The organism is Myxococcus sp. AB056 (assembly GCF_006547365.1).
GTDB lineage: Bacteria > Myxococcota > Myxococcia > Myxococcales > Myxococcaceae > Myxococcus > Myxococcus virescens.
This window is the reverse complement of sequence record NZ_VHLB01000069.1, coordinates 1-46,123: the sequence shown is the minus strand read 5'-3', so window position 1 is coordinate 46,123 and position 46,123 is coordinate 1. Positions and strand designations below refer to the sequence as shown.

The window sequence follows — 46,123 nt, the reverse complement described above, 5'->3', positions numbered from 1 at the left end:
GGCGGGCGCACGGGTGGCCATGGCGGGCGCGCGTGTGCAGCTTGCTGACTTGAACGTGCCCGACGTGAATCCCATACAGGCCCTGTCCCACCTCCTCCAGGAGGAGCGCGAGCGCCTGGCGCGCCTGTGGGCCAAGCGCCTGCGAGCGGAGACATATGACGTGGAGGTCCCCGGCAGGGACCTGCGCGCCCCGCTGCGCCGGTTGCTGGACGAGCTGGCCCGCCTGCTCAGGGACCGGCCCGACGACGTCGTCCGGCTCTGGCCGGAGGTGGTCCGCCCGCACGGCGCCTTCCGCTACACCCAGAACTTCGACCCCGAGGACCTGACGCGTGAGTTCAAGTCCCTGGAAGAGGTGATGCTCCACGTCTACGCGCGCCGCAACGGTGGCTTCATCGAGCCCCAGGTGGCGGAGCTCGTGGCGGAGCTGGTGTGGGAGGCGGACGCCGCGGCCCAGGCGTCCTATGCGCGCATCCTGAAGACGGAGGAGGTGCGCTTTCGTGAAGCGGCGGTGATGGAGTCGGTGCTCAACCAGGTGGACGTGGGCATCATGCTGGCGGAGGTGGACGGTACCGTCTCCTTCGCCACGCCGCCGGTGAGCCGCCTCATGGGGGTGCCCATGCGCGCGGTGGTGGGGGGGCGGGCGGCGAACACCATCAATCCCGTGCTGACGCAGGTGAACGCGCGCCACCTCACGGGTGAACCCTTCAAGCTGGCCGACATGCCCTTCCTGCGGGCACTCAAGGAGAAGGGGCCCGTGCGTGGGGTGATGATGGTGGTGGAGCGCCCCGGCGGCGACACCGCGGCGCTGGAGCTGAGCGCCACGCCCGTCTGGGAAGAGGAGGGCGAGCTGGCTGGCGCCATCCAGACCTTCACCGACCGCACGGAAGCGGTGAACAAGACGAAGGCACTCCAGAGCGCGCACGGGGAACTGCGCAGGCTTCAAGGCCGCCTGCTCCAGCGCACCCGCCAGCAGGCGCTGGGACAGCTCGCCAGCGGCGCGGCGCATGCGCTCAACAACTTCCTCAACGTGCTGCGGCTGCGAATCACCCTGCTGCAACGCGAGTTCAAGCCCGAGCACCTGGAGGCGCTCGACAAGACGGTGCAGCAGATTGGCGAGCTGGTAGCCCGGCTCCAGGAGTTCAACATCCAGCGCACCCAGGAGCAGCCCACCGACGTCCCGGTGGACCAGACGGTGCGCGAGGCGCTGGAGCTGGCGCGCGGCGAGCTGGAGCAGCGCGAGCACCCGGTGTACGTCGACCTGGACCTGGGCGACCCCGGCAACGTGCGCGCGGATACGGGCTTCTTCCGCGAGCTGGTGGTGAACCTCTTGCTCGTCTCGCGGGACCGGATGGAGGCCGGAGGCCGGCTGCACGTCTCCACTCGCACGGATGGCGCCTCGTGGCTGACGCTGCGCATCGAGGACGAGGGCACGCCCTACGCGCCCGATGAGCTGGCGCGGCTGTTCGACCCGCTGCGCCGGGACGCGAGCGCGCCGCAGTTGTCCCTGTTCCTGGCGGTGGCGCGGGCACAGGTGGAGCGCTGGGGCGGCGAGCTGACAGCGGAGGTTCCGGCCTCGGGTACGGGCACGGCCTTCGTGGTGCGCCTGCCCCGCGTGCATGAAGGCGCCGTGTCCACCGCGCCACGTCCGGAGCCGTCGCGCGCGGAGCTGATGCGGCCGACGGGGCCCCGGCGCTTCCAGCAGACGCGCAGCGTGCTGGTGGTGGATGACGACCTCGACAACGCGCGGATGATGGCGGAGGTGCTGGGCGAGGAAGGCTATGAGGTCCAGGTGGCCCACAGCCCCGCGGTGGCGCTGGGGATGTGGGACCGGCGCCGTTACGACGCCGCGCTGCTGGACGCGGTGATGCCGGAGATGAGCGGCTGGGAGCTGGCGCGCGAGCTGCGCAAGAAGACCCCTCAGGCGCTGCTGGCCATCGTCACCGGCATGGACGTGCGTGGACAGAACCGCTCCAACCTCGCGCTGGTGGACGCCGTGTTCCGCAAGCCCATCGACGTGGGCGCGCTGGATGACTTCCTGGGGCAGTCCGACACCGTCGCTTCCGAGAACGGTTCGTCGACTGGTTTCGCGCCACCCGCCTGAGCGCAGCGGACAGGACGACGGGGTGCCTCAGGCGGGCCGGTAGCCCGCGGCGTTACACTTTCACTCAAAGTGTTGCGGTGCGGGTCACATCGCGAAGCCCGTTCCGCCGGGATGGGCCCGTGTCCGAGGGGAGCGGGTGCTTCCCCATCGCAATCTCCTTGTGTGGATAGAACCACGAGTGTGGCTCGCCGCTTGCTCCAGGACCGCGGGCCCGCCGGTGCCCGCGGTCCTGATTCGGGCGTCCACCCCCGGTGGTTGCCACCCCCCACGAGGTGCTGCGTGAGATTCAATCTGAGAGGCCTGTTGCTGGCCGGAATGATGCTGGCCGGCGGCGGTGCCATGGCGGACGAGAGCGCGGTCTGCGAGGGCCGCACGTCACAACCTCCCTTGCAGCGGGATGCCCAGGGGCGCGTGAAGGTGGGCGAGGACGTCGTCGCCACCTTCAAGTCACGTCAGCCCAAGGCGCGGCCGGAGGGCGTTCGCGCCAAGGCCGAGCTGGCCTGGACGGACCGCGTCAGCAGCCCGGGTGCCACGTACATCGCGCCGCACTTCAGCCAGTTCGCGCTCGCGTCGGGGGACTACGTCATCGTCCGCGCGCCAGACGGCTCGCGTGAGTACCGCTACGAGGGCTTCGGCAAGGGCGAGGGCAACGCGCCGGTGAGGGGCGGCTTCTGGAGTGGTCACATCTCCGGTGACGTCGCCATCGTCGAGCTGTGGAGCACGGGCGGCCACGCGAAGTCCGGCTACACCATCGACCGGTTCGCTCGCGGCTTCGCCAACCTGGCGGCGCTGGGCGAGGACCTGGACAACAAGGCCCTCTGCGGTCCGGACGACTCGCGCAACGCGCGCTGCTACCAGACATCGGACCCGCGTCAGTACAAGCACTCGCGCGCGGTGGCCCGTCTGCTCATCAACGGCAGCGGGGCCTGCACGGGCTGGCTCGTGGGCAACCAGGGCCACGTGATGACCAACGAGCACTGCATCGCCAACACCTCGGACGCGCTCAACACCGACTTCGAGTTCATGGCCGAGGGCGGCGCCTGTACCTCCGCTTGCAACAGCTGGTTCGGCTGTCCGGGCACGGTGGTGGCCACGAGCTCCACGCTCATCGCCGTGGACGCGCCCCGGGACTACGCCCTGGTGCGGCTGCCCACCAACCCCACGGCCACCTACGGCTACCTCCAGCTGCGCAACACCACCGCGTTCGTGGATGAGCGCATCTACATTCCCCAGCACCCCGCCGCCTGGGGCAAGCACATCGCCCGCAACTCCACGCACGCGTCGGACGCCTCGGGCTTCGCGGAAATCTTCGCCCTCAACCGGCCCGCGTGCTCGCCGGGTGGCCCGCTGGACATCGGCTACTACGCGGACACCCAGGGTGGCTCGTCCGGCTCTCCCGTCATCGCCAACTCCGACCACCGCGTCGTCGCGCTGCACCACTGCGCCAACTGCCCCAACCGTGGCGTGCCCATCACCTCCATCATCTCCCACCTGGGCTCGCTGTTGCCTCAGTGCGCGCTGCGCAGCGCCACCTGCCCGGACCCGTATGACGTCTGGATGCGCGACACCTGGTCCGACACCGGCCTGGAGCCGGACCCCGCCACCGCGGGCCAGGACATGTGGGCCAGCCCGTACATCTGGATTCGCCGCAACCCGGACGGCGTCGCCAACCCGCACGTCCACCAGAACCCCGAGCTGGGCGCGACGAACTACGCCTACGTGAAGCTGCACGGCGGGCCCCGTCCGGGCGCCTCGGGGCGCCTCAAGCTGTACTACGCCAACGCCTCCACCGGTCTGGCCTGGCCCACGGACTGGACGCAGTTCGGTGACGTCGCCGTCAACGGCTTCACGCCCGACACGCACATCGTCCAGGCGCCGTGGAGCAGCCTGCCCGGCGAGGGCCACTACTGCCTGGTGGCGCGCTGGGAGTCCGCATCCGACCCCATGTCGTTCACCGAGACGACGAACGTCGACGCCAACGTCCGTCAGAACAACAACATCATCTGGCGCAACGTGAACATCGTGGACCTGGAGTCCGGCAGCGAGGAGGTCCACTTCATCGTGCGCAACGTGCACGAGGGAATCCGGGCGCTGCGGCTGGCGGTGCGGGTGCCGGAAACGGACCGGCAGCGGCCCTTCCCGGGGAATGGCGGCCGTGTCGTCGTGCGTCTGCCGGACGAGCTGTTCAAGCGCTGGGTGGAGGCGGGCGGCAAGGCCGAGGGCATGAAGATGCTGCGCGAGGGCGAGTTCGAGGTCGTGTCTCCGGAAGGGGGCGTGTTCCACGAGCTGCCGCTGGGCTTCCGCGAGGAGCACCAGCTGCGGATGTTCTTCGAGCGCTCGGCGGACGCCACGCCGGAGCCCTACCACCTGGAGGTCGTGCAGTTCGACCAGGACACGCCTGAGCGTGAGAGCCTGGGCGGCATCGGCTACGACATCTACACCCACGGCGAGCCGAAGCCGAAGCAGTAGCCGTCGCTTCGCCTGACGCGGCTTCGCTCGCGTGCCGTCCTGGCGCGGGCGGAGCCGTGACGTGTTTGCATCCGTCCGTCGCCGTGCTTTGTCTGGTCTCCGGCGCGGCGCTTCCCGCCGCGTCCTTTCCCGGAGGCAGTGCGTGCGGGTGGATGACCTTTGCCTGGTGCTGGTGTCCTCGCTGTTGCGGGAGGACCGTGCTCGGTGGCCTCAGCGGCTCGAGGCGCTGGAAGAGGAGCTGGGCGAGTCCTGGGCGCTGCGGCGGCTCGAGGTGCCGAGAGCGTACTCCCTGGGGGTGCGGCTCCTGGATGGGCGTGAGCTCCCGCTCGCCGCGTGGCTCGACTCGTTCAAGGAAGGTGGGGGGCGCTCCGTTCGCGTGGTGGACCTCGGCGCGTCCTCGTCCGAGGCGCTTCCCGCGCACATCGCCGCCGCGTTCGCCAACTCGGGAGGCGTGGTGCTGGAGGTGACCTCGGATGGGGCGTCCTCGCTCTTCCTCCTGCGAATGCACTCCAGCCGCCCGCACCTGCTCACCGCGCGGCAGCTCGTGGACTTCGCCCGTGCACAGTCGCACGCGGACCGCGTCTTCGAGGCCTGGGCGGAGTCCATCTCCGAGAACAACCAGCTCAACGACCGGCCCGCGGTGCCGGCCTCGGAGGTGCCGGACTACCTGGCCTCGCCGGACGGGTTCGTGCACTACGACTTGCGCGGCGGGGACCTGGTGGAGGAACTCCAGGCCACCCTTCGCCGTCACGGCGCGGACGTGACGATTCCAGACGCGCTCCGGGCCTGCTTCTACACCAGCGACCCGGACGCACTGTTTCGCGAGATGCTGTCTCCCGAGCAGCAGGCGGAGTTCGTCCCGTCGGAGGAGCAGCTCCTCCTCACCGACACCACCACGCCCCAGCAGTTCGCTGACCTGGTGGCCGCGCAGTCCTTCGCCGCGGATGCCTGGACGCGCATCGCCCGGGACCAGAACGCGTTCCTGGCGGAGGGGGAGCCTCCCGTGACGGCGGAGGGGTTCGAGGCCCGGCTCCGGACGATGGCGCCAGATGGGCTCCAGTCGATGCTGACCGGCAACCTGATGCTGGCGTTGCAGCAGGCGGCCCGGGCCCATGGCGCGGAGTTGGTCATCCCCGAGTCCTTGCGCGGATGCGTCCGGCCTGCGTTCTCTCGGGAAGAGGACCCGGGGCGGATTCCGGGCAAGGAGTTGCTGCGCCTGCAGCCCAATCCCGACGTGTACCAGATGTACCTGTTTCACGAACTGGCGGCCGGGCCCGCGCCCGTGTCCGAGGGGCCTTCCTGGGACGAGGCGCGGCGTGGCTTCACGAAGGCACTGCAGGAGGCAGTTGCCTTCTCGGCCGCGCAGGGCTCGAACTTCGCGGATGCGTTCAAGCTGGCGCTCTTCGCGCTCGAAGGGCAGGCGCCGCGCTACGACGAGCTGTCACCGGAGCGGGTGCCGGATTACCTGGAGGCGGTGAAGGCCGCGGGCTTCGACGGGCGGCCGGTGCAGGTCTTCGAGGACAGGCTGGGCTCGTTGGGACTGCTCCAGTCGCTGGGGATGTCCGAGGAGAAGCTGCGTGGACTGCTCGCCTATCTGCTGTCCGATGTGTTTGGCGGCATGGGCTCGTGGAACGACCAGTACTTCGAGACGCCCGAGGCGCAGCAGCAATTCGATGCGGTGTCAGCGCGGCTGTTCGGCGAGCGGAGTGCGTTCTTCGTGGCCACGCTCAACGCGCGCTGAGGTGGAAGGTGTGATGGTGGGCACGGCAGCCGGGCCCTGGCTGCCTGTCCCTCCCTTGTGGCGCTGGATGGCGGTGTCCACCTCTGAGAGAGGAGGAGACACCACCATGTCACGCAAGACGATGGACTGCCGGAAGGCGCCCAGTGACACCCACTGCACGCTGACGATTTCGGGCGAGGAGGACGAGGTATTCCAGGCGGCCATCTCGCACGCCGTCTCCGCGCACGGCCACGAGGACTCCGGTGAGCTGCGCGAGATGATTCGTGGGATGCTCGAGGACGAGGCGCCCGAGGCCAGCATGGGCCGGCCCATGTCGATGCAGGAGCCGCAGCAGCCGAGCAGGCACTGAAGGACGCGCCTGTCAGCGCGTGGGCAGCTCGCGGAACGAGACTCCGTCCAGTTCCAGGCGGCGCACCGTTTCCATGAATCGCTCGGTGCCGACAATCATCGTGGCGAAGTTGCCCACCCGGAACAGGTCCACGTCCGCTGGGAGCGAGGCCGCGTCGAGGATGGGCTCGTCGGGTCGACGGAACCCGAGGCGTCCGCAGGTGGCGCACCGGGGGGGTAGGTCGGGAGGCATGCAGTCCGCGTGCAGTTGGCCACGCGGGTCGAGCTGAAGCTCCAGGAGTTCGGGGGCGTCCTTCTGCCGGAACCGCAGCGCTGTTCGCGCGCCGAGCAGCCCGCGGATGCCTTCCTCCCGAAGTCGCTCCAGTTCTTCGTGGCGAATCAGCAGCAGACTGTTGCCCAGCCAGGCGAAGGAACCGAACCGCCCGGAGGCGGTTCCCACCAACGGGCCGAACGTCGTCCCCGGGGGAAGCAGGGCACCTGGCGGTGCCAGGGGCCGTACCAGCTCCCGGAGCCGTGAGAACTCGGTGAATGGCTCAGGCCTGGCTTTCAAGAAGGCGCTCTGCTCGGGCAGGACGGACAAATCAACGGCGGGATACTGGTGTCCTGAACTGGCCCAGGTTTCACCGCAGCCCGGGCATCCCGCGAGGCCCGGCAGCCCCCACTTGTGCGCGGCGTTGAGGCTGCCGTTGGTGTGGGCTTGCACCGTCGAGTCTTCGCGCAGCCAGAAGAAACGCGTCATTCGTCCTCATGCTCCAGGGCGAGAATAGTAGGGCTGGATGGGACCGCCCATGAGCTCAAAGCGGTGAATCAGCTCCCCTGCGTGTCTGAAAATCTCGGTTGGGGTCGCACCCTCGTTCGCGTCTTTGAACTCACGCCAGGCCCTGTTCCACTCGCCGCCGCGTTCGCCGCCCCGGTGAATTCGCTGATGGACGTGGCGTGGAATGGGCATCGTGTAGTCGTGGATTTTCACTCCCTGCCGTTCGAACCAGCGGGCGAGGTCCTCTGCCTGCGGGAAGATGTGGTGTTTCTCCCAGCGCCCAGGCGTGAGTCGAGGTGGCGCTGAGAAGAAGCGCTCAGGGGCGCCATTCCAGTTGGGGAACACCATGACGGCGCCCCGAGGCAGGTGCTGTCCTCCGCCCCAGTGCCTCCGGGGGCCTCTGCCGGGAGCCGCGACCGCCGCGGGCGGGCGAGCCGGTGGGAAGCGCGCGAGCTCCACCGCGCCGTCCAGGTCCTGACACCGGTAGAAGCCACAGGCGTCTCCCATGCACAAGAGCGAGACGCACTGGTCCTCATCTGGCGTGGCGCACGCCTCCTCGGCGCCGTTCCATGCCGGCTGGGTGGACGCCTGTGGAGCCGACGCGCAGCCTGCCCACGGTGCCGTGAGCAGCAGTAGCCAGAGTGACAGGAGTGTTCGCATGGTTTGGGGAACCTATCGTCCAGCGCCGAGATGGTCGTTAGAGTCCCACCAGTGAGTGCCCCCCTGGACCTGGAGCGCGTCCGCCGCAAGGTGGAGGCGGGTGAGATTCTGAGCGACGCGGAGCTGGCCCTGCTCCGTGCCGAGGCGCAGCGTGGCACCGGCTCCGCCTTGCGCCTGGCCCTGGCGCACGCCCTCATCAACGCGGGCGCTGAGCGTGAGGCGTTGCCCTTGCTGGAGAGCCTGCGGCGGGACTTCCCACGCGACCTGCCTGTGCGGCTGGGACTGGCGCGGGCCCTGCTCGGACTGGAGCGCCATGGCGACGCGGAGCGGCTGCTGACCGAGGTCCTGGCCCAATCGCCAGGAGACCCGGAGGTGCTCAAGGTGCTCGCGGTGCTGGGCCTGCGGCGCGGTGAAGCGGACAAGGCGCGTGCCTATGTCGCGGATGCGCTGGCTCGCGACCCCTTCGACGCCGAGGCGCGGCTGCTGAAGGAGGAGCTGGAGTCCGTGGACCTGCCGCCCCCGCCCGTTCCCCAGGAGCAGGTGCTGCGCCCGGAGTTCACCGCCGCGCTCACCGCTGCGCTCGGCCGCGCCCGGGTGGCGTTCCGACGGCAGGGGAAGGACCTGCTCGTGAAGCTCGCCACGGGCGGTGTTGGACGCGTGGACGTGGGCTCGCTGTACGCGGCCTACCAGGAGTCCCCGGGCACGCAGGGGCTCACTGCCTACGCGGATGCGCTGGCGGCGCGGCTCGGCGGGTTGTCCTCGGGCCTGAGCGCGGAGGTCGCGGCGTTGGAAGCGCGGCTGCGTCCGGTGCTGCGCCCAGCGGACTTCGCGGCGCGCGCCGTGGGCGCCTTGCACCGGCCCGGTCCCGCGGGTCTGGAAGTCTTCTACGTGCTGGAGGACGCGGAGTTCGTGCGCTACCTGCCCGAAGCCGCACTGGCCCCCGCGGGACTTACGCCGGAGTCGGCGGACGCGGCGGCATGGAGCAACCTCGCCTCGCGTCTGGCTCCGGTGCGGCCCGTGCTCGTCGACCAGGGGGAAGTCCGGTTGGCGGAGGCCCTCTCCGGACTCTGGGCCGTCGCGGAGGGGGATGGCCACGACGCCGCGCGGTTACTTCTGTCAACGCAGTGCAAGGAACTGGCCCTGCTCGCGGGAGAGGGCCCCCTGCGCGTGGCCCTCGGACGGCGGGAGCTGGTGCTGGTCTGCCGCGAGTCGGATGCCGCCGCGTGCGAGGCGCTGGCGCGACTCGTGCCCTCGCCGGATGGAATCCCGGGCACCTTCCGTCTGACGGAAGAGGGTCTGTCCGCGGTGTGAGGCGGTTTCAGCCCGCCGTGCCCGCGGGCAGGTGGTCCACGAAGAGCACCTCGCGGTAGCCCAGCGTGAGCAGCAGCGCCCGCAGCGAACGCTCCGCTGACTCCCGCGCCCGCCGCTGGAGTTTCCCGTTCGAGCGGACCTCCTGCTCGAAGGCGAGGCGGGCCTTCTCCAGCAACTGCGCCGTCTGCTCGCTGTCCAGGTTGGAGTCGATGACCTCCGTCTCGCCGGGACGCAGCTCCACCTTCACCTCCATGGGCGGCAGCACCACGTAGACGCGCGTGCCCGTCACCTGGAGATGAGAGCGGTCGAAGCGCTGGAAGTCGAAGCCCAGGTGCGCGTTCGCGAAGACGATGGCGCGGCCATGCGGATTCTGGAGCGCGTAACGCGCCCAGTTCAGCACGTCCTTCCAGAGCGCATCCGTGGCCTGGGGCTCCGGCGTGAAGGTCACCTTCTTGTAGAGCGCGACCTCCAGCGTCTCCAGCCGTGCCACGTCCCGCATCTGCTGCACGACGGACGGCGTGTCCGGCAGCGACGGTGATGCGGGCTTCATCAACACCCAGGCCCCCAGCGCGCCGAGCGCGGCGCCCAGGACGACGGTGAGGACTCGCGAGAGGTGCGCCATGGGCCCCAGTGTACCTCCCCGGGCAGGCGCTTCCGGCGAACTCATATCGAAGGCGCCAGCAGGACGACCGAGTAACCCACGGCCGTTCGTGCTCCAGGATTCTCGTACGAGTGCTTCTGGTCCCCCCGGAAGACAACCACGTCCCCGGGCTGGAGGTGGAAGCGCTCCCCACTGGCGACGAGCACCAGCTCCCCCGACTCACACGCCAGGTACTCCCGAGTGCCGGGGGTGTGCGGAACGCCGGTGATGCGCACCTGCGGCGGCAGCTCCACGCGGTCGAACTCCATGCCCGGCAGCGGGTCCGGCAGCAGCTTGCGCAGAATGCCGCCACCACGCGTCCGGACGGGCAGGGTGGCGCGTGGGTAGTGCCGGGCACTGGCGCGGGGCTTCGCAATCAGCTCCTCCAGCGACACCTGGAGCGCGGCGGCCACGCGGTGCAGCACGGACAGTGTCGGGTTGGCCGCGCCGGACTCCAGATGGGCCCAGGTGGCGCGCGGCACGCCCGCAAGCCGGGACAGTTGCGCCTGTGTGGCGCCTCGCGCCTCGCGCAGGGAACGGATGTTGCGGGCCAGTCTGCCGGGCAGGTCATCGTCGTTCATGGATTGGCAATCTGCCAAGCCCTTGGACCATATGCCAACAGAATGGAGAGCGGCGTGTATCTCCCGTCACAAGGAGAACGCACGAATGATTCGCATCGACAAGAGCATCCTGATTACGGGCGCGAGCCGGGGACTGGGGCTGGCGCTGATGAATGGATTGGCTCGCCGAGGCGCGCGGGTGGTGGGCGTGGCGCGTCATGCCGCGGAGATGGAGGCCGTCGCGGAGGCGCTGCGCTGGGAGGGGCTGGAGGCACACGCGCTGGCCTACGACGTGGGGGACAAGGAGGCCATCTACCCGATGGTGGGCGCGGCCACCGCGCTGGTGGGCCCGCTGGACGTGCTGGTCCACAACGCGAGCACGCTGGGGCCCACACCGCTGCCGCTGCTGCTGGACACTGCCTGCGAGGACCTGCAGCGCGTGCTGGAGGTCAACGTGGTGGGCCCCTTCCGCCTCACCAAGGCGGTGGCGGGGAACATGGCGGTGCGAGGCAAGGGGCTGGTCATGCACATCACCTCGGATGCGGCGGTGTCCGCCTATCCCCGCTGGGGCGCATACGGCGTGTCCAAGGCCGCGCTGGAACACCTGGGGCGCGTCTGGGCCGCGGAGCTGGAGGGCACGGGCGTGCGCTTCGTCTCGGTGGACCCCGGGGAGATGGACACGCGGATGTACCGCGACGCGGTGCCGGATGGGGACTACTCGCAGTTGAGCCGCCCGGAGACGGTGGCGGCCCGGCTCGTGGAGTGGGTGGCGTGGCAGTCGGAGTCGGTGTCCTCGGGCGCCCGCCTGGAGGCGGCGAAGCTGGAGGCCGCATGAAGCCCGCGCGCTGGCCCGCGGACCGCCCCGAGGAGGGCCGCCTGCTGCATGTGGAGCCGCGCGCTCGCCGCTATCGCGACACCCGCGTGGCGGACCTCCCGTCGCTGCTGCGCGCCGGGGACCTGCTGGTGGTGAACGACGCCGCCACGCTGCCCGCGTCCCTGGTGGGGCGAACGGAGTCCGGAGAGCGAATCGAGCTGCGCCTGTTGTCACGCGAGCCGGACGGCACCTGGACAGGGGTGCTCTTCGGCGCGGGGGACTGGCGACGGCGCACGGAGGACCGGCCACCGCCGCCGGTGCTGGCCGTGGGCGCGGGGCTCGTGGTGGGAGGCCTGAAGGCGCGGGTGGTGGCGGTGCTGCCACCGTCTCCCCGGTTGCTGCGCGTGGCCTTCGACGAGACGGGGGCGGCGCTCTGGTCCGGGCTCTACCGGAGCGGGCGTCCGGTGCAGTACGCGTACATGGAGGCGCCGCTGTCGCTGTGGCATGTGCAGACGGCGTATGGCGCGCGGCCCTGGTCCGTGGAGGCGCCCTCCGCGGGGCTGCCCCTCTCCTGGAGCGTGCTGCTGACGCTGCGCAAGCAGGGCGTGCGGCTGGCCTCGCTCACCCACGCGGCGGGGCTGTCCTCCACGGGAGACGCGGTGCTGGATGCGGCGTTGCCTCGGCCCGAGCGTTCCGACATTCCCGCCGCCACGGTGGAGGCCATCCTGCACACGCGCGCTTCCGGGGGGCGGGTGGTGGCGGTGGGCACCACCGTGGTGCGGGCCCTGGAGGGCCGCGCGGCGCGGCACGGCGGCTGGCTGGTGGCGGGGGAAGAGGTGACGGACCTGCTGCTGGGGCCGGGCTTCGTGCCACGGCTGGTGCACGGCCTGCTCACCGGCGTGCACGAGCCGGGGAGCCACCACCATGCGTTGCTCCAGGCCTTCGCGCCGCTGCCGCTGCTCCAGGAGGTGGCCGCGCACGCGGAGGCGCGCGGCTACCTGGGGCACGAGTTCGGAGACTCGTGCCTGCTGCTGGACGCGTGAGCGGTGTGGGCCTCGGGGCCCTACTGGAGCTGCGTGGGCTCCAGCTCCACCTTCACCCAGCCGGGCTTGCGCGCGTCGAAGTTGCGGTACGCGTCAATGGCGCTGCCCATGGGCTCCACATGGGACAGGATGGCCGTGGGGTCCACCACGCCAGTGCGCACCAGCTCCAGCAGCTTGGGGATGTACTTGCGGTGGTTGCAGTTGCCCATCTTCATCGTGAGGTTCTTGTTCATCGCCATGCCGATGGGGAACGTGCGCACCTGCGCCGGATAGACGCCGATGATGGACAGGGTGCCGGCTTTGGCCAGTCCCTCCACGGCCCACATCAGGGCTTGTGCGGGCGCGTCACCGGGCACCCAGTTGTCACCCTTGGGATTCGTTTTCGGGGCGGCTTCCTTCACCTCGCGCTTGAACTCGGCCTTCTCCTGGTGGGCCTTCTTCGCCGCGGGGCCGTGGTGCGGATGCATGGCGTCCACGCCCACCGCGTCGATGGCGCGGTCCACGCCAATGCCGTTGGTGAGGCGCTTGAGCGTCTCGAGCGGATCTTCCTCCTCGAAGTTGATGACCTCGGCGCCCTGGGCCCGCGCCAGGTCCAGCCGGTCCTCGTGGCAGTCGATGGCGAAGACGCGGCCGGCGCCCAGCAGCTTCGCGCTGACGATGGCGAAGAGGCCCACGGGCCCGCAGCCGAACACCGCCACGGTGTCCCCGGGTTTGATTTCCGCCAGCTCCGCGCCCATGTAGCCGGTGGGGAAGATGTCGGAGATGAGGATGGCCTGCTCGTCGCTGACGCCCTCGGGAATGCGCACCAGGCCCACGTTCGCGAAGGGCACCCGCACCTTCTCCGCCTGCATGCCGTGGAAGGGCCCCGTCTCCTGGGGACCGCCGAAGAAGGCCGTGCCCGCGCTGGGGCCGTTGGGGTTGGCGTCGTTGCACTGCGCGTGGTACCCGGCGCGGCAGTACGAGCAGTTGCCACAGGCGATGGTGGACGGGATGACCACCCGGTCGCCGATGTTGAGGTTGCGGACGTCATCGCCCAGCGCCTCGATGACGCCCACGCCTTCGTGGCCCAGGATGGTGCCCGGCTTCATGCCCGGCATGGTGCCGCGAATCATGTGGAGGTCCGTGCCGCAGATGGCGCTCGCCGTCAGGCGGACGATGGCATCCGTCGGCTTCTCGATTCGCGGCTCCTCCACGTCGTCGAGCCGGATGTCCCCAATCCCATGGAAAACGACAGCCTTCATTGCGCGCGCTCCTGCCCCCTCGGGGCCCCAAGACGAAAAGGGCCTGCGCGGACGCAGACCCGCGTGACTTGGAGCCTGGGCATCGCCCCGGGTGAGGGCAAAGCGAGCGCCGCCCCCTCTTCTGCCCGACGGCCGGGGGAGCGGGGGCTAGCGGCCGCTGGATGCTTGGTGGACGTGGAAGGTGAGCCGCTTGCCGAAGACGCGGCGGAAGTTCACGACCTCTCGGTCCGCGTTCCACAGCTCCAGGTCCACGGGGTGCCGGGTGTGCAGGTGCAGCGCCACGCCATCGCGGCCGTTGGTGGCCTTGAAGTCCTTGATGGGCTGGTGGTGGCTGACGTCCAGCGAGTTGGCCACGCGCAGCAAGGTGGCCAGCTTGCGCACCGTCCTCGCCTCGGCCGGGTTGAGGCCCGCCATGCCGGCGTGGGTCAGCTCCGGCGGGCTGCGCCGGTGGTAGCGGGCGACGCGGGCCACCAGCTCGCGCTCGCGGTCGGCGAGGCCCGGCAGGTCGGCGTGGCGGATGAGGTAGTACGTGTGCTTGTGGTGCCGCTCGTAGCTGACGGCGTGGCCCACGTCGTGGAGGAGGGCGGCGACCTCCAGGTGGGAGCGCACCGACAGCGGCAACTGGTGCAGGGCGGCCAGGTTGTCGAACAGGGTGAGTGACAGCCGGGCGACCTGGCGGGCGTGCTTCTCGTCGAAGTAGAAGCGCTTGCCCAGGGCGAGGGCGGCGTCCGCGAGGCTGTGGTCCTCGCGGTGCTCATCCTGCCGGTAGAGCAGGTCCACGAGGATGCCGTCGCGCAGGCCGCGGTTGACGACGCTGACGGACTCGACGCCCAGGTGCCTGGCCACGCCCTCCAGGATGACAGCGCCGGAGACGATGATGTCCGCGCGGCGCGGGTCGAAGCGCTTGCGGCGGCGCTCGGGAGGCATCTGCGCCAGGGTGTCCACCGTCTGCGTGAGCTGCCGGACGGTGGCGTTGCCGCTGTTCTCCGCGGCTGCGAAGGACACCACGGCGTTGATGGTGCCGGACGAGCCGAGCGCCACGCGGGGGACGTTGGGCACCGTGGGGGGCAGCGTCTTTTGCAGCACGTCCGAGACGAAGCTGCGCATGAGGCGCAGCTGCCGGGGCGGCACCGTGCGCGAGGCGTCGAAGACCTCGGTGAGGCGCACGGAGCCCAGCGCGAGGCTCCAGAGGTTGTCGGGCTTCTCGCCCATGGCGGTGGCGATTTCGGTGCTGCCTCCGCCGATGTCGATGAGGAGCGAGCGCGTGTGGGACGGCTTGCGGTGGAGCACGCCCAGGCAGATGAGGCGGGCCTCTTCCTTTCCGCTGACGACCTCCAGGTTGAGGCCGGCCTCCTCTCGCACGCGGCGGACGATGTCGGTGCTGTTCTTGGCCTCGCGCATGGCGCTGGTGGCCACGGCGCGCACCTGGGCCTTGTGGCGGCGGCAGAGGGCGGCGTAGCGGCGCAGGGTGGCCAGCAGGCGCTCGGCCGTCTCCTCCGGCATGGAGCCGGTGGCGAAGACGCCCTCTCCCGGGCGGATGGCGTCGCGTTCCTGGTGCAGCGTTTCGAGCGCGCCGTCGGCGTCTGGCCGCGCCAACTCCAGACGGACGGCGTTGGTGCCCACGTCAATGGCGGCGAGGACGGGCGGAGTGGGGCGAGAAGGCATGGGTGGTTCTCGCCGGAGTCTACGGGGCTCCGGTGGTAATCGCAGCGGGAACCGCACCGGCAGGTTGGCCCCTCGCTTCAGCGAGTGACAGCCCTGTATCGGTTGCTCAGTCGAGGAAGCGGCGTTCCCAGCGGCGCTGCGCTTCCGCTCCGAATCCGAGCAGGTGCTCCTCGCGATACATCCAAGGCTCCAGCGCACGGGCCAGTTCGCGATAGGCGGGGAGCCTGTCGCCCTGGTCCATATCCCCGGCTTCTGGCCGTTCCCCGAGCGTGACGACGGCTCGACCGTCATCCAGGGCCTGCACCGTGGTGCTCGCCGCGCCCAGGCGAGCCTGGAGGCCCATGACACCGTTCAGTTCGTCCAGCACGGGCTGGCCCAGGAAGGTGAGCCAGGAAGGCCCTCGGAGTCGCGTGCCCAGCTTCCAGGAGAGCCCTCCCAGGTCGATGATGTCGAGCCCCGGGTAACGGAAGCGCCACGCATCGGTTTGCTGCTCGACGCCCACGAGGTCGAGCTCCCCATTGAACGAGAGGCCCGCGTGTCCGGAGCAGAAGGGCAGCGGTCGTGCCAGTTCGAGCGCGAGCTCGCGAATGCGTTGGGGACCCCAGGCCTCCAGGCGTTCAGTGGGCAACCAGAATCCCAGCGCGGAGACGGCGCCTGGGGCTTCGGTGGCGGCGGCCTGGAGGTCCTTCCCGTGATACTCGAACGCGTGAATCGCTTCCTCGTGGGGACCGCTCTGGAGCCGGACCACGGCCCAGTCATCGGCCTGGAGGTCGCTCTGGACGTGCTGCCAGCCCGACGCATCCAGCGGGTGCCAGTCCCCTTCTGAATCGGCATATCTGCCAAAGACGTCAGCGCCGACCGCCTCCCGAAAGGTCTCCAGGGCATGCAGGACATGCTGCGCCACGGCGGCATGCGGCCGATGCATGTAGAAGCAGATGTTCAGTCCTTCCCGAAGGACGAGGTGCCCATTGCGGGCATGGACGCGAAGGCGAGGGTAGTGCTCGGTCATGGCAGGACTCCCCACCGGGGAATGATGCGGAAGGCTCGCGCACCCACCGCCAGTTCGTACATGAACTTCTGCGTTCGGCCCGCGTGCGGATGTCCTCTGGGGTAGACCCTCCACTTCGATGGGTCATCGCCCAGGCAGGGGAACTTGAAGTCGTACACGACGAGTGCCTGATGGGGGCTTCCCGCGTGAATGACGACATCGGGGATGAGCGAGCCCTTCAGTTCGCTGCCGCGGCCCTGCTGCACGAGCGCCTGTACCTCTTTGTCGCTGAGTGTTTCCCAGGTCTGGGTTCGCGGATCGCGATGGTATCTCGGCTCCACGCTGAACCCTCCTGGGCGTTGCTTGCTCAGCTCCCGCCAGGCGCAGTCGAGCGCCATCCGGTGCATCTCGATTCCCAGCTTCATGGCTCGGGTGACGGGCTGGCCTTGGGCATCTCGGTCTACCTCTTCCCTGCATTCCTCCGAGGTCGGATTCCGGCCACCGAAGCGTTCGAGCAGGATGGTCGAGCGGGCGTCCTCGGCACAACGCGCGAGGGCCTCTTCAATGGCATCCCGCTCCTCCGCCTTCAGCAGTCGCAGCGCCGCGCCGCCCGCGGTGCCAATGGAGGCCGCCACCCGCAGGGCCCGGGGGCCAGGGAGGACGGCCTCCTCGCCCGCCATTCGCGCGCACGCCGCCGGATTCTGCCGGCACGCGCTGGTCGCTGAGTCGAAGCCGTAGCGCTCCGGCCGCGCCGCGCAACCGGCGACCAGGCCACTGACCACCAGCGCCATCCACGGACGTCGCGGCATGTCCCCTCCCGTGCAGGGCCATGGGGCCACGCACACACGGGGACACGCTACCGCTTCCGCCGCCGGCCCATGAAGCTGGCGAAGCGCTCCGCGAGGCGGGCGACGGCCAGCCCCACGATGTCCAGCAGCCACTGCTGGAGCCCGGAGCGAGCGCAGTCCTCCAGGTACACTCGCCGCGAGCCGCGCAGGTGCTTGTCGAGCCACCGCTGCGCCTGCGCCGCCACGCCGGGTTCCTCCACCTCCACCAGCGTCTCCAGGTTCACCAGCGACAGCGGGTCCAGATTGAAGCTACCCACCAGCAGCTTCTTTCCGTCCACCAGCGCCGCCTTCGCGTGCAGCGTGGAGTCGGTCCACTCGTGGATGCTCACCCCGGCGCGCAGGAAGTCGCGGTACAGCCGCATGGTCGCCGCGCGCGCGAACACCACGTCGCTGCGCCCGGCCAGCATCAGCCGCACCGTCACGCCTCGCCGCGAGGCGCGTTTGAGCGCCCGCATGAAGCCCTTGTCCGGCAGGAAGTACGCGTGCGCCAGCACCACCTCGTGCTCCGCGCCGTCAATCGCCTGGAGGTACCGCTTGCGCAGCCGGTGCCCACCCGCGAAGCCGGACAGGAACAACTTCACCGCGCCCGACTCCAGCGCGGAGGCCCCCGCGTGCAGCGTGGCCCCCAACTGCTGGCAGATGTCACCTCGCAGCTCCAGCGCCAGGTCGGCCCAGCCGGGCTGATTCCCATTCGCCGCGTACGCGTCCCCGATGTTGATGCCTCCCAGGAACGCCACCGAGTCATCGACGAGGAGAATCTTCCGGTGGTTGCGCCAGGAGCGGCCCGTGCACAGCGAGGTGAGCGGGTTGTACACGCGCACCTTCGCCCCCGCGGCCTCCAGCGTCTGCGTGAGGTGCCGGCTGGCGCCAATGCTGCCCCAGCCGTCCACCACCACCTTCACCGCGACGCCCCGGTGCGCCGCCGCCACCAGTGCTTCGAGGAACCTCGCGCCAATGCCATCCCGCTCGAAGGTGTAGACCTCCAGGTGCACCCGCCCCTGCGCGGTGGCAATGGCCTCCAGCATCCGCGGGTACGCCTCCGTCCCGCCGTCGAGCAGGGTGACGCGCTCCTCACGGACCTCGTTGAGGGGAAGGCGGACGCCAGGAGCGGCCAACGGCGGCAGTGAGGCTTCGGCGCGCATGAGCGCCTTCCACCCTACCGCTCCCAGCGTCTCGACGGGACAGCCTCACCGTGACATGGGGGCCGTCCCGCCACGAGTCGTCAGCGCCCGTCGTGCTTCCGCGCGCCCTTGCCCTTGCCCTTGTGCTTGCACTCGGTGCCGTCCCAGTACTGGCTCGGGTGGCAGTGCTTGCTGCTCCGCTTGGACTTCTTCGACTTGGGCGGACGCGAGTCGTAGTGGTGATGGTGGAAGCAGCCACTGAAGGTGAAGAGCGCGAGAACGGGGAGGAGGAGACGGGCTTTCATCGTGCGGGGCCAGGACATGAATGCTCGGACCCGGCCCGGCGGCGCGCGGCCACATTCCACCCATCGACGCTGTGCGCCTGCTTCGATAGCCTGCGCGCCGTGCCCCCTGCTGCGAAGCCCGTTCGTCATCGGAAGATTGGTGCCTACCGCGTACTCGGAGAGCTGGGACGTGGTGGCATGGCCCTGGTGTACCGAGGCCTGCACGAGATGCTGCAGCGCGAAGTCGCCATCAAGGAACTGCTCCCGGATGGCCAGCGCGACAGGGAGACGTTGTCGCGTTTCCGGCGCGAGGCGCTCGCGCTCGCGGCCTTCCGTCACCAGAACATCGTGACGCTCTACGACATGGTGGAGAAGGGTGAGAGCCTCTTCATGGTGATGGAGCTGGTGGACGGCCCCACCCTCCACACGCTCATCAAGGAAGGCCCGCTGCCAGCGGATGTCACCGGCGTCATCGCCGCGCGCATCGCCAGCGCGCTGGACCACGCGCACTTCCGCCACATCATCCACCGCGACCTCAAGCCCGCCAACGTCATGCTCACCAAGTCCGGTGAGGTGAAGCTGATGGACTTCGGCATCGCCAAGGACGTGGGCATGGAGGCGCTCACCCAGCAGGGCATGGCGGTGGGAACGCCGTCGTACATGTCCCCGGAGCAGGTGACGGGCGTGCCGGTGGATGGCCGCACCGACATCTTCTCGCTCGGCGTGCTGCTCTACGAAGCCCTCTCCGGCGCGCGGCCCTTCCACGGCAAGACGGCGGGCGAGGTCTTCGCGAAGATTCGCGACGGCAAGTACACGCCGCTCTCCAAGGTGGCGCCCAACGTCCCCGCGCCGCTGGTGCGCATCATCCAGCGCGCCATGGAGGTGAGGCCGGAGGACCGCTTCCCCGACGCCGCCGCCATGCGCCGTGAGCTGGACGTCTTCCTCGCGCAGGAGGTGCAGGTGTCCCACGCGGCGCTGCTGGTGGCCTTCCTGCGCCACCGTCAGAAGCTGACGGAGACGGAGGCCCAGCAGCTCATGCGGCCGCACGAGCTGGACGCCGCGGTGGAGGTGTTCGACACGGGGCGCTCCCGCCAGGGCGGGAAGCTGAGGTGGGCCCTGGCCGCCGCCATCGCGTTGATGACGGCGGCGGGCACCGGGCTCTACTTCACCCAGGCCCAGTGGGCGCCGCTGGTGGAGCAGCTCACCCGCTGAGGCCGGCGGGTGGCTCAGGCCTGCTGCTTGGACTTGTCGTGCGTGACGGTGACGATGGTGCCGATGCCGCCGCGCACGAAGAAGTCGCCCACCACGGTGAGCTTGCGCGGCTGGATGGCCTTGATGATGTCGTCCGCGATGGTGTTGGTGACCTTCTCGTGGAAGGCCCCCTCATTGCGGTACGCCCACATGTAGAGCTTGAGGCTCTTGAGCTCGATGCAGCTCTGGTCCGGCACGTAGGTGATTTTGAAACGTGCGAAGTCCGGCTGACCGGTGAGCGGGCAGAGACAGGTGAACTCCGGGACGTCGAACACGATTTCGTAGTCGCGATCGGCGGCGGGGTTGGGGAAGGTCTGAAGTTCCTTGGACGGCTGCGAGGGCATGGCGCTGTCGTCTACCACACCAACGCCGCGTGTCATCCCTCCCTTCGATGTCCGCCTGCCAACGCGCCTGGCGTCCAGCAGGGGGGAATCCTGGGGAGGGCCCGGTTGCCGCGTGGGCAGGGGCCCATAATCAAGGGGAGCCTCTACCCCTGCCCGAGCACATGCCGCTTCCCTCCGACGTCGAAGATGCATTCTCGTGCCTGCCGCTGGCGCTGGTTCGCGTCGGTCCGGACCTGCGCGTGCAGTGGTGCGAGGAAGGATTCGCCCACAAGACGGGCGTGGCGCTGCACGCCGGTGGCGACCTGCGGGACGCCCTGGAGCGCACCCGGAGCCTGGACGCCCTGGAGCGCGCCATCCGGGACGGTGCGTCCCACACCGGCCACGTCATCACCCGCGCGCTGCGTCAGGTCCGGGTGCAGGTGAAGCCCGCCTCGGCGGGCGAGGCAGCGGGCGTCTGGTTGGTGGTGGAGCCCTCGGGCGTGGACGACGAGGGGGCCTTCTCCCAGGCGGTGCAGGAGATTGCCCGCTCGGTGGGGGAGACGCTGGAGGTGGACAGCGTCTGCGCCGCCGCCGTGGTGGCCCTGGTCCGCTGCGCGCATGTGCGCCGCGCCGAGGTCTTTCTCTGCGAAGAGGAGGGCGGGAGCCTGCGCCGGGTGGCGGTGTCGGACCTGGCCGGCTCGGAGTCCCCCGAGGCGACCTTCGACTCCCAGTCGGACCCGTTCCGGCAGGCGCTGGCGCTGCGTCAGGCGCAACTGGGCATCCAGCGGGGCTATGGGGATTCCATGGGCTCCATCTTCGCCGCGGTGCCGCTGTGCGCGCCGCGCCGGACGGTGGGCCTGCTGCTGCTCTACAAGGAACAGGGCACGTCCTTCTCCGTGCGGGAGCTGGACTTGTGGAGCGCCGCGGCGAACCAGCTGGCGGTGGCGGTGGAGAACGCGCGCCTGCTGCGCGAGGCCAAGGCGGCGCTCCAGGTGCGCGAGGAGTTCATCTCCATCGCCAGCCACGAGCTGAAGACGCCGCTCACGCCGCTGAAGCTGGGCCTCTTCACCATGGAGCGGCGCCTGTCGTCGGGCCAGCCGGTGGACCTGGCCACGGTGCTCAAGTCCAAGCGGCAGGTGGACCGGCTGGTGGGGCTGGTGGATGACCTGCTGGACGCGTCGCGCCTGGACGCGGGGAGGCTGGCACTGGACCTGGCGCCGCTGGAGGTGGGGCAACTGGTGGCGGAGGTGGTGGACCACTTCCGCGCGGCCTTCGAGCGGCCCTTCGCGGTGGAAGTGCCCCGTGAGCGCGTCTGGGTGCGCGGGGACAGGGACAGGCTGGAGCAGGTGCTGGTGAACCTGCTGGAGAACGCGCACAAGTACAGCGCGCCGGAAGAGCCCATCGTCGTGACGGTGGAGCGCTCCCCGGGCGAGGCGCGCATCCACGTCCAGGACCACGGCATCGGCATTCCGGGCGCGGACCAGTCGCAGGTGTTCCAGCGCTTCTATCGGGCGCGCAACGTGTCGCACCGCCACTTCGGCGGACTGGGGCTGGGCCTCTTCATCAGCCACTCCATCGCCCGGCTTCACGGCGGCGCGCTGTCGATGCGCAGCGCGGAAGGGAAGGGCAGCACCTTCTCGCTGAGCCTGCCTCGCATGGCGCCGCACGACGTGAGGCGGCTGCCCCACCGGCTGTTGCTGCTGGACGAGGACCAGACCCAGGAGGCCGCGGCGGAGCAGGTGCTGCTCTCCGAGGGCTTCGAGGTGCTGACGGCGCGCGACGGGGCCGAGGCGCTGCGGCGAGCCACGCACCTGCCGGTGGACCTCATCGTCCTGTCCACCAGCGCCACGCAGGGACAGACGAGCGTCTTCCTGGAGACCTTCGCCACGCTGCCGCGCGCGCGGCCGGTGCCCATCCTGCTGGCTGGGGATGAGCGCCCCTGGTGGGCGCATGAGGGCACGTCGTTGTGTACGCGCCCCTACCGGCCCGAGGACCTGGTGACCCGGGTGCGCAACGCGCTCGCCGTGGAGCGGCGGTCCACGGCCGAGGCACCGCTGGACCTGCTCAGCTCCCGGACGTGAGTACGCGGAAGTCCACCGGGACGATTCCCGCCTGGGCCAGGAGCTCGCGCGCCTGGGGGTGGAGGAAGGTCTCCAGCTCGACCTCTCGCTGGGCCGCGTAGCCGCTCTTCAGCGTCTCCGGCCGGTAGCCCGGGTGGCACATCAGCTCGATGACGCCGTCCTGGGGCAGGGCGGTGAGCTCCGACGCGAAGCGCTCCAGCGTCCAGTACGCCTCCGCGCCCGCGTCCCCCACGAAGTGTGCGTTGGTGGCGACGCCCTGGGCCCGCAGCGTGCGCCGCATCTCCGCGTCGATGGAGCGCACCGGGACGCCCACGCTCCGCGCCGCCCGGGCCAGGCCCTCCAGGACTCCCGCGTGCAGGTGCAGGTGCTTGTGTACGTCCACGTGCGTGGCCGGCTGGCCCAGCAGGCTCGCGAGCCGTGCGAGCTGGGCGAAGGCCTCCGCCTCCACCACGTCCGCAGACAGGCTGCCCGCGCGGGCCTCCACGAAGCCGCCGTCCTCGCCGAGCAGCTCGCGTGGGAAGCCGCTCCACACGGGCGTGCCCCGGGCGAGGTTGAGGTGCAGGCCGATGGAGAGTCCCCGGGCCTCGCGCGCGGTGGCCTCGGAGAAGGGCGTGTTCACCATGAAGGTGGCCGACGAGACGACGCCCTCGCGCATGGAGCGGAGGATGCCGCGCGTGACGGCTGGGTCGTAGCCCAGGTCGTCGGCGTTGATGATGAGGGCGCGTGACGGCATGGCGGGGTTCTCCTCGCGGTGGGCTCAGGGCCGGGGGCGTGTCTGGAAGAACTTCCACGCTTCCCGCGTGGCGTCCAGGTGGGGTGTGCCGCCGTGGTTGAAGTCCGTGAAGCCGGGCCAGGTGTGCTGGCCGCCCTGCACCGTGCACAGGGACGCGGTGGCGGACTCCGGGCTGCACCCGGTGGCGGCGGTGCAGGTGCTGTCGCCCTGCTGGTACGTCTCCACGGTGGGGCCCGTACAGCCGTTGCGCTCGGCCCAGCGGCGCACGGACTCCTCGGCGGACGGGTAGGTGCCGCCGAAGGGGCCCAGGTTGCTGCCACCCTGGTAGCGGATGACCGGGTCGGCGGTGCCGTGCATGTGCAGCACCGGCACGGGGCGCGACGGGTTGCAGGGCGTGGCGCCCTCCATGCCCGCCACGGGGGCGATGGCGGCGAAGCGGCTCGCGCGCTGGCAGGCCAGTTGGTACGAGAAGAAGCCACCGTTGGAGAAGCCCGTGGCGAAGGTCCGGCGCGTGTCCACGCACACGCGCGTGTCCAGGTCCGCCAGCAACGTGTCCACGAAGCCCACGTCATCGACCTTGGCCGTCCAGGCGGGGCCGCAGCACGCGCCCGCGTTCCATCCCCGGTAGGGGCCGTCAGTCCCCTGGTGATTGATTTCGGAGGCGCCGAGGCCCCGGGGATACACGGCGAGGAAGCCCTCCGTGTCGGCCAGCGTGGACAGGCGCATCAGCCCCTCCATCTCCACCTCATTGGAGCCGAGGCCATGGAAGGCCAGCACGGCGGCGGTGGGCCGGGTGGCGTCGTAGCCCGGGGGGACGTGGACGCGGTAGTGGCGGGTGCGCCCGTCGTGCTCCACCGTCCAGTCGTAGGTGCCGGGCCCTACCGTGAGGCCGGTGCAGGCCGTGCGCTCCGGCACCGCGGGCTCCTCACCCGTGGGAGGGACGATACCGGCATCCTCCGTGGGCCGGCGCGAAGTGTCCGAGGACGAGCACGCCGTGGCACCAGCGAGCAGGACTCCGAGGGCGAAGCGAGTGCTGCGAAAGCGCATGGCCTCGAAGTTAATGGGCCGGAGCCGTGACGCACGAAGTGTCGGCGTCATTTCACCGCGACGCACTCCGCGGCCAGGGCCTCCGCGCGCGTCGGGAAGCGCTCGGACAAGGCGCGCTTCACCTCGGTGACCCCCGCCGTGTTGCCGGTGTGGGCGTGGAGCTGGCAACGGGAGGCCAGCGCCCGTGGGTCCTCGGGAGAGAGCCGGTCCGCTTCGACGTAGGCACGCTCGGCGCCCGCGGTGTCGCCTTGCCGGAAGAGCACGGCCCCCAGGTAGTAGTGCGCCACGGCGAGCTTGGGCGCCTTCCGAATCGCGCGCTTGAGCAGGGTGGCGGCCTCGTCCACGCGCTGCTGTCGGAAGCGCACGAAGCCGAGCTCGGCGAGGCTCGCGGCGTCATCGTGGGAGCGAGTCCACGCGGAGAGCACGCTGGCGGCCTCATCCAGCCGGCCACTCTGCGAGAGCAGCAGACCGTAGCGTGGCGTCACCTTCGCGGAGCCGGGCTTCCGGGCGTGGACCGTGGCCAGCGCGGCCAGCGCGCCCGGGATGTCCCCCTGACGCTCGCGCAGATCGGCCAGCGCCAGCGGTGGGCGGAGGTCCTTGGGGGCCAGCGCGGTGGCCTCCTCGATGGCGCGCTCGGCCCGCTTGCCCAGTCGCAGCTCCGTGGCGGCCCGCGCGGCGATGAGGTGCGCCTCGATGTCCTTGGGAAAGCGCGCAGCGAAGCCATCCGCCAGGGCCAGGGCCTGCGCGTGCGCGCCGGCTTCCAGCAGCAGCGCGCCCGCCCGGCTCAGCTCCTCCGCGCTTGCCCGGTCATCCGACGCCAGTCCCTCCAGGGCAGCCGCCTTCGCATCCGCCGTGGAGGCGGACTCCGCCCGGGCCAGGCGCTCGGCGGGGGGCGCTGCGGGACGCGTGAGGAACCACGTCGCACCCGCGCCCGCTGCACCCAGCGCGAGCACGCCCGCGATGAGCGGGACCAGGCGCGAGCGTCGCCTGCTCGGGGCGTGTTCATCCGGGGCGATGGAGGCGGCCGTGTCCGTGGGTGCCTTCCGCGTGGCGCCCGCCACCGTTGCCGCGTCGGGGTTCGTGGTCCGGGAGACCTGGGGCCACGCGGTGGGCGCGTCTACCACGCCCAGGATGGGCCGGGTGTGGGGCGCCGGCGTACTTCCGTGGGATGGGTCCGCGAGCCGCGCGCGCCGCAGGGCCAGTCGCTTGGGGTCGCGGTCCGGAGGGAAGAGCGAATCCACGTAGGCGGCCAGCTGCTCGGGCGTGGCCATCTCCGCTGCGCCACCAATCGACTCGATGGCGGCGATGAAGTCTTCCAGGCTGTCGAAGCGCGCGGCCGGCTCTCGGGCCAGCGCGGTGAGGCACACCAGCTCCAGCGCGGTGGGCACGGACGGGTCGAAGGCGGTGGGCGGCTTGGGGCGTCCCTCCGCGATGCGGCCCAGCACCTCGTCGGCGGACAGTCCGGTGAAGGGCCGGCGGCCACAGAGCTGCTCGTAGAGCATGACGCCCGCGGCGAACAGGTCGGCGCGATGGTCCACCGGCTTGCCGGCAATCATCTCCGGCGACATGTAGAAGAACTTGCCCTTGAGGGTGCCGGGCTCCGTGCCCGAGCCCAGCGCGTCCGCCTTGGCGATGCCGAAGTCGATGACCTTCACCGCGCCATTCACACCCACGTGGATGTTGTCGGGCGTGAAGTCGCGGTGGACGATGCGCAGCGGCCGGCCCGCTTCATCCACGGCGCGGTGCGCCGCGTCCAGGCCCCGGCAGGCCTCCACCAGCACGCGCAGGGTGATGCCCAGCGGCACGCGGTGTCCGTGCTCGGCGGCCTCCTGACGCAGCTCGGCGAACGAACGTCCCTCCAGCAACTCCATGGCGATGAAGGGCTCGGTGCCCTCCATGCCCAGCTCGATGATGGTGACGACGTTGGGGTGTCTCACCTGCGCGGTGATGCGGGCCTCGTTGAGGAACATCTGCACCACGCGCCGGTCCGAGGCGAGGTGCGGCATCAACCGCTTCACCGCGACCGAGGGCCCACGGCTGCCGTCGTCCTCGATGCGGCGGCCCAGGTACACCTCCGCCATGCCGCCTGTCGCGATTCGCGCGGACAGTCGGTAGCGACCCACCTGATAGGGGTTCTGCTCCGGCTCCAAAGTGCGCGCAGTCTACGTGTAGGCGCCCGTCCGCGCACAGTGTTGTGGCCATTACGGCGGGTGGGGGTCCTCTACCTCCCCGCTCGCGCGAGGGAGCGGGAATGTTAACGTTCGTCCTGTCTCATGGGCCTGGCGGGAGGTGGCCCAGACACACGCACGCGCTGCGGCCGGAGGGATGGTTGGGCACAGTCCTCAAGGGTGGTTACGTCGTCGAACTGGAGCCGGCGCTGGTCGAGCGCGTGGACCTGCGCATCGAAGGAGAGCGAATCGTCGCCCGTGGGCCGGACCTGACGCCGGGCCCGGATGACGAAGTCGTGGCGCTGTCGGGCAAGCTCGTCTTCCCGGGGTTGGTGAGCGCGCACCACCGCCTGTACGCGGTGCTGGGCCGTGGCATGCCGCGTCCGCCGCTGGAGACCTACCAGGAAATCCTCGAGCAGGTGGCGTGGCCGTACGAGAACGCGCTCGACCTGGACGCCGTGCAGGTTGCGGGCTGTGCCGGAGGGCTGGAGGCGCTTCAGTGCGGCACCACCACCGTGTGCGATTTGCACTCCTCGCCCAAGGCGATTTCGGGCTCGCTGGTGCGGCTGGCGCGCGGGCTCCATGAGGTGGGCGTGCGCGGCGTGCTCGCCTACGCGGTGTCGGATCGCCAGGGTGCGCTCGGCCGCGAGGAGGGGCTGGAGGAGACGGTCAGCTTCGCGAAGAAGGCGAAGGGGCGCTTCCGGGGGCAGGTGGGCGCGGCGCCGTGCTTCACGAACGGTCCGGATGCGCTGTCAGGGCTCTCGGAGGCGCTGAAGGCGCTGGGCGATGGTGGCCTGCACCTGCCGCTTGCGGAGGACCCGCTCGATGAGCGCCTGTCCAACGAGAACTACGGCGCCTCGCCGGTGTCGCGGTTGCTGGAGGCGGGCCTGCTGTCGCCCAAGAGTCAGTTGGCGCATGTGGGCCACCTGGACTGGGCGGACCTGGCGCAGGTGATTGCCACCGGTGCGTGGCTGGTGCACACGCCGCGCGCCAACCAGGGGCTGGAGGTGGGGTACGCGCCGGCGCTGAAGTTCGGGGCCCGGGCCACGCTGGGCGCGGATGGCGTGTCGGCGGACCTGTTCGCGGAGGCGCAGGCTGCGTACCTGCGCTCACGTGAGGCGGGGCAGCCCATCGATGTGCTGCGCTACCTGGCGAACGGGCACCGCATGGCGTCGCAGATTTTCGAAGCCTCGGTGGGGCCCATGCGCGAGGGCTCGCTCGCCGACCTGCTCATCCTGGACTACCTGCCGGCCACGCCGCTGACGGCGGAGAACCTGGCCTGGCACGTGGTGTTCGGCCTGGGCAGCCGGCACGTGGAGGCGGTGATGGTGGATGGCGTGTGGCGCATGTGGGCGCGCCGGCCGCTGTCGGTGAGCCCCTCCGTGGTGGCGGAGCAGGCGCGCGAGGCCGCGTCGGCGGTGTGGGCGCGGATGGCGGAGGCGGCGAAGAAGTAGCGTGCCTCTGCCTTGTCCGGGGGCGGGATGTCCTGTCTAGTCCCGCCCATGCTCGTGCCATTGCTCGTTGCGGGATTCTTCAGCGGTGCCATTCCCCAGGCCGGAGAGACGGCGCCGGACTTCACGGCGAAGGACTCCGAGGGGAACGTCTACACGTTGTCGGAGATGGTGAAGAAGGGCCCCGTCATCCTGGCCTTCTTCCCCAAGGCCTTCACGGGCGGCTGCACCCGCGAGCTCAAGGCGTACCGGGACCGTTACGCCGACGTGGAGAAGGCGCAGGGGCAGGTGCTGGCCATCAGCATGGATGACGCGGAGACGCTCACGCGCTTCAAGACCGAGCTGAAGGCGCCGTTCCCGTTCATCCCCGACCCTGAAGGGAAGGTCGTCTCCGCCTATGACGTGAAGATGCCGCTGCTGTCGGTGCCGAAGCGGTACACATTCGTCGTGGGGGAGGGCCTGAAGATTCTGAAGGTCGAGTCCGGCAACGACGCCATCAACCCGCACGGAGCGATTGTCGCGTGCCCGCTGCGCAAGCCGGCCGGCGCTGACGCGAAGACGCCGGATTCGGGCACGAAGTAGCCGCGCAAGGCACGTGGCTACCGTCCCTGTGCGGGCGCCACGCGCTGCCGGCTGTCGAAGACCTGCGCGGGGGAACCATCGATGAAGGTGTCCTCGAAGGCGCCCCCCGTGTACTCGTCGATGACCCTGCGCCAGAAGGCGATGGCGGGGCGGTTGCGCGGCAGTTGGGACAGCTCCCAGATGCCGGGGAAGAGGTCGAACACGGCCCTGGCCGCGAGCCGTCCCAGGCCGATGCGCCGCTCGTTTCGCAGGATGAAGAACTCGCTCATCCGGAAGTCGCGTCCAGGCGTCATGTAGGGGAAGGGGGACTGGCCCACGAAGGCGAAGCCCACGACGCGGCCCTCCCAGCGCAGCAGCAGGGGGTGGACCTCGGGGGCTTGAATCAGCCACGTGGGCAGGAAGTCCGGCCGCCAGCGCCCCTGCTCGTCCAGGGCGTAGTCGACGCCGAACTCGCTCAGGTCGTGGAGGTAGAGCGGGTAGAGGTTTCGAAGCAGCGTGTGCTCGGACGGAGTCGCTCGGAGAATCTCCATGGAGGGCCTCTCGTGTTCCCAGCATGACCCTTCGGGCGTCTGTCGGCCAGGGTGTCGCGGAGGGTATCTGCCAGGCTCGGCCGACGGACGAGGAGGGGCCTGGGCGGGGCTTCGCCTCTTCATCCATCGGATGTCATGCAGGGAAGGGGCGCGGTGGGGCAATCCTCCCATGGAGGCGCTCGGCCTACGTTGCCCTCCACGAGTCCGGGGCTCTGCGGGGGGACCATGAACAGTCAGCGGATGCGCATGGCGAGTGGAATGGAAGGTCAGGAGACCCATGCCCCACCCCACGAGGGCAGGCATGCGCACGGCAATGACGTCACGTCGAGCCGGACGGTGCGGCGGGTGCTGATGACGGCCGACGCCGTGGGCGACGTCTGGACGTACGCGCTGGAGCTGACCCGGGCGCTCGCGCCGCACGGGGTGGAGGTGACGCTGGCGACCATGGGGGCGCCGCTCACCAGCGCGCAGTGGGCGGAGGCGCGGGGCATTCCCAATCTCACCGTGGAGGAGGGGCGCTTCCGGTTGGAGTGGATGGAGGACCCGTGGGACGACGTGCGCGCGGCGGGTGACTGGCTGCTCGCGCTGGAGCGCCGCGTGCGTCCGGACGTGGTGCACCTCAATGGCTACGTGCACGGGGCGCTGCCGTGGCTGCACCGGCCGCTGGTGGTGGGGCACGCATGCCGCCTGTCGTGGTGGCGGGCGGTGAAGGGCGAGGACGCGCCCGCGAGCCATGCGCGCTATCGCGAGGCCGTCACCGCGGGCCTCGGCGCCGCGGGCCGGGTGGTGACGCCGAGCCGGGACCTGCTCGAGTCCCTCCAGATGCACTATGGCCCGCTGCCCGCCGCGGAGGTCATCCCCCATGGGCGGCGCGCGGACCGGGTGCCGCCTCGCTCGGAGCGGGAGCCCTTCATCCTCGGCGTGGGCAGTCCGTGGGACGCCGCGAAGAATGTCGCCGTGCTGGACGCCGCCGCGCCCCGCCTGGGGTGGCCGGTGCGGCTCGCGGGAGACGCGCGCCATCCCTCCGAGCGGAAGGCGGAGCCGCGCCACCTCCAGTGGATGGGGCACCTGGAGCCGCATGTCCTGGCGGAGTGGATGTCGCGCGCATCCATCTATGTGCTGCCGGCCCGCTACGCGCCCTTTGGCCTCACCGCGCTGGAGGCGGCCCTGTCCGGCTGCGCGCTGGTGCTGGGCGACATTCCGGCGCTGCGCGAGGTGTGGGGAGATGGGGCCGCGTGCTTCGTGCCCCCGGACGACGTGGATGCCCTGGTGGAGATGCTGGAGCGGCTGCGCGAGGACACCGGGCTGCGCACCCGGCTGGCCTTGCGCGCGCGGGCGTGGGCGCTGACGTACACGCCCCGGCGGATGGCCAGCCGCTACCTCTCCGCCTACGCCAGCCTCGTGGGCACGCAGGGGGTGCTGTCTCCAGCGGGCACCCCCACGCACTGAGCGGGTGGGGCGTCAGCTCGCCTCGGTGGGGCTGACCGGGTAGTTGCCCGACGCGTGGGCCTGGGCATGTTTCGAGAAGAGGAACCTGCGCACCGCGGCGCGGGTGAGCAGCCCGCAGGTGGGGCTGCCCACCGGGACGCTGACGGGCAGGGCATCCACGTCCTCGTGGTCCATGACGTGGAGGGCATGGGACAGGTTCGCGTCGGGGGAGAGCGCGGGCAGCTTGCGCGCCAGGTCACTGGCCACCAGCAGCGGGTACACGGATTCATCGCGCCACACTTCGCGCAGTTGCTCCACCTGCACGGTGCCATAGATGCGGCCCACGGTGTCCAGGACGGGCAGGGTGCCCGCCTCGGAGGTGAGCAGCAGGTCCGTCAGCGCCCGCAGCGGCGTGCCCGCGGGCACGGGTGTCAGGTGGGTCATCAGCGAGCGGACGGGGGTGGCCTCCAGCAGGTCCGTGTCGCTCTGGACCTTCGGTGTCTTCCGCTCGGTGAGGTAGTGACAGAGCGCCGAGGCGATGGTGCACGTCACCATCAGCGGCAGGATGATGTCGTGGTTCCCGCTCAGCTCGTACAGCATCATCATTCCCGTGAGCGGCCCGCGGGTGAGCGCCGCCACCGCGCCGCCCATGCCCACCAGGGCATACGCGCCACTGGGGCCGGTGCTCTCCGGGAAGAAGTAGTGCACCAGGGTGCCGAAGGCGCCGCCCGCCATGGCGCCAATGAGCGCCGCCGGGAAGAACGTCCCGCCCGAGCCACCCGAGCCGATGGTGAGGGCCGTGGCCACCAGCTTCAGCAGACACGCGGTGATGAGGAACAGGAAGGGCAGCCGTCCCAGCGCGGCCAGGTTGATGTAGTCCTGCCCGCTGCCCCAGACGGTGGGGCTGGCGAAGGCCAGGATGCCGGCGCACAGACCGCCCAACCCCGCGCGCAGGGGCAGCGGCTTGCTGCCCAGCCACGGGGACAGCCGGTCCTTCACATGGCCATGGAAGTAGTGCTCCACGCCGTGCAGCAACTGCACGAAGGTGAAGGCGAGCAGCCCACAGGCGATGCCCAGGCCCGCGTAGGCCAGCACCTCGCCGCCGCTGACCAGCTCGTAGGGAACGTGCCGGAGCATGGCGGACTCACCCATGACGCCCTGGCTCACCAGGGTGCCGGCCACGCTGGCCAGGATGATGGGGGAGAAGACGCGCAGCTCGAACTCGCGAAGGATGATTTCCATCGCGAACACGGCGCCGGCGATGGGGGCGTTGAAGGACGCGGAGATGCCCGCGCCCGCGCCGCACGCCAGGAGGATGGACAGCTCCTTGCGGCTGAAGCCCAGCACCCGGCCCACGGTGGAAGCGAACGCCGCGCCGCCGTAAACGATGGGCCCCTCGCGGCCCGCCGAGCCGCCGCTGCCAATGGTGATGGCGGACGCCACCAGCTTCAGCAGGCCCCGGTCCGCCGGCAGGGCGTTGGCGCCACTCTTCACCGCCCGCACCACCTCGGGGACGCCGTGGCCATGCGTCTCCGGCTTGTCCCGCAGCAGCCGGCCCACCACCACGCCGCCCAGCGTGGGCGCCAGCAGCATCAGCCACCACGGAAGGTGGGGCAGCGCCTCGGGCAGGTTGTGGCTGTGGCCGAACACACTGTTGAGCGCGGACAGCGCCACCAGCGGGTAGTAGAGCGACAGCCCGCCCAGGGCCAGCAGGGCCAGCAGGCGCAGCCGGCGCTTCACCTCGTCACGGGGCCCGCCAGGCTCGATGATGCGCGCCAGCAGCAGCGCGCCGGATGCCAGGGGCACGCCGATGAAGGCGTACTCCGGATGCCAGCGGGCCGCGGCGAACGCCTCCATGAGCGACTGGAACTGGTCCTGGCGAAGCGTGTGCTTCAGCGAGGCCGCCCCGAAGGTGAGCCCGCTCACCAACCCGATGAGGTTGGAGAAGATGCCGGCCGCCAGCCCGCTGTACAGACCGACCACCGCGCCCGCTACCGGTAGGACAGAGGGGCCGGGCAGTCGCAGGCGGTTGGACGCTCTCAGCGCGGCGTGGACGAAGCGGCCCATCGCCGCGCGCAGTTGTGCCCAGAGGGCGCGCTGGGCCGCCGCGCTTGATGCGGGTACATCCCCTGCATTCATTGCAGGTCCCACTAACAGTGGGTCAGGCGCCACTCAAGGCTCGTGACGCGGACGTGTGCAGGGCGGCCAGCCGTCGGGTCGCGCCCATGACAGGCGCGTCACGGTTTCGCTTCAGCTTCGAACGGCTACCGCCGCTTGAGCATGGCGGAGGGGGGCGGCGCGGAGGTGGGCAGGTGGTCCGCGGCGGTCGTCAGGGCCTCTCGCACCTTGTCGCCCGCGGCCTTCGCGGCATCACTGGCGGCCCGGGCCGCATCCCCCGCGGCCTTCGTGGCCACGAACTGGGCCCGCGCGCCCGAAGCACCCCAGAAGCGGGTGGGGGCCGCCAGCGCCGCGCGCTCCTCGTCGGTGTACTTCTGGAACGCGAACTTCGTGGCCTCGGAGGGAAGCCGCAGCCCCTCCACCACCTTGAACCAGGAGAGCACCTTCAGCGAGTAGTAGCTGAGGTCCACCTCCCACCAGAACCAGCCCTGGTTGGCGGTGTTCTGATGGAAGTGGTGGTTGTTGTGCCACCCCTCGCCCAGGGTGACGAGCGCCAGCAGCCAGTTGTTCCGGCTGGTGTCCGTCGTCTTGTAGCGGCGCTTGCCGAAGATGTGGCTGAGCGAGTTGATGGTGAAGGTGCCGTGCCACAGCAGGGTGGTGCTGACGAAGAAGCCCCACACCAGCATGGAGAAGCCGCCGATGAAGTAGAGCGCCACGGCCAGCAGGACGGGCGGCACCAGGTGGAAGCGGTTGAGCCACACCAGCTCCGGGAAGCGGGCGAAGTCCTTGATGCCCTCCATGCGGGTGTCGTTGTACTTGTCGGAGAGAATCCACCCCGCGTGGCTCCACCAGAAGCCCTTCTGCAGGGGCGAGTGGATGTCCTCCGCCTGGTCCGAATAGCGGTGGTGGTGGCGGTGGTGCGCCGCCCACCACAGCACGCCCTTCTGCGCGGACATGCTGCCCACGAAGGCGAGGATGAACTGGAAGACGCGTCCCGTCTTGAAGGCCCGGTGGGAGAAGTACCGGTGGAAGCCCGCGGTGATGCCCCACATGCGCACGACGTAGAGACCGACGCACACGGCCACGTCCACCGGCTTCGCGCCGACGGCGAAGACGAACAGGCACATCAGGTGGACTGCGAAGAAGGGGATGGAGGAGAGCCAGTTGAGGCGCTCATCCGCCGCGGGCAGGGCTGGGGACGGTGTCTGCAAGGGAGCCTCGTGCGCTGGGTGGGCCGAGCTGGAACGTGCTCAGCCTCACCCCGCATCAACACCCCCGCCTGTCATCCCTCTGTCAGGAGGCGGCGGATTGCCGCAGCTCCGTCAACCACTCCTCGAATGCGGGGTACCCATGGAGTGGCGCCAGGTCCTCGTCCGAGGCGGCATAGGCTCCATCGGTGAAGCCCAGCTCCGTGGCGCGGCGCAGCAGCCGCATCGCGTCAGGCACGTTGCGCGCGCGGGCATGGGCGCAGGCCGCGTCATAGGCCAGCGTGGCGCTGGGCGCGTGATGCAGCGCCGCCTCGCCCACGGCCGCGGCTTCCGAGTACGCGCCCCGGATGAAGAGCACCCGCTCCGCGCAGGAGAACGCCGCCTCCGGGTCCAGGCCCGGGAGCTTCAGGGCCTCCGACTCGCGGCCCATGCGGATGAGCGTGCCGGCGTACTCGTGCATCACGGTCCGGTCCGACGAGGACTGCCAGGCCTGCTTCCACCACTCCACCGCGCGGGCGTCATCGCCCACCAGGGAGAAGGACGCCGCCACCGCGTGCGGCTCCACGGGCAGGCCCTGCACCTGCGAGAAGTGGTCCAGCGCCTGGCGGCCCTGGCCCTCCTTCAGGGCAATCCAGCCCATCAGGTGGTGGGCATGGCTGGCCACTCGCGGCGTCAGGCCCTCGTTGGCCTCCAGCACGGACGCGCCCAGCCGCCGCGCCTCGTCCATGCGGCCCGCGTCGAGCGCGGCCCGGGCCTCGCGCAGCTTCTCCGCCAGCGGCCCTTCCAGTGGGACGCTCTGCGCCTGTCCGTTGCGCAGCGCCTCCGCCACCACGCGGAAGGACTGCATGCCGTACATGGCGAAGATGAGGGTGAGCAGGAGCCAACCCGACCGCAGGCCGTACACCACGGCCCCCACGCACACCAGCAGCGCCAGCCCCTGCGCCAGCACGAAGCCGCGCCGTGGACCGAACACCCGCGTGGCCAGGGTGGTGGTGATGCGCCCCCCATCCAGCGGGAGCACGGGCAGCATGTTCAGGAACGCCCAGAAGAAGTTGGCGATCATGAAGGTGAGCAGGAAGAAGTCGAGCGCGGGCGAGCGGCCCTCGAGCAGGAGGTAGCCCACCCCGCTCGTCACCCCCAGCATCAGCCCGAAGAAGGGGCCGGCCGCGGTGATGAGCAGGTCCCGCTTCCACGGGAGGGGGCCTGGCGCGTCGGTGGGGAGCGTGTGGCCACCCATCCAGACGAGCGCAATGCTTGGCCGGTAGCCGAACAGGCGGCTGGCCAGCGCATGCCCCATCTCATGGATGAGCACGGAGACGAAGACGATGAGCATCCACGACAGGATGTAGACCACCATCGCGCTGGCGTGGCCCAGGGGGGGGGCTCCATCCACCTGGCGGAACGGCCAGCCGTTCTGGGCCGCGGGGACGGAGCTCCAGGCCAGCATGCCGGACACCAGCAGGTGGCTGGGGTGGACTTCGACGGGAATGCTCCCGAGGCGAAAGCGGAACATGGGGACGGACCTTAACCGTTAGGACCTCCGGGCGCAGGCACTTGCTCACCGTCTCCGCCATGTCCCGGGCAAATCCGCTAGGTTCCCCGCCCTTCATGCCGCAGCTTGGTCCTTACACCCTGCCGAATCCGTACATCCTGGCCCCCATGGCCGGGGTGAGCGAGATGCCCTTCCGTGTGCTCGCCTTCCGTCTGGGCGCGGCGCTCTGTCCCACCGAGCTCGTCAGCTCGCAGGGGCTGATGCGCGCCAACCAGCGGACGTTGAAGTACCTGCGCTACGACGCCGAGGTGGAGCGGCCCTACTCGCTCCAAATCTACGGCGGCGAGCCGGACGCCATGGCTCGGGCCGCGGTGGTGGGGCGCGAGGCGGGCGCGCAAATCATCGACATCAACATGGGCTGCCCGGTGAAGAAGGTGGTGAAGAACGGGGCGGGCAGCGGCCTGCTCTGTGACGTGCCCCGCGCGGCGGACATCGTCCGGCGCATCCGCGAGGCCACCGGCCTGCCCGTCACCTGCAAGATTCGCTCGGGCTGGGACGCCCGCAGCCTGAACTATCTTCAGGTGGCTGGCGCGCTCCAGGAGGCGGGCTGCGCGGGGCTGGCCATCCACCCCCGCACGCGCGAGCAGGGCTATTCGGGGCAGGCGGACTGGAGCGTCATCGCCGACCTCAAGCGCCACTTCCCGGAGCTGCCCATCATCGGCAACGGGGACGTGAAGACGCCCGCGGACGCGGTGCGCATGCTGGAGACCACCGGCTGTGACTTCGTGATGATTGGCCGCGCCGCGCTGGGCAACCCGTGGATCTTCCGCGAGCTGCTCGGAGGCCCGCCCGCCACGCCGCGCGAGCGCTGTGAGCTGGTGCTGGAGCACTTCCGGGCGCACCTGGACTTCATGGGGGACCCGCTGGGCGCCGTGCGCTCCTTCCGCAAGCAGTTGGCGTGGTACGCCCACGGCCTGTATGGCGCCGCGGCCTTCCGTGCGGAGGTGAACGGCCTGGACCTGCCGTCAGCGGTGGAGGACTGCGTGCGCCGCTTCTTCGCCGCGGCCCAGGTGGACCTGGCGGGCCCCGGTGAGGAGCAGGACGTGGACTACCGGGCGGCCCTGGGCTGAGGGCACGGCGCTTCTCTATATATAAGGAGGGAGCGCGTGCCCTTCGTGGGCGGCGCGCCGCTCAATCGCCCGAGGGGCGGACGGCGTCTGGCGGTACCAGCTTCCGTCCGGTGGCCACGGCGCGGAAGTAATCACACGCGGGCGTGGGGCTGCGGCGGAGCGTGTCGAAGTCGACGTGGTAGAGGCCGAAGCGCGGGCCCCAGCCCTCCAGCCACTCGAAGTTGTCGAGCAGGCTCCAATAGAGGTAGCCGCGCACGTCCACGCCCTGCGCGCGCGCGGCCAGCACCTGGGCCAGGTGGGAATGGAGGTAGTGGGGGCGGCGGGCGCCGGCGCGGTCGTCGATGCCGTTCTCCGTAATCCACACCGGCTTCCCGTAGCGCTTCACGTCGCGCAGCGTCTGGAGGAAGCCCTCCGGCCAGTCCTCCCAGCCGATGTCGGTGAGGCCCCGGCCGTGGATGTCCCGGTACTTGAACTCGATGAAGGGCGGGCGCGGCACGAAGCGCAGGTGCGCGCGGGTGTAGTAGTTCACCCCGATGAACTCCACGGAGTCCCGCGCGCCGGGGATGTCCACGCGCGTGGAGGCCACGCCCGGCATGGTGACGCGCAGCTTGCCGGTGGCCAGCGCCTCGTGGAACGCATGGTTGTAGGCCTGGGCCCCGAGCCTCACCAGCGCGCGGTCCAGCGGGTGCCACCAGCGGTCCGGCGCGAAGGCGAGCATGTTCTGGGAGATGCCCAGCTCCACGCGGCCCAGCCGGGACAACAGCTCCTCCCGGGCGGCCACGTGCGAGCGCACCAGGTTCTCCATGGCCCGCATGGTGGTGGGGCCATCCGCGAGGCCCGGAGGAATGGCGCCCTGCAGATACCCCCCCAACAGCAGCACCATGGGCTCGTTGAAGGAGATGACCAGCGCGTCCAGCCCCTCCAGCAGCGCCGCGCACCGCTTCGCGTACCGCCGGAAGACGTCCACGCTGGCCGGCTGGTGCCACGGCGTCTCCCGGTGGAACCAGGTGGGGTGCGTGAAGTGGTGGAGCGTCACCACCGGCCGCAGGTCATGGGCCTTCATCTTCAGGAGCCGCTCCCGGTAGGCCTCCAGCGCCGCCTCGTCGAAGCGCCCGCGCTCCGGCTCGATGCGCGCCCACTCCAGGGAGATGCGGAACGCGGTGGCGCCCACCGCCCGGGCCAGGGCGTAGTCCTCCTCGTAGCGGTTCCAGTGGTCCACTGCGGGGCCGCAGCGAGCGTCCGGCTCCTTCAGCTTCCCGGCGCGTTCCCACTCGGCCCAGTCGTTCTCGATGCCGCCCTCCACCTGGTACGCGGCGGTCGCGACGCCGAAGGTGAAGTCCGCGGGGAAGGTCTGCTCGGTGGCGCTCATGTGGTGGCGAACCGTAGACGCCGCACCCCACGACGAAAAGCGCCGCGTCGCTCGCGCGCATGCGCCGCGGCATGCGCCGACGTCGTGCTCGAAAGTGGCCGAAACGTGTCCGGAGCCGGAAACTCGGCCTCGCGCGCGACACCTCGGATGCGCTCGCGAGTGTCCGCGAGGTGGCGTTCGGCACCTCCGGACGCGCTCGATGCCGAAAAATCGGCCTCGCACGCGATGCAATACATCACCATGCGTTGACACACTGGCATGTCGCCCGTACCATTCACTTCAAGCACTCACTCCCATCAAGAAGAGTGCAGGGCCTCGGTTGACCTGGGGCCAACCACTGAACTGGAGGATTCTGATGGCCGCTAAGAAGAAGACCGCTGCGAAGTCCGCGACCAAGAAGGCTGCCAAGACCGCGAAGGCCACGAAGGCGGCGAAGTCGGCGAAGAAGACGACCGCTCGCAAGACGGCTGGCAAGACCGCGACCAAGAAGGCGGCCGCCAAGAAGACCACCCGCAAGGCGGCCAAGAAGGCCCCGGCTCGCAAGCGCACCACCAAGGCCAAGACGGTGGCGGCCCCGGTTACGCCGGAGTCCTGAGCAGTCCCGTCGTCATGAGCGGACGGTAGTTGACGTCCGGTGAACGGCTCGGCGAAACCCGCCGGGCCGTTTTCATTTTCAGGACCCGGAGTGCCCCATGTCGCTGCGTCCCGTGGAGCTGGAGCAGGTGGTGGCGGAGCTGGCGGAGCGCCTCACTGGCGCGGTGGCGCAGAAGGCCTGGTGTCCCCTTCCCAGGCTCGCCTACGTGGAGCTTCGCGTCCCGGGCAAATCCATCCTGTTGTGCCTGTGCGCCGAAGGCGACCTGGCCCGGGTGTCCGTGGCGGATGATCGCTTCCCCACGCCGGGCGAGCCCGCCCCCTTCCAGCGGTGGCTGCGTCAGGAGCTGACAGGCTTCAAGCTCATGGGCGCCCGCTTCATGGAAGCCGAGCGCGTGGTGGCCTTCGACTTCGAGCGCGAGGACGTGCGCAGGCGCCTCCTTCTAGAGGTGGGCGCGCCCGGTGGTCTGCTGCTGCTCAGCGACACCGGCCGCGTGCTGATGCTCTCCGGTGAGGGCTTCGCGCAGCGCCGGGGCCTGCATCCGGGCGCGGCGTGGACGCCGCCGGAGCCGCCGCCGCCCGAGGCCCGCGAGAAGGCCCGGAGCCAACCCTCTCGGCTCGCTCCCCAGGACTCGGATGCGCTGCCGTATTCCCAGGCCGCGGAGCGTCTGCTCGGAGCGCGCGACAAGGCCAGCCGCTCGGAGACCATCCGCCGCCGGTTGGCGCAGCCGTACCGCGCGCGCCTCAAGCGCGCCTCCCGCACGTTGGAGAAGGTGCGCGCCGAGGCGGCCCGCGGCCCGGACGCGGAGAAGCACCGCGAGGTGGGCGAGCTGCTGGCGCAGAACCTCTACTGCCTCAAGCGGGGCGCCACCGAGGCGGTGCTCACCGCCTATACAGAGGAGGGCGCGAAGGAGGTCCGGGTGACGTTGGACCCGAAGCGCACCCCGAAGGAGGAGGCGGACTGGCACTTCCACCAGTACCGGCGGCTGCTGCGGGGCGTGGAGCAGGCGCGTCACCGCGAGGCGGAGCTGGCGCGCGAGGTGGCGCACGCGCAGCAGGCGCTCACGCAGATTGAGCGGATGGAGGACGCCGCGCTGCTGTCGCAGGCGGAGGTGCTTCAGCTCCCCAGTGGGGGCGAGGGCGCGCGGGAGGGCCGGCCCTTCAAGGAGTACGTGGGCCATGGCGGGGCGCGCATCTGGGTGGGGCGCGGCTCGGAGGACAACGACGCGCTCACCTTCAAGGTGGCCAGGCCCTGGCATCTGTGGCTCCACGCGCGCGGTGTCCCGGGCAGCCACGTGGTGCTGCCGCTGGAGAAGGGGCAGGAGGTGGCGCAGGAGGTGTTGCTGGACGCGGCGCACCTGGCGCTGCACCACTCCGGGGCCAAGGGCGAGCCGCGCGGCGAGGTGAGCTACGTGCCCGCGAAGTTCGTGCGCAAGGTGAAGGGCGGCGCGCCGGGGCAGGTGACCTTCACGCGCGAGAAGACCTTCGTGGTGCGCATGGAGCCCGAGCGCCTGGAGCGGCTCCTCAAGTCCCGGCACGCGGAGCCGCCCGCACCGTGAGGGCGCGTCGTACGCTCGCCTGCCTTTCCCTCCTGTTAGTGGACGCTGCGTGCGAGCGCGGTTGACGGGCTGACGGTGAGGAGGCGGGCAGGGGACCGCCGCCCTTGAGTCCCCGGAAGTGCGGGGTACGATGCGCAGCCGCGTGTCCCCCGAGCAATTTCGCCAGACGTCGCTCTTCCCTCGAGGTCTCTCTGCCGCCAGCCGCGCGACGGAGGGAACGGCCGCACTCCGGCCCGAGGAGGGACCTGTCGCGCCCGTGGCGCCCGCGCCGCGGCCCGTCGCGCCGCCCGTGCCCATGCCGCAGCGCAACCTCCTGCCCGACGAGGCACCCCGCATCGTCACGCGTCCGCCCACGCGGGAGGAGCTGTGGTCCCGGGCTGAATCGCTGGCCTGGCGGCTGAGCGCCGAGCTGGGCATGCCGGTGCGCCTGTCGGTGACGGACAACCGCTCCACCATGGTGTCCTTCCGCCGGGGCTCCGCGGTGCTGGCGCTGCGGCTGCACCACATGTTCCTGGACGCGCCGGAGCCGGTGGTGCGCGCGGTGGCGGACTACGCGGGCCGGGGACACCGCACCGCGGGCGCCATCCTGGACGAGTACATCCGCGGTCAGCAGCCGCGCATCCGCCAGATGCGCCGCGAATCCGACGCGGACCTCAACCCGCGCGGGCGCTGTTTCGACCTCCAGGCGCTTTACGACGCCACCAACCGAGATTTTTTCCAGGGCCTCATCCAGGCCCGGATTGGCTGGGGGCGCATGCCTCCGCGCCGCCGTCGCAAGTCCATCCGCCTGGGCGTCTACGACCACCAGACGCGGGAGATTCGCATCCACCCGGCGCTGGACACCCCCGAGGTGCCTTCCTTCTTCGTGGAGTTCATCATCTTTCACGAGATGCTCCACCAGCTCTTCCCGAGCACGGGCCGGGGTGGCCGCCGCGTGCATCACCCGCGTGCCTTCCGCGAACGCGAGCGAACATTCCCGCATTACGCCGCCGCACTGCGTTGGGAGCGGGAGAACCTGGGCGTGCTGTTGCGCGGCTGAGCGCCGCGTCGTTCGCTGGCTCATTTACCGTTTTACCGAGCGAAGCGGCCCATGCAGCGTGCTTGACGCTGCCGTGAGGGAAACCCATCCTCACGAGCTCTATGCGAAGAGCGAAGATTGTCTGCACCCTCGGTCCCGCCAGCCAGAGCCAGGAGATGCTCGAAGCGCTCCTGGAGAACGGCATGGACGTGGCTCGCCTGAACTTCTCCCACGGCAGCCACGAGCAGCACGCGGAGAACATCGCGAAGCTGCGCGCCGCGTCGCTGAAGGTTCGCAAGGCGGTGGGCATCCTCGGCGACCTGCAAGGCCCGAAGATTCGCACCGGCCGTTTCGTGAAGGGCAGCACCGAGCTGAAGGAAGGCGGCACCTTCCACATCACCACGGACGAAACGGTCCCGGGCACGGACGAAATCGTGTCCACGACGTACCCGTTCCTGGCCGCGGACGTGAATCAGGGGGACCGCATCCTCCTGGATGACGGCCTGCTGGAGCTGAAGGTCCTGGAGACGGACAAGCAGAAGCTCATCCGCACGGAGGTCATCCACGGCGGCACGCTGAAGAACAACAAGGGCATCAACCTGCCCGGCGTGGCGGTGCGCGCGGAGGCGCTGACGCCGAAGGACCGTGAGGACCTGGTGTTCGGCATCAAGGCCGGCGTGGACTACATCGCGCTGTCCTTCGTGCGCCAGCCGTCCGACCTGGACACCGCGCGCCAGGCCATGGCCGAGGTGGGCCGCACGGTGCCCATCATCGCCAAGCTGGAGAAGCCGGAGGCCATTGCCCGGCTGGACGCCATCCTGGACAAGACGGACGGCGTGATGGTGGCGCGCGGCGACCTGGGCGTGGAGATTCCCCCCGAGGAAGTGCCGGCCGTCCAGAAGGACATCATCCGGCGCTCCAACCTGCGCGGCCTGCCCGTCATCGTGGCCACGCAGATGCTGAACTCCATGATTGATAACCCGCGCCCCACGCGCGCCGAGGCCAGCGACGTGGCCAACGCCGTGTTCGACGGCGCGGACGCGGTGATGCTGTCGGGCGAGACGGCCAGCGGCAAGTTCCCCATCGAGTCCGTGCAGATGATGGAGCGCATCATCCTGGCGGCCGAGTCCTCCGCGCGCACGACGCAGTCGCTGATGCGCGTGCTGGAGACGCCGCTGGGGCTGCCCAACCACTTCCCGGACGTCATCGCGCGCGTGGCCTGCGAGGCGGCCAAGGCGAGCAACGCCTCGCTCATCGCGGCCTTCACGCTGTCGGGTGTGACGGCGCGCCTGCTGTCGCACTACCGGCCCACGGTGCCGATTGTCGCCTTCAGCCCCAACCAGGAAGTGCGCCGCCGGCTGTCGCTGCTGTGGGGCGTGGTGCCGCGCGTGCTGGAGCCCACCCAGGACACGGAGGCCATGGTGAAGCGCGTGGAGGAAGAGCTCCTGGCGCGAGGCCTGGGCCGCAAGGGCGACCGCATCGTCATCGTGTTCGGTGCGCCGGTGGGGCAGCCGGGCAAGATCAACAGCCTGCGCCTGCACACCATCCAGGGCTGAGCGGCTACTTGATTCCCTGGAGGACCCTCCGGGGGATGTCGGCCTCGATGAATACGGCATAGAGCGCCGGGTCCAACTGCCCGGCGTCGGACTCGCGCCGGAGGATGTCGAGCGCGAGCGTGTGCGGCACGGCCTTCTTGTAGGGCCGGTCGCTGGCGGTGAGCGCGTCGTAGATGTCGCAGATGGACATCATCCGTGACTGGACGGGGATGTCCTTCTCCGCGCGGGGGTAGCCGGTGCCATCCAGCTTCTCGTGGTGGGCGTAGGCAATCTCCGGCACCCGGCGCAGCGTGCGCGTCCACGGAATCTGGGACAGGAAGCGGTAGGTGTGCTCGACGTGGCTCTCGATTTCGCGGCGCTCCTCGGGAGAGAGCGTGCCGCGGGCGATGGAGAGCGACTGGATTTCCCCCGGCAGCAGCAGCGGCTGGGCCTTGTCGTGGGCATCCAGGAAGCGCAGCGCGCCCAGCTCGTGGAGCCGCTCGAAGTTGCCCTGCGCGAGCACGGTGGGGCGGTTGCAGGAGAGGATGAACTCCAGCACCTCGTCCAACTGCCACGACTCGCGGGCGAGCCGCTCCTCTTCCTCGGCCTCGATTTCCGCCAGGTTCGCCTGGCCGCGAATCTTCACCGCCTCCAGGCGGCGGCGGTAGCTCTGGAGCTGCAAGTCCTTCCGGGCGAGCTGGAAGCGGGCGCGCAGGCCTTCGAGCTCATGGGGGTAGAGCTTCTCCGCCTTCACCAGCACGGGCTCGCGCACGCCCACCTTGCCGAAGTCGTGCAGCAGCGAGGCGTAGCGCAGCTCCTGAATCTCCCCGGCGGAGAAGCGCGTGTGGGCATAGGGGCCGGTGGACAGGTGCTCGAGCGCCTGGGCCATGGCCACGGTGAGGTCGGCCACGCGGCCGGAGTGGCCGGCGGTGGTCGGGTCTCTGGATTCGATGGCGACGACGGAGGCGGAGACGAAGCCCTCGAAGAGGCGGTTGATGTCCTCGTGGAGGAGGGCGTTCTCGATGGCGCCCGCGGCCTGGGCGCCCAGGGCGAGCAGCAGCTCCTCGTCCTCGGCGTTGAAGCTGGCGCCGTCCAGCTTGTTGAGGGCCTGGATGACGCCCGTCACCTCGCCGCCGGCGTCGCGCATGGGGACGCAGAGGATGGTCTTCGTCTGGTAGCCGCTGGAGACGTCGAACGAGCGGTTGAAGCGAGCGTCGGCGTAGGCGTCGGGGATGTTGATGATGGCGCCCGTCTGAGCCACCTGTCCGGCGACGCCGCTGCCCACCGGGAGGCGGATTTCGCTCTTGGAGCCCTGGGCCACCTTGCTCCACAGCTCGTTGCGCTCGCGGTCCAGGATGAAGAGCGAGCAGCGGTCCGCCTCCACCACCTTGGTGGCCTCGAAGAGGATGAGCGGCAGGAGCAGGTCGAGGTCGCGCTCGGCGCTCATCGCCTTCGCGACATCCAGGATGGACGTGAGCTTCGCCAGGCGGCGGTTCAGCTCGGGCTGTGGGGCGGGTTGGGCGAGCACCAGGCGGCTCCGTGAGAAGCGGCCAGCGGCCGCGAAGGGCTACAAAGTTCTAGCACGGGTAGACAGCACACTGCCTCGGGGGACCCACCTGGCAGGTCCCTGGCTGTCTGGTGGACGTCGCCGCGTTGCGTTCGGCCTTAGCCAGCGCGCGGGTTGCGGTTATGAAGCGCGGCATGAGCCGCCGCCCCGTTCGCATCTCTCCTTCGCTTTTGTCCTGTGACTTCGGCCGTTTGGCCGAAGAGGTCCGCGCCATCGAAGCCGCCGGTGCGGATTGGATTCACGTGGATGTCATGGATGGCCGCTTTGTGCCGAACATCACGATTGGCCCCGTGGTGGTGGAGGCCATCAAGCGGGTGGCGACGAAGCCGTTGGACGTGCACCTGATGATTGTGGAGCCGGAGCGCTACGTGGAAGCCTTCGTGAAGGCGGGGGCGGACGTGCTGACGGTGCACGTGGAGGCCAGTCCGCACCTGCACCGGACGCTTCAGCAGATTCGCAATGCCGGGGCGAAGCCGGCGGTGGTGTTGAACCCGGGCACGCCGCTGTCGGCCATCGAGGAGGTGCTGGGTGACGTGGACATGGTGCTGCTGATGAGCGTGAACCCGGGCTTCGGTGGCCAGGGCTTCATCGAGTCCACGGTGGAGAAGGTGCGCCGGCTGCGCGGGATGTTGGATGCGCGCGGGCTGAAGGACGTGGACATCGAGGTGGACGGCGGCATCAACGCCACCACGGCGAAGCGGGTGGTGGAGGCCGGGGCCACGGTGCTGGTGGCGGGCAGCTACGTCTTCGGCGCGAAGGACTACGCGGAGGCCATCCGCTCGCTGCGCTCGTGAGGCGCGGCGGACTTCAGGTGCGAGGGCGCGCCACGGAGGAGGCGAGCCGGGCGACGCGGGTCATGAAGGTGGGGTCGAAGGGCTTCACCTCGTAGTCGTCGGCGCCGAGCTCGAAGCAGACGTGGCGGGTGAACTGGTCCTCGACGGCGCTGAGGATGATGACCTTGCAGTCACGGGTGTTGGGGTCCTGCTTGAGCTGGGCGAGCAAGTCCCGGCCGTCCTGGTGCTGGTTGATGTCCAGGATGATGACGGCCGGCCGGTGTTCGCGGGCGAGCTCCAGGACGCGCTCGGACGTGGTGTCCGAGATGCAGTTCAGCCCGGACCGTTTCCCCTCGCGGGCGAGGGCGGAGACGATGAGGGGCTCGTCATCGGAGATGAGGACGACGGGGGGCGGCGTCATGGCATCGCGGTGCAACAATGCAGGCTGCCTCGTGAGTGTAGCAGGGGGGGAAACTGTCCGGGAGTACAGGAAATTCGTGGTCTTGGGAAGCGGAGTCGGGGGCCACCCGGGCATGGCCCGGCTGCCTGCTCCCTCTGGGCGGGGAGGGGCGGAAGAAAAGGTGGTCCGAGGACGTTGACTCGGCTGGGCGGCTCGGGTACTACCGCCCGCACTTCGCCGGTCCCGAGAAGGACCGTCCGGCGAGGCGACATATCGGGGAGTGGCTCAGCCTGGTAGAGCACTTGGTTCGGGACCAAGGGGTCGCAGGTTCAAATCCTGTCTCCCCGACCACCTAAGTATTCAGAATTATTTGGTTACGGGCTGGAGATCTTCATGGTCTCCAGCCCGTCTCCATTTTGGGCCTCCGGCTTCGGCCCCTCCAGCATCCGGATGGCCGCTGACTTGGCCGCTGGGCTCAGGTGCATGTAGCGCTGGGTGGTGGAGAGGTTCTGGTGCCCGGCCAGCTCCTGGATGGCCTTGGCCGGGGCGCCCGCCATTGCCAGCCGGGAGCAGAAGGTGTGGCGGAGGATGTGGATGCCCCCCGTCACCTTCAGCCCGGCCAGCCGCTGGATGCGGCTCATCCACTTGTTCAGCAGCACCTGAGTCACCTTCGGGTGGCCGTCGGCCCGCCAGAGGATGCGCTCGCCCCGGAGGTGCCGCTGCTTGCGGAGGGCGTCCGCCAGCCGGGCGGTCATGTTCACCTGCCGGGCCCGTCCGCCCTTGGGCAGGGTGACGTGCCCTTCCCACTCCGAGCGGCGGACGTGGATGAAACCCCGGGTGAAGTCCACGTCCGTCTGCTCCAGGGCAATGATTTAGCCGCAGCGCAGCCCCGCCTCGCCGCCGAGCAGGATGAAGACGAGGTGCTGGTGGTCCACTTTCGCCGCCGCTTCCACCAGCCGCTCGAACTCGTGCGGCTCGTAGAACTCCATGGTGGAGGGCGCCACCTTCAACAGCTCGATGGTGGCCGGCATCTGCTCGATGTCGCCCCACTTGAAGTTGCCCCGGTTTCGTGGAGTTCCACCCGCTGTGCGAAAAGGGTCCCACGATGCCGAAGTCACGTCCCCCATACCCGCCGGAGTTCCGTGAGCGGGTCGTCGAGCTGTTGAAAGCCGGCCGCT

Annotated in this window: 41 protein-coding genes and 1 tRNA gene; 19 read left to right on the top strand and 23 right to left on the bottom strand. The window is 70.1% G+C overall.

What is annotated here, in order from left to right; translation table 11 throughout:
* The first annotated feature begins 13 nt into the window (after nt 1-13).
* From FMP39_RS26250 to FMP39_RS26235, 4 genes are all read left to right on the top strand, one after another.
* The gene (locus tag FMP39_RS26250; protein WP_368667077.1) at nt 14-2,101 is read left to right on the top strand and encodes a response regulator; all 2,088 of its coding nucleotides are present in this window, start codon (nt 14-16) and stop codon (nt 2,099-2,101) included.
* A 279-nt stretch (nt 2,102-2,380) separates the two neighbouring features.
* Nucleotides 2,381-4,570, top strand: coding sequence for a serine protease (locus tag FMP39_RS26245; protein ID WP_228558344.1), 2,190 nt, complete (start codon nt 2,381-2,383; stop codon nt 4,568-4,570).
* Nucleotides 4,571-4,718: 148 nt separating this feature from the next.
* Complete coding sequence (locus FMP39_RS38585) at nt 4,719-6,311, top strand: hypothetical protein (RefSeq protein ID WP_305036080.1); 1,593 nt, start codon at nt 4,719-4,721, stop codon at nt 6,309-6,311.
* A 106-nt stretch (nt 6,312-6,417) separates the two neighbouring features.
* Nucleotides 6,418-6,660, top strand: coding sequence for a DUF1059 domain-containing protein (locus FMP39_RS26235; RefSeq protein WP_140867475.1), 243 nt, complete (start codon nt 6,418-6,420; stop codon nt 6,658-6,660).
* 12 nt (nt 6,661-6,672) lie between these two features.
* On the opposite strand, the gene FMP39_RS26230 is transcribed toward FMP39_RS26235, so the two are convergent.
* Both FMP39_RS26230 and FMP39_RS26225 read right to left on the bottom strand, forming a co-directional pair.
* Entirely contained in the window at nt 6,673-7,398 is a 726-nt protein-coding gene (locus FMP39_RS26230; protein WP_141592902.1) for a double-CXXCG motif protein, read from the bottom strand.
* A 6-nt stretch (nt 7,399-7,404) separates the two neighbouring features.
* Nucleotides 7,405-8,076, bottom strand: coding sequence for a TIGR02269 family lipoprotein (locus tag FMP39_RS26225; protein ID WP_141592901.1), 672 nt, complete (start codon nt 8,074-8,076; stop codon nt 7,405-7,407).
* Nucleotides 8,077-8,106: 30 nt separating this feature from the next.
* Between FMP39_RS26225 and FMP39_RS26220 the strand changes: the two genes are divergently transcribed.
* Nucleotides 8,107-9,387 carry a tetratricopeptide repeat protein gene (locus tag FMP39_RS26220; protein ID WP_194858569.1) on the top strand — a complete coding sequence of 427 codons (1,281 nt, stop codon included), beginning with the start codon at nt 8,107-8,109 and terminating at the stop codon, nt 9,385-9,387.
* Between the two features lie 7 nt (nt 9,388-9,394).
* Here the strand turns inward: FMP39_RS26220 and FMP39_RS26215 are convergent, their stop codons facing one another.
* Together FMP39_RS26215 and FMP39_RS26210 are read right to left on the bottom strand one after the other, a co-directional pair.
* The gene (locus tag FMP39_RS26215) at nt 9,395-10,009 is read right to left on the bottom strand and encodes a DUF4230 domain-containing protein (RefSeq protein WP_228558343.1); all 615 of its coding nucleotides are present in this window, start codon (nt 10,007-10,009) and stop codon (nt 9,395-9,397) included.
* A 41-nt stretch (nt 10,010-10,050) separates the two neighbouring features.
* Nucleotides 10,051-10,608, bottom strand: coding sequence for a helix-turn-helix domain-containing protein (locus FMP39_RS26210; protein WP_141592898.1), 558 nt, complete (start codon nt 10,606-10,608; stop codon nt 10,051-10,053).
* Nucleotides 10,609-10,693: 85 nt separating this feature from the next.
* Between FMP39_RS26210 and FMP39_RS26205 the strand changes: the two genes are divergently transcribed.
* Both FMP39_RS26205 and FMP39_RS26200 read left to right on the top strand, forming a co-directional pair.
* Nucleotides 10,694-11,422, top strand: a complete 729-nt coding sequence (locus FMP39_RS26205) for an SDR family oxidoreductase (RefSeq protein ID WP_141592897.1) — start codon at nt 10,694-10,696, stop codon at nt 11,420-11,422.
* Entirely contained in the window at nt 11,419-12,444 is a 1,026-nt protein-coding gene (locus tag FMP39_RS26200; RefSeq protein ID WP_194858568.1) for an S-adenosylmethionine:tRNA ribosyltransferase-isomerase, read from the top strand. The genes FMP39_RS26205 and FMP39_RS26200 overlap by 4 nt, the downstream gene beginning before the upstream one ends.
* Nucleotides 12,445-12,464: 20 nt before the next feature.
* On the opposite strand, the gene FMP39_RS26195 is transcribed toward FMP39_RS26200, so the two are convergent.
* From FMP39_RS26195 to FMP39_RS26170, 6 genes are all read right to left on the bottom strand, one after another.
* Nucleotides 12,465-13,685 carry a zinc-dependent alcohol dehydrogenase gene (locus FMP39_RS26195; protein ID WP_141592895.1) on the bottom strand — a complete coding sequence of 407 codons (1,221 nt, stop codon included), beginning with the start codon at nt 13,683-13,685 and terminating at the stop codon, nt 12,465-12,467.
* A 147-nt stretch (nt 13,686-13,832) separates the two neighbouring features.
* Nucleotides 13,833-15,350 carry a Ppx/GppA phosphatase family protein gene (locus FMP39_RS26190; protein ID WP_141592894.1) on the bottom strand — a complete coding sequence of 506 codons (1,518 nt, stop codon included), beginning with the start codon at nt 15,348-15,350 and terminating at the stop codon, nt 13,833-13,835.
* Between the two features lie 106 nt (nt 15,351-15,456).
* Nucleotides 15,457-16,359: a DUF3396 domain-containing protein gene (locus FMP39_RS26185; protein WP_141592893.1), complete on the bottom strand. Its 903-nt coding sequence runs from the start codon at nt 16,357-16,359 to the stop codon at nt 15,457-15,459.
* Nucleotides 16,356-17,147: a hypothetical protein gene (locus tag FMP39_RS26180; RefSeq protein WP_228558342.1), complete on the bottom strand. Its 792-nt coding sequence runs from the start codon at nt 17,145-17,147 to the stop codon at nt 16,356-16,358. Before FMP39_RS26180 ends, FMP39_RS26185 begins: the two co-directional genes overlap by 4 nt.
* Nucleotides 17,148-17,194: 47 nt before the next feature.
* Nucleotides 17,195-18,328 (bottom strand): phosphatidylserine/phosphatidylglycerophosphate/cardiolipin synthase family protein, encoded by a 1,134-nt coding sequence (locus tag FMP39_RS26175; protein WP_141592892.1) that lies wholly within the window; start codon nt 18,326-18,328, stop codon nt 17,195-17,197.
* 80 nt (nt 18,329-18,408) lie between these two features.
* Nucleotides 18,409-18,612 carry a hypothetical protein gene (locus FMP39_RS26170; protein ID WP_225909537.1) on the bottom strand — a complete coding sequence of 68 codons (204 nt, stop codon included), beginning with the start codon at nt 18,610-18,612 and terminating at the stop codon, nt 18,409-18,411.
* Between the two features lie 177 nt (nt 18,613-18,789).
* Here FMP39_RS26170 and FMP39_RS26165 point away from each other — a divergent pair, with 177 nt between their 5' ends.
* On the top strand, nt 18,790-19,803 hold the full coding sequence (locus FMP39_RS26165; RefSeq protein ID WP_255508242.1) for a serine/threonine-protein kinase: 1,014 nt from the start codon (nt 18,790-18,792) through the stop codon (nt 19,801-19,803).
* 14 nt (nt 19,804-19,817) lie between these two features.
* Here the strand turns inward: FMP39_RS26165 and queF are convergent, their stop codons facing one another.
* Nucleotides 19,818-20,186, bottom strand: coding sequence for a preQ(1) synthase (gene queF / locus FMP39_RS26160; RefSeq protein ID WP_026113840.1), 369 nt, complete (start codon nt 20,184-20,186; stop codon nt 19,818-19,820).
* A 161-nt stretch (nt 20,187-20,347) separates the two neighbouring features.
* Here queF and FMP39_RS26155 point away from each other — a divergent pair, with 161 nt between their 5' ends.
* Complete coding sequence (locus FMP39_RS26155) at nt 20,348-22,246, top strand: hybrid sensor histidine kinase/response regulator (protein ID WP_141592890.1); 1,899 nt, start codon at nt 20,348-20,350, stop codon at nt 22,244-22,246.
* On the opposite strand, the gene FMP39_RS26150 is transcribed toward FMP39_RS26155, so the two are convergent.
* From FMP39_RS26150 to FMP39_RS26140, 3 genes are read right to left on the bottom strand one after another with little or no spacing between them, the layout of a single operon-like run.
* Nucleotides 22,230-22,979, bottom strand: coding sequence for a carbohydrate deacetylase (locus FMP39_RS26150; protein ID WP_141592889.1), 750 nt, complete (start codon nt 22,977-22,979; stop codon nt 22,230-22,232). The two genes, FMP39_RS26155 and FMP39_RS26150, sit on opposite strands and share 17 nt — an antisense overlap.
* 24 nt (nt 22,980-23,003) lie before the next feature.
* Nucleotides 23,004-24,026 (bottom strand): PHB depolymerase family esterase, encoded by a 1,023-nt coding sequence (locus tag FMP39_RS26145; RefSeq protein ID WP_141592888.1) that lies wholly within the window; start codon nt 24,024-24,026, stop codon nt 23,004-23,006.
* Nucleotides 24,027-24,073: 47 nt separating this feature from the next.
* Nucleotides 24,074-26,176, bottom strand: coding sequence for a serine/threonine-protein kinase (locus tag FMP39_RS26140; protein WP_141592887.1), 2,103 nt, complete (start codon nt 26,174-26,176; stop codon nt 24,074-24,076).
* A 179-nt stretch (nt 26,177-26,355) separates the two neighbouring features.
* On the opposite strand from FMP39_RS26140, the gene FMP39_RS26135 reads away from it, so the two are divergent.
* Together FMP39_RS26135 and FMP39_RS26130 are read left to right on the top strand one after the other, a co-directional pair.
* Nucleotides 26,356-27,648 (top strand): amidohydrolase family protein, encoded by a 1,293-nt coding sequence (locus FMP39_RS26135; RefSeq protein ID WP_141592886.1) that lies wholly within the window; start codon nt 26,356-26,358, stop codon nt 27,646-27,648.
* 48 nt (nt 27,649-27,696) lie between these two features.
* Entirely contained in the window at nt 27,697-28,227 is a 531-nt protein-coding gene (locus FMP39_RS26130; RefSeq protein WP_090488685.1) for a peroxiredoxin, read from the top strand.
* Between the two features lie 17 nt (nt 28,228-28,244).
* Here the strand turns inward: FMP39_RS26130 and FMP39_RS26125 are convergent, their stop codons facing one another.
* Nucleotides 28,245-28,757, bottom strand: coding sequence for a GNAT family N-acetyltransferase (locus FMP39_RS26125; protein WP_141592885.1), 513 nt, complete (start codon nt 28,755-28,757; stop codon nt 28,245-28,247).
* Between the two features lie 240 nt (nt 28,758-28,997).
* Between FMP39_RS26125 and FMP39_RS26120 the strand changes: the two genes are divergently transcribed.
* Nucleotides 28,998-30,206 (top strand): glycosyltransferase family 4 protein, encoded by a 1,209-nt coding sequence (locus tag FMP39_RS26120; RefSeq protein WP_141592905.1) that lies wholly within the window; start codon nt 28,998-29,000, stop codon nt 30,204-30,206.
* A gap of 12 nt (nt 30,207-30,218) precedes the next feature.
* Here the strand turns inward: FMP39_RS26120 and FMP39_RS26115 are convergent, their stop codons facing one another.
* From FMP39_RS26115 to FMP39_RS26105, 3 genes are all read right to left on the bottom strand, one after another.
* A complete protein-coding gene (locus FMP39_RS26115) occupies nt 30,219-32,252 on the bottom strand; it encodes a chloride channel protein (RefSeq protein WP_141592904.1) in 2,034 nt (677 codons plus the stop codon).
* Between the two features lie 197 nt (nt 32,253-32,449).
* Complete coding sequence (locus FMP39_RS26110) at nt 32,450-33,514, bottom strand: acyl-CoA desaturase (RefSeq protein WP_141592884.1); 1,065 nt, start codon at nt 33,512-33,514, stop codon at nt 32,450-32,452.
* Between the two features lie 82 nt (nt 33,515-33,596).
* Complete coding sequence (locus FMP39_RS26105) at nt 33,597-35,024, bottom strand: M50 family metallopeptidase (RefSeq protein ID WP_141592883.1); 1,428 nt, start codon at nt 35,022-35,024, stop codon at nt 33,597-33,599.
* Between the two features lie 95 nt (nt 35,025-35,119).
* Here FMP39_RS26105 and dusB point away from each other — a divergent pair, with 95 nt between their 5' ends.
* Nucleotides 35,120-36,133: a tRNA dihydrouridine synthase DusB gene (gene dusB, locus FMP39_RS26100; protein WP_141592882.1), complete on the top strand. Its 1,014-nt coding sequence runs from the start codon at nt 35,120-35,122 to the stop codon at nt 36,131-36,133.
* A 61-nt stretch (nt 36,134-36,194) separates the two neighbouring features.
* On the opposite strand, the gene FMP39_RS26095 is transcribed toward dusB, so the two are convergent.
* Nucleotides 36,195-37,502, bottom strand: coding sequence for a glycoside hydrolase family 1 protein (locus tag FMP39_RS26095; protein WP_141592881.1), 1,308 nt, complete (start codon nt 37,500-37,502; stop codon nt 36,195-36,197).
* A gap of 355 nt (nt 37,503-37,857) precedes the next feature.
* Here FMP39_RS26095 and FMP39_RS26090 point away from each other — a divergent pair, with 355 nt between their 5' ends.
* The 4 genes from FMP39_RS26090 (at nt 37,858) to pyk (ending at nt 42,226) form a co-directional block, all read left to right on the top strand.
* Complete coding sequence (locus FMP39_RS26090) at nt 37,858-38,097, top strand: hypothetical protein (protein WP_020478039.1); 240 nt, start codon at nt 37,858-37,860, stop codon at nt 38,095-38,097.
* Between the two features lie 97 nt (nt 38,098-38,194).
* The gene (locus FMP39_RS26085; RefSeq protein WP_141592880.1) at nt 38,195-39,652 is read left to right on the top strand and encodes an NFACT RNA binding domain-containing protein; all 1,458 of its coding nucleotides are present in this window, start codon (nt 38,195-38,197) and stop codon (nt 39,650-39,652) included.
* Between the two features lie 118 nt (nt 39,653-39,770).
* A complete protein-coding gene (locus tag FMP39_RS26080; RefSeq protein WP_141592879.1) occupies nt 39,771-40,691 on the top strand; it encodes a hypothetical protein in 921 nt (306 codons plus the stop codon).
* A gap of 101 nt (nt 40,692-40,792) precedes the next feature.
* Nucleotides 40,793-42,226, top strand: a complete 1,434-nt coding sequence (pyk, locus tag FMP39_RS26075) for a pyruvate kinase (RefSeq protein WP_141592878.1) — start codon at nt 40,793-40,795, stop codon at nt 42,224-42,226.
* A 4-nt stretch (nt 42,227-42,230) separates the two neighbouring features.
* Here the strand turns inward: pyk and FMP39_RS26070 are convergent, their stop codons facing one another.
* Complete coding sequence (locus FMP39_RS26070) at nt 42,231-43,733, bottom strand: HD family phosphohydrolase (protein ID WP_141592877.1); 1,503 nt, start codon at nt 43,731-43,733, stop codon at nt 42,231-42,233.
* 173 nt (nt 43,734-43,906) lie between these two features.
* On the opposite strand from FMP39_RS26070, the gene rpe reads away from it, so the two are divergent.
* A complete protein-coding gene (gene rpe, locus FMP39_RS26065) occupies nt 43,907-44,566 on the top strand; it encodes a ribulose-phosphate 3-epimerase (RefSeq protein ID WP_140867369.1) in 660 nt (219 codons plus the stop codon).
* 13 nt (nt 44,567-44,579) lie between these two features.
* Here the strand turns inward: rpe and FMP39_RS26060 are convergent, their stop codons facing one another.
* Complete coding sequence (locus FMP39_RS26060) at nt 44,580-44,966, bottom strand: two-component system response regulator (RefSeq protein ID WP_044276566.1); 387 nt, start codon at nt 44,964-44,966, stop codon at nt 44,580-44,582.
* A 253-nt stretch (nt 44,967-45,219) separates the two neighbouring features.
* Between FMP39_RS26060 and FMP39_RS26055 the strand changes: the two genes are divergently transcribed.
* Nucleotides 45,220-45,296 (top strand) — tRNA-Pro (locus tag FMP39_RS26055).
* Between the two features lie 23 nt (nt 45,297-45,319).
* On the opposite strand, the gene FMP39_RS38165 is transcribed toward FMP39_RS26055, so the two are convergent.
* Both FMP39_RS38165 and FMP39_RS38160 read right to left on the bottom strand, forming a co-directional pair.
* The gene (locus FMP39_RS38165; protein WP_228558345.1) at nt 45,320-45,808 is read right to left on the bottom strand and encodes a tyrosine-type recombinase/integrase; all 489 of its coding nucleotides are present in this window, start codon (nt 45,806-45,808) and stop codon (nt 45,320-45,322) included.
* A gap of 9 nt (nt 45,809-45,817) precedes the next feature.
* Nucleotides 45,818-46,063 (bottom strand): hypothetical protein, encoded by a 246-nt coding sequence (locus FMP39_RS38160; RefSeq protein ID WP_228558346.1) that lies wholly within the window; start codon nt 46,061-46,063, stop codon nt 45,818-45,820.
* Between the last annotated feature and the right edge of the window lie 60 nt (nt 46,064-46,123).

Coding starts and splice junctions, on each gene's coding strand:
- FMP39_RS26235 (WP_140867475.1), top strand. CDS start 6,418: ATGTCACGCAAGACGATGGACTGCCGGAAGGCGCCCAGTGACACCCAC.
- FMP39_RS26230 (WP_141592902.1), bottom strand. CDS start 7,398: ATGACGCGTTTCTTCTGGCTGCGCGAAGACTCGACGGTGCAAGCCCAC.
- FMP39_RS26225 (WP_141592901.1), bottom strand. CDS start 8,076: ATGCGAACACTCCTGTCACTCTGGCTACTGCTGCTCACGGCACCGTGG.
- FMP39_RS26220 (WP_194858569.1), top strand. CDS start 8,107: ATGGTCGTTAGAGTCCCACCAGTGAGTGCCCCCCTGGACCTGGAGCGC.
- FMP39_RS26215 (WP_228558343.1), bottom strand. CDS start 10,009: ATGGCGCACCTCTCGCGAGTCCTCACCGTCGTCCTGGGCGCCGCGCTC.
- FMP39_RS26210 (WP_141592898.1), bottom strand. CDS start 10,608: ATGAACGACGATGACCTGCCCGGCAGACTGGCCCGCAACATCCGTTCC.
- FMP39_RS26205 (WP_141592897.1), top strand. CDS start 10,694: ATGATTCGCATCGACAAGAGCATCCTGATTACGGGCGCGAGCCGGGGA.
- FMP39_RS26200 (WP_194858568.1), top strand. CDS start 11,419: ATGAAGCCCGCGCGCTGGCCCGCGGACCGCCCCGAGGAGGGCCGCCTG.
- FMP39_RS26195 (WP_141592895.1), bottom strand. CDS start 13,685: ATGAAGGCTGTCGTTTTCCATGGGATTGGGGACATCCGGCTCGACGAC.
- FMP39_RS26190 (WP_141592894.1), bottom strand. CDS start 15,350: ATGCCTTCTCGCCCCACTCCGCCCGTCCTCGCCGCCATTGACGTGGGC.
- FMP39_RS26185 (WP_141592893.1), bottom strand. CDS start 16,359: ATGACCGAGCACTACCCTCGCCTTCGCGTCCATGCCCGCAATGGGCAC.
- FMP39_RS26180 (WP_228558342.1), bottom strand. CDS start 17,147: ATGCCGCGACGTCCGTGGATGGCGCTGGTGGTCAGTGGCCTGGTCGCC.
- FMP39_RS26175 (WP_141592892.1), bottom strand. CDS start 18,328: ATGCGCGCCGAAGCCTCACTGCCGCCGTTGGCCGCTCCTGGCGTCCGC.
- FMP39_RS26170 (WP_225909537.1), bottom strand. CDS start 18,612: ATGAAAGCCCGTCTCCTCCTCCCCGTTCTCGCGCTCTTCACCTTCAGT.
- FMP39_RS26165 (WP_255508242.1), top strand. CDS start 18,790: ATGGCCCTGGTGTACCGAGGCCTGCACGAGATGCTGCAGCGCGAAGTC.
- queF (WP_026113840.1), bottom strand. CDS start 20,186: ATGCCCTCGCAGCCGTCCAAGGAACTTCAGACCTTCCCCAACCCCGCC.
- FMP39_RS26155 (WP_141592890.1), top strand. CDS start 20,348: ATGCCGCTTCCCTCCGACGTCGAAGATGCATTCTCGTGCCTGCCGCTG.
- FMP39_RS26150 (WP_141592889.1), bottom strand. CDS start 22,979: ATGCCGTCACGCGCCCTCATCATCAACGCCGACGACCTGGGCTACGAC.
- FMP39_RS26145 (WP_141592888.1), bottom strand. CDS start 24,026: ATGCGCTTTCGCAGCACTCGCTTCGCCCTCGGAGTCCTGCTCGCTGGT.
- FMP39_RS26130 (WP_090488685.1), top strand. CDS start 27,697: ATGCTCGTGCCATTGCTCGTTGCGGGATTCTTCAGCGGTGCCATTCCC.
- FMP39_RS26125 (WP_141592885.1), bottom strand. CDS start 28,757: ATGGAGATTCTCCGAGCGACTCCGTCCGAGCACACGCTGCTTCGAAAC.
- FMP39_RS26120 (WP_141592905.1), top strand. CDS start 28,998: ATGCGCATGGCGAGTGGAATGGAAGGTCAGGAGACCCATGCCCCACCC.
- FMP39_RS26115 (WP_141592904.1), bottom strand. CDS start 32,252: ATGGGCCGCTTCGTCCACGCCGCGCTGAGAGCGTCCAACCGCCTGCGA.
- FMP39_RS26105 (WP_141592883.1), bottom strand. CDS start 35,024: ATGTTCCGCTTTCGCCTCGGGAGCATTCCCGTCGAAGTCCACCCCAGC.
- dusB (WP_141592882.1), top strand. CDS start 35,120: ATGCCGCAGCTTGGTCCTTACACCCTGCCGAATCCGTACATCCTGGCC.
- FMP39_RS26095 (WP_141592881.1), bottom strand. CDS start 37,502: ATGAGCGCCACCGAGCAGACCTTCCCCGCGGACTTCACCTTCGGCGTC.
- FMP39_RS26090 (WP_020478039.1), top strand. CDS start 37,858: ATGGCCGCTAAGAAGAAGACCGCTGCGAAGTCCGCGACCAAGAAGGCT.
- FMP39_RS26085 (WP_141592880.1), top strand. CDS start 38,195: ATGTCGCTGCGTCCCGTGGAGCTGGAGCAGGTGGTGGCGGAGCTGGCG.
- pyk (WP_141592878.1), top strand. CDS start 40,793: ATGCGAAGAGCGAAGATTGTCTGCACCCTCGGTCCCGCCAGCCAGAGC.
- rpe (WP_140867369.1), top strand. CDS start 43,907: ATGAGCCGCCGCCCCGTTCGCATCTCTCCTTCGCTTTTGTCCTGTGAC.
- FMP39_RS26060 (WP_044276566.1), bottom strand. CDS start 44,966: ATGACGCCGCCCCCCGTCGTCCTCATCTCCGATGACGAGCCCCTCATC.